A 56,692-nucleotide genomic window follows, 5' to 3' on the forward strand; every position below is an offset into this window, starting at 1 on the left:
GCCCCGGGGACCGTCGGGGCAGCGAGGCGGTGCTCACCGCCGCCGGGCTGCTCGCCCTGCGTGAGGCCGCGCCGGGGCACCTCGCCTCGGTCCGGCGGCACCTGATGGACGACCTCGACGACGCCGAGGTCGCCACCCTGACCCGGGTCTTCGACCGGCTCGGCCGGCGGCTGCGCGCCGACCGGGACGCGTCGTCCACCCACCGCGACACCTGAGGAGCCCGTGATGCCCGCGATCACCGTCGACGACGTCCTCGTCCTGCCCCGCCTGCCCCGGCTCGACGAGACCACCAGCTACCGGCCGGTCCGCCGGCTGACCACCGCCCCCAGCGGCTACGAGGGTGAGGGTTTCCCGGTCCGCCGCGCCTTCGCCGGGGTGCCGATGCAGGATCTCGACCCGTTCATCCACCTCGACCAGATGGGCGAGGTGGACTACGCGCCGGGCGAGCCGAAGGGCACCCCGTGGCACCCGCACCGGGGCTTCGAGACCGTCACCTACATGATCGACGGGATCATGGACCACCAGGACTCGCAGGGCGGCGGCGGCACCATCACCGACGGCGACACCCAGTGGATGACCGCCGGCAGCGGCCTGCTGCACATCGAGGCCCCGCCGGAGCACCTGGTGGCCAGCGGCGGTCTCTTCCACGGCCTCCAGCTCTGGGTCAACCTGCCCCGGGTGGCCAAGATGATGCCGCCGCGCTACCAGGACATCCGTGGCCGGGAGTCGGCGCTGCTGACCACGCCGGACGGCGGCGCGCTGATCCGGATCATCGCCGGTGAGATCGCCGGGCACCGGGGGCCGGGGGCGACCCACACCCCGATCACCATCGCGCACGTCACGCTGGAGCCCGGCGCGGAGCTGGACCTGCCCTGGCGGGCCGACTTCAACGCGCTGGTCTACGCGCTCTCCGGTCGCGGCACGATCGGCACCGACCGGCGGCCGTTCCAGGGCGGCCAGCTGGCCGTGCACGGTGCGGGCGACGCGCTGCGGGTGACCGCCGCCGGCAAACAGGACGGCAACACCCCGGCCCTGGACCTCTACATCATGGGCGGAAAGCCCATCCGGGAGCCGGTGGCGCACTACGGGCCGTTCGTGATGAACACCCGCGCCGAGCTGATGCAGGCCTTCGAGGACTTCCAGGCGGGCAAGCTGGGCGTGGTTCCCGCCCAGCGGCTGCCGCACACCGGCGGCCAGGGCGACCGCCCCTGAGACCGACCTGCGACGGGCGTCCCGGTGTCACCCCGGGACGCCCGGGGCGGGACCGCGTCGGTCAGGACACCGCGAAGATCCCGGCCACCCCCAGGATCACCATCAGCAGCACCGCCAGGATCGCGCCGCCTTCGCTCTCGACCGCATCCGTACGGTCCTCGGTCGCGGGGTTCGTCGTCTCGGCGGGCATGGGCCTGGCCTCCTCGGCGTGCACGGCTTCGTGGGGTGCGGTAGGCCACCGTCCGGGCGGGTTCCGGCAGACCCGGAGTGCGTACCGACGGTGGGGGTCCTACCGTGAGGACGTCGTCGACCTCGGGAGGTTGGAACGTGGCGATCGAGGACTGGTTCCTGACCGCTGAGGAACGCGCCAACCCGGTCTCCGGGATACCCGTCTGGACGTCCGGAAACCTCGCCGAGCCGTTGATTCACGGCTCGGCGTACTTCGACCGCCTGGTCACCGAGGTCGAGGCGCTCGGTGCGGGTGACCAGCTCTTCTTCACCGACTGGCGGGGCGACCCGGACGAGCGGATGCGCCCGGACGGCCCGACGGTGGCCCAGCTCTTCGCCCGGGCCGCCCAGCGGGGCGTGCTGGTCAAGGGGCTGCTCTGGCGCTCCCACCTCGACTCGTTGTCCTACAGCGAGGCGGAGAACCGCGACCTGAGCGAGACGGTCAACGCCGCCGGTGGTGAGGTGCTGCTCGACCAGCGCGTCCGGCGGGGCGGGTCGCACCACCAGAAGCTGGTGGTGCTGCGCCACCGCGACGCCCCGCAGCGGGACGTCGCCTTCGCCGGCGGGATCGACCTGTGCCACAGCCGCCGCGACGACGCCGACCACCACGGCGACCCGCAGGCCCTCGCCATGTCACCGAAGTACGGCCCACATCCGCCGTGGCACGACGTGCAACTGGCCGTCCGGGGCCCGGTGGTCGCCGCGCTGGACACCACGTTCCGCGAGCGGTGGACCGACCCGATGCCGTTGGACTCGGAGAACCCGCTGGCCTACCTGCGGGACCGGCTGCGCGGCTCCGACCTGAGCCCCGATCCGCTGCCCGACCCGCCGGCCGACCCGCCGCCCTGCGGCCCGCACCACATCCAGGTGCTGCGCACCTATCCGGCGGTGCGTCCCCGCTACGCGTTCGCCCCGGACGGCGAGCGGACGGTGGCCCGGGGCTACACCAAGGCGGTACGCCGGGCCCGCCGGTTGATCTACCTGGAGGACCAGTACCTCTGGTCGACCGAGGTGGCCGAGCTGTTCGCCGAGGCGCTGCGGGACAATCCCGACCTGCACCTGGTCGCGGTGGTCCCCCGCTACCCGGACGTCGACGGTGCGCTGGCGCTGCCGCCCAACATGGTGGGCCGGGAGCAGGCGCTGTCGCTGTGCGCGCGGGCCGCGCCGGACCGAGTGCACGTCTTCGACGTGGAGAACCGGGCGGGCGACCCGGTCTACGTGCACGCCAAGATCTGCGTGGTCGACGACGTGTGGGCCAGCGTGGGCAGTGACAACTTCAACAGGCGGTCCTGGACGCACGACAGCGAGCTGTCCTGCGCGGTGCTCGACGAGACCCGCGACGAGCGGGCCCCGGTCGACCCGGCGGGTCGGGGTGACGGGGCCCGGGTGTTCGCCCGGGACCTGCGGCTGCGGTTGTGGCGTGAGCACCTGGACCGCGACCCGGACGGTGCCGACGACGCCGACCTGCTGGACCCGGCCGACGCGGTCGCGGCGATCACCGCCTCGGCGGACGCCCTGCAGCGGTGGCACGACTCCGGCCGCTCGGGCCCCCGGCCGCCGGGCCGGCTGCGTCCGCACCGGCCGGAGCGGCTGCCCTGGTACACCCGGCTGTGGGCGCTACCGGCGTACCGGCTGGTCTACGACCCCGACGGCAGGCCGCTGCACGCCCGCCGCAAGGGCACCTGGTAGCTCCCGCCGGTCGGGGCCGACGTGGGCGGGGTTGGGGTAGCGGGTCAGCCCGCCCGGGTGGGCGAACGACGTGCGCGGGGCGTAGCAGCCGTTGGCGATGAGCAGGGGGTTCTCCGGGCGCAGTGCGTAGCTCGGGTGCCGTGGGTCGAGGAACTCCACCGACTCGATCTCGAACGGGCTGACCGGTTCGGAGACGTAGGGGTAGACCCCGCTGAACAGTTCGCCGTCGCGCCGGGTGAAGTAGCGGTGGTGGCCGGCGCGCAGCTCGTGGCCGGGGTCGCCGATCCGGGCCCGGGTCCGGATCAGCGGGACACCGCCGACCTCGGTGTCGGCGACCAGCACGTCACCGCGTACCCGCAGGGTGGTGCGGCCCAGGACGGCCGGCGCGCCCCGGGCGACGGCGTAGTCCCGGACCCGGGGGCTGGAGGTGACGTAGTGGGTCCACCAGCCGCCGGGGGTCACCCTGTCGGGCGCGTCGACCCCGGCGAGGGCCACCCCGAGGTAGGTCAGCGAGTGGGCGCCGAGGCCGGAGGTCTGGGCGGCGTCCTCGACGACGTACTGGTTCATGAAGACCTGCCGGTCGGGCCGGGGGCACAGGCCGGGTGGGACCAGGGCGGCGACCGCGTCCGGGTCGGCCGGCGACCAGCTGAAGCGCAACGTACGGCTGTCGACGACGAGCTGCGGGTCCGCGGGGTCGAGCACGTGGTCCTCCGTACGGCGATGGTCTCAAGCGACGCTACGGGCGGCCCCGTCGGCGGGACAAGGACGGATAGCCGACACCGCTGCCGCGCTGTCGGGTTCCGGGTGGCCGACCGGTTCGACAGGTGCCCGTGATCACAGTCGACGCGAACCATGTCCGATAGTGCAGTTTTGTCATCGAAAATCACTTAAGTACATCAGCCTTTCGGCTAGATTTCCGTTCACCGATCAGGCTATGGTGGCTTCCGAACGGCCCATCTGAAGCTAAACCGAAGCGTCACGTCTTTTTGATCGCGGACGAGGTGCAGGGAGGACCACCAATGACCGCGCCAACCATGAGCAAGCCGGCGGCGACACCGTCCACCACCGAGAAGCTGGACCCGCGTGCGCTCACCGACAGCGCCGCCGACCTGCTGAACGCGATGGCCGCGCTGCCCGCCGGCCACCCGTCCCGGGCGGCGCTGCGCGACCGGGCGATCGAGGCCTGGCTTCCGCTGGCCAACCACCTGGCCCACCGCTACAGCGGCCGGGGCGAGCCCACCGACGACCTGGCCCAGACCGCCGCGGTCGGCCTGATCAAGGCGATCGACAAGTTCGACCCGTCGCGCGGTGTCGACTTCGCCGGCTACGCCATCCCGACCATCATCGGCGAGCTCAAGCGCCACTTCCGCGACCGCACCTGGGACATCCGGGTCCCCCGGCGGCTCCAGGAGCTGCGGCTGGCCATCTCCGACGCCAACAGCTCGCTGTTGCAGACCCTCGGCCGCTCGCCGACGGTCGCCGACATCGCCGCCCACCTGAAACTCACCGAGGAAGAGGTCCTGGAGGGCCTGGAGGGTGCCCGCGCCTACAACGCGGTGTCGCTGTCCACCCCGACCGGCGACGGCGACCGCGCCACCGAGCTGGGCGACATGCTCGGCGGCGAGGACAACGAGTTCGAGCTGGCCGAGCTGCGGGTCGCCCTCGGCCCGGCGTTGGCCACCCTCGACGAGCGCGAGCAGAAGATCCTCACCCTGCGCTTCTACGGCAACCTGACCCAGTCGCAGATCGCCGACCAGATCGGCGTCTCGCAGATGCACGTGTCGCGGCTGCTCGCCCGGGCCCTGACCAAGCTGCGCGGTCAGCTCGACGGCACCTACTGAGGGGGTGGCGGCGGTCGCCGGCCCGACGGGTCGGCGACGGCCACAGCCACGGGGCCCGGCCGGCGGTTCGCCGGCCGGGCCTTCCCGACTCCGGACGACCACCGGCCCCGACGCACTCGCGTCGGGGCCGGTGCCACGTCGGTCGGCGTTCACGCCGGTACGCGACGCTGACGTTGCCCGGGATGCCGGTCAGCCGACCGCCGGGTCCCGCCACATCGGATAGAACGGTGTGCCGTCCGGCAGCCGGAAGACCTCCCGCAGCCGGTAGCCGTGCCGGGCGTAGAGGTCCCGCCCGGCCTCGCTGCTGGCCTCCAGGTAGCCGGGCACCCCGTGGGCGTCCAGCCAGGCATGGTGGTGCCGCAGCAGCGCGGTGCCCAGTCCCTGCCCCTGCCGGCCCGGCCGGACGGCGAGCAGCGCCAGGTGGTGGTGGTCGGGGTGCGGGTGGTTCGCGGCGAACAGCTCGTCGAGGTGCCGGAACCGGGGGGTCCACTCCCCGCAGGCGGCGGCCAGCCGGTCGTCGTAGTCCTCCGGGGCCGGTGACTCGCCACCGACCTGCGGCAGCCAGACCGCCACCCCGTCCCGGTCCGCGGTGCCGAAGACCAGGCCGTGGCGCATCGCATGGTCGACCAGGATCTCGAAGTTGTCGGCGAAGACGGCCTCCCGCTTCGCCTCGTCCGGCACCAGCCACCGGGTCGCCGGGAGCACCAGGAACGCCTCGGCGATCCGTTCGGCGACCCACCGGGTGTCGGCGGCGGCGAGCCGTCCGACGGCCGGCGCGGTCACCGCCGGGCCTCCACCGGCACCGGGCCGTCCACCGGCGGGGCGAACAGTGAGGTCGCCGCGCTCTCCGCGCCGCGCCCGATCCGGGCGTAGACGTCGGGACGGTTGGCGCGCAGCACCAGACCCCACAGCAGGCCGATCAGCGCGGCCACCGGGTAGACCCCGGGGATGATCCAGCGCAACGGCGAATCCGGCGCGACACCGAGCAGGGTGGCGAAGTTCGCCACCGCCACCGCCACGACGGCGGCCAGCGCGACGGTGGCCAGGGCCGGGGCGATCGCCCGCTTCCACAGCGACTCCGCGGTGTCGGAGCGGGCGAAGTAGACGATGACGGCGACGCTGGTGGTGGCGATCAGCAACAGCACGCCGAAACCGCCACCGGTGCCGGCGTAGTAGAACAGCTGCACCACCGGGTCCCAGCCGTTGACCGCGTACAGCACGATCACCAGCAGGCCGAGCAGGCTCTGCGCCAGCGAGGCCATCCGGGGCGCGCCGGTGCGCGGCGAGGTCTGCCCGAAGGCGGCCGGCAGCACCCGTTCCCGGCCCAGCGCGAAGGCGTACCGGGCGGTGGTGTTGTGGAACGAGATCATCGCGGCCAGCACCGAGGTCATGAACAGCGCCTGGCCGATGGTGACGGCGGTGTCGCCGAGGTGCGCGGCGGCCAGGTTGAAGATCAACTCGATGCTCTGCTCACCGGCGGCGGCGGAGATGTTCTCCGGGCCGACGGCCACGGTCATCGACCAGGAGGAGAGCGCGTAGAGCCCGGCGATGATCGCCACCGAGAGGTAGGTGGCCAGCGGGACCGTCCGCCGGGGGTCCTTGCTCTCCTCGCTGAACACCACCGAGGACTCGAACCCGACGAAGCCGGTCATGGCGAGGACCAGCAGCGCGCCCGCCCCCGGCACCAGGAGGTTGGCCGGGGCGAGGGCGGCGAAGCTGGTCGAGCCGCCCGCCGGGTGGCTGAGCTGGCCCAGGTCGAACACGACGATCACCACGATCTCGGCGATCAGCAGCACCGCCAGGACCAGGCCGTTGACGTCCACCCGCAGCAGGCCGAGGAACGCGACGAGGGCCCAGGCGACCAGGGCCACCACGGACCAGTGCGGTTCGACGCCGAACAGGGTGCCGAGCACCGGGGCGGCGGCGGCGCCGATCGCGCCGTAGAGACCGACCTGGAGCGCGTTGTAGGCGATCAGCGCGACCCAGGCCGCGCCGACGCCGGCCGGGCGGCCGATGCCCCGGGCGACGTAGGCGTAGAACGCGCCGGCGTTCTCGACCCGGCGGGCCATCGCCACGTAGCCGACGGAGAAGAGCGCCAGGACGGCGCCCACGGTGAGGAAGGCCAGCGGCATGCCGGTGATGCCGGTGACCGCGTAGCCGGTGGTGACCACGCCGGCGACCACGGTCAGCGGCGCGGCGGCGGAGAGGACGAAGAAGATGACCGACGGCACGCCGAGGCGGCCACGGGCCAGGGCGTCACTGACGTTGCTGGGGCGGTCGACTGTCGGATGCGGGGGCATGGGGCTGCTCCGGAAGAGGGGAGGTGAGGGGGGAAGGGGGTGGCGCGGCGAGATCAGGGGATGCCGCGCAGCACCGCCGCGCCGACCGCGGCCTCGGTGTGCACGACGAGTTCCTTCAACGGGGGCGGCAGCGACCCGACGAGGGTGGACAGTCGGTGGTGGGCACGCGGCCCGGCGCTCCACAGCACCTCGCGGGTCAGCCCGGCGGCGGCCACCAGGCCGAGCAGCGTCGTGTCCGACACCAGCGGCTGTTCGGGCCGCTCCACCAGGGCCCGTAGCCGGGTCGCCGGCCAGGCGGCGGCGTTGAGGTCGATCGGCAGGTAGCTGACGGTGGTCCGCAGCAGGCGGCGGGTCTCCTGCCGGCGCAGCACCCCGGCCCGGGCCAGCCGCTCCCCCACCGAGGTGGTGGACGACTGGGCCAGGAAGGCGAGCCAGGTGCGCACCGCCTGGTGCTGCGACTCGCCGATCAGTTGGTCGAGCACGGTGTGGGCCAGCGCGTCGGTCGGGGGACGCCTGTCGATCACGGTGACCAGTCCACCGGAGACGGTGATCTGTCCGAACAGGATCAGCTCGGCCAGCAACCCGGCGGCCAGGCCGAGCCCGGTGGCGCTCGGGTGCAGTTTGGCCTTGCCGCGGCTGTCGTTGTGCGCAATCAGAAAGAACTCGTCGGCGACCAGCAAACGAGCCTCCCACGCATTGTCCACAGGTGATCCACGCCGGGTGACAGGATGCCCGCAGAGCTCCAGCTTTGCAACTCCCAGATTCGGTGGTTGCACTCCGTACTCATGCGACCTGCGGATCTTGTCGTGACAGACTCGGAGGGTGACCGTCAGCCCCACTGTTCGCCGCCGCCGCATCGCCCGTGAACTCCGCCAACTGCGGGAACGCGCGGGCATGACACTGGACGTCGCCGCCCGCCAACTCGACATGTCCAAGAGCAACCTGTCCCGGATCGAGAACGCCCAGATCGGCATCAAGCCCCGGGACGTCCGCGCCGCGTTGGCCCTCTACGAGGTGACCGGTGTCGATGCCGAGGCACTGATCGAGATCGCCCGGGGCGCCCAGCAGCGCGGCTGGTGGCAGAACTACAGCGACGTGCTGCCCGAGTGGTTCGAGTTCTACGTCGGGCTGGAGGCCGAGGCGGAGAGCCTGCGCACCTACGAGGCGGAGTCCGTCCCCGGGCTGCTGCAGACCGAGGCGTACGCCCGGGAGATGTTCCGTCGTACGGCCGGCGAGGAGGGGCTGGAGCGCAAGGTGGCCGCCCGGCTGCGCCGCCAGGAGGTGCTGCACCGGGACTCGCCCACAGTCGAGTTGTCGATGGTCCTCAACGAGGCGGTGCTGCTGCGCCCGGTGGGTGGGCCGGCCGTCATGGCGGAGCAGTTGACTCACATGGCCACGGTCGCCCGATCACCGAACGTGACATGTCACGTACTTCCGTTCGCGTCCGGTGGGCACCCCGCGATGAGCACTCCGTACGTGATCATCACGTTTGCCGACGCGGCCGACAATTCCGTGGTTTACCTGGACAATCTCACGCTGGGTCTGGCGCTGGAGGAAGCGGGACACGTACGCGGGTATACCCTTGTGCACGAGGAGCTGTGTCGGATGGCACTGGATCCGGCGGCGTCTCTGGCCCGCCTGGAGGAGGCTGCTCGTCACTTTGCGTGATCGCATTGCGGCACGCCCGGGGGGAACGGAAGGTACGGGAATGCAGGCGCTGCCTCTGTCCATGATGGACTGGCGGACCAGCAGTCGCAGCAGCGGCAACGGCAACTGCGTGGAGATCGCCTCCACCGACGACCGGATCGCGGTGCGCGACAGCAAGGACCGGTGCGGCCCCGCGCTGGTCTTCTCCGCCCACGCCTGGACAGCCTTCGTCACCGGCATGGAGGCGGTACGCCGGGGCTGACCCCGGGCGTGCCACAGTGGCAGCCGTGCTCCGTGACGTACCCCTCGACCTGCCGGTCCGGCCGGCGCTGCCACCGCTGCTGCGGGCGCTGACCGGCACCGGCAGCGCGGTCCTGGTGGCCCCGCCCGGCACCGGCAAGACCACCCTGGCCCCGCTCGCGGTGGCCGACGGGGTGGCCGGGCGGGTGCTGGTCGCCCAGCCCCGCCGGGTGGCCGCCCGGGCGGCGGCCCGGCGGATGGCCGACCTGCTCGGTGAGCGGGTCGGCGACCGGGTCGGGTACGCCGTGCGCGGCGACCGGCGGGTCGGGCCGGCCACCCGGATCGAGGTGGTCACCACCGGCCTGCTGGTGCGCCGCCTGCTGCGCGACCCCGAGCTGCCCGGGGTCGACGCGGTGCTGCTCGACGAGGTGCACGAGCGGCAACTCGACGCCGATCTCGCGCTGGCCTTCACCGTGGAGGCCCGCGCGGCGCTGCGGCCCGAGCTGTGGCTGGTGGCGATGTCGGCGACCCCGCAGGCGGACCGGTTCGCCGCGCTGCTCGGCGGTGACACGCCGGCCCCGGTGGTGCGCGCCGAGGCGGCCCTGCACCCGGTCACCCGGGTCTTCACGCCACCGCCGCGCCCGGTCGCGCCACCGGGCGCGGGACGGGTCGATCCGCTGCTGCTCGACCATGTCGCCGCGACCGTCCGGCGGGCCCTGCACGAGCAGGACGGCGACCTGCTGGTCTTCCTGCCCGGGGCGGGCGAGATCGGGGCGGTGACCCGCCGGCTGACCGACCTGACCGACCGGGTGGCCGTCCTGCCGCTGCACGGGCGGCTGCCCGCCGCCGCGCAGGACGCCGCGCTGCGCCCCGCCGACCGGCGTCGGGTGGTGCTCGCCACCTCGGTCGCGGAGAGCAGCCTGACCGTGCCCGGGGTCCGGGTGGTGGTCGACGCCGGCCTGGCCCGGGTGGCCCGCACCGACCTCGCCCGGGGGCTGGGCGCGCTGGTCACCGTGCCGGTGTCCCGGGCCGCCGCGACGCAGCGGGCCGGCCGGGCCGGCCGGCAGGGCCCCGGGGTGGTCTACCGCTGCTGGTCGGAGGGGACCCACGGCCGGCTCGCCGCGCAACCCGGGCCGGAGATCGCCACCGCCGACCTGACCGGCTTCGCGCTGGACCTGGCCGCCTGGGGCAGCCCGGACGGCGGCGGCCTGGCGCTGCCCGATCCCCCGCCGCCCGCCGCGCTGACCGTGGCCCGGGAGACGTTGACCGCCCTCGGCGCGGTCGACGCCGACGGTCGGGTGACCGCCCGGGGACGGGCCATCGCCGCCACCGGCACCCACCCCCGGCTGGGCCGGGCCCTGCTCGACGGTGCCGTCCGGATCGGTCGGGACCGGGCCGCCGAGCTGGTCGCCCTGCTCGCCGAGGACGGCCTGGCCGGGCGGCACGACGACCTCACCGCCGCGTGGCGGCGGCTACGCGACGACACCGACCCCGGTGCCACCGCCCGCTGGCGCGCCGAGGTACGCCGGCTGCGCGCCGCCCTGCCCGACACCGAGCGGGGCGGTGGCGGCGGGTGGCTACCCGATGACCTGGCGGCCGGGCTGCTGGTGGGGCTGGCCCACCCGGAGCGGCTGGCCCGGCTGCGTCGGGCCGGTGGGACGTCGTACCTGATGGCGGGTGGGACGGGGGCTGAGCTGGCGGCCGGATCGGCGCTGACCGGGACGGGCTGGCTGGCCGTCGCGGTGGCCGACCGCTCGCCGGGCGCACCGACCGCCCGGGTCCGGCTGGCCGCCCCGCTCGACGAGGCGACCGCCCGGGAGGTCGGCGGGGCGTTGGTGAGCGAGGACCGCGAGGTCGGTTGGGTCGACGGCGACGTGCTGGCCCGTCAGGTGACCCGGCTCGGAGCGATCGAGCTGGTCAGTCGCCCGCTGGCCCGGCCGACGCCGGAGCTGCTGGCCGCCGCCCTGGCCGACGGCCTCCGCCAGGCGGGACTGGACCTGCTGACCTGGACCCCGGCGGCCCGGTCGTTGCGTCAGCGGCTGGCGTTCTGCCGGCAGGCGTTGGGCGGGCCGTGGCCGGAGGTCTCCGACGACGCGTTGCTCGCCGCCGCCGACCGGTGGCTCGGGCCGGAGCTGGCCATCGCCCGCCGCCGGGCCGACCTGGCCCGGATCGACGTGGCCGGGGCGCTGCGCCGGTTGCTGCCCTGGCCGCAGGCGGGCCGGCTGGACGAGCTGGCCCCGGAACGCATCGAGGTGCCCAGCGGCTCCCGGGTCCGGGTCGACTACGCCGATCCGGCCGCGCCGGTGCTGGCGGTGAAGCTCCAGGAGACGTTCGGCTGGCAGCAGGCGCCCCGGCTGGCCGACGGCCGGGTGCCGGTGCTGCTGCACCTGCTCTCCCCCGCGGGCCGGCCCGTCGCGGTCACCGCCGATCTGGCGTCGTTCTGGCGTACCGGCTATCCGCAGGTGCGCGGGGAACTGCGCGGGCGTTACCCGCGCCATCCCTGGCCGGAGGACCCGGTCACGGCCGCGCCGACCCGGCACACGGCGCACCGCCGCCGCTGAGCCGGCGCGGTGCGCCGCTCGGTGGTCACTCGTCGACGACGTCGGCGATGAGCACGGTGATGTTGTCGGGGCCGCCGGCCCGCAGGGCGAGATCGATCAGTCGGCGGGCGCAGTCCTGGCGGTCCGGGGTCTCCCGCAGCACCTCGGTCAGGGTGTCCGGGCGGACGACGTTGGAGAGGCCGTCGCTGCACAGCAGCCAGCGGTCGCCGGCCCGGGGCACCATCGTGGCGTACGACGGGGAGACCTGCTCGCCCTGCAGGGCCTGGGTGACCACGGCGCGCCGGGGGTGGCTGGACGCCTCCTCGGGGCTGATCACGCCCTGGTCGACGAGCATCTGGACGAAGGTGTCGTCCCGGGTGACCTGTTTGAGGGTGCCCTCGCGGAACAGGTAGGCCCGGGAGTCGCCGACGTGGGCCAGCGCCAGGCAGCTGCCGGTGCGGGAGAACAGCAGGGCGGTCAGTGTGGTGCCCATGCCCTGCCGCTCGGGGTCCTCTTGGACGGCCTGGTTGATCCGCGCGGTGGCCAGCTCGATGCCGGTCTGCAACGCCGCCACCAGGGCGTCCTCGGGGGTCTCCACGTCCAGTGGGGCGACCGCGTCGATGGCGATCCGGCTGGCCAGGTCGCCGGCCGCCATCCCGCCCATGCCGTCGGCGACGGCGACGAGCCAGGCTCCGGAGTGCATGGCGTCCTGGTTTCCGCTGCGGATCAGCCCACGGTCGCTCGTCCCGACGGAACGAAGCTTCAGGGTCATGGGTGGCAGCCTGCCAGGCGGAGGGTGTTGTTGTCTCTAGGAGATCAGGACGACTGCGCGTGGCGCGGCGAATCTCACTGCCGTCGGCGTCGGTCCGGGCCGCCTCGACCAGCCTGAAGGTCATCCAGTCGAATCGATTGACAGGGACGAGACGCGCTGGAAACATCTGGCTGATAGCTGGGAGCGCTCCCAGCGACAGGCATCGACGGCACACCTCCATCACCACCCTTCCGCCCGGAAAGGAATCCCGTGATCCTGACCCGACGACGTCGGCGGCATCTCGCGGTACTGGCAGCGACGACCCTGGTCCTCACCGGCGTCGGCACCGGCGTGGCCCACGCCGAGGTCCCGCCGGACGCCCCCGAGCAGATCAGCAACGGCGACTTCAGCGAGGGCGTCGCGCCCTGGTTCTCCTACGGCACCGGCCCGCTCGACGTCGTCGACGGCCAGCTCTGCGTCACCGTCCCCGCCGGGCTGGTCAACCCGTGGGACGCCGGCATCGGCCACGACGGGGTCCGGCTCAACGCCGGCGCGGAGTACAAGCTCAGCTTCGACATCTCGGCCACCCCCGGCCTCTCCGTCAACGCCGTGCTCCAGCTCGGCAGCGCCCCCTACACGTCGTACGCGAGCGTTCCGGCCGTCGCCAATCCGACGACCAAGCGGGTCGAGCAGACCTTCACCGTCCCGGACGACAACCCCAACGCCCAGCTCATCTTCCAGGTCGGCGGAGCCGCCGCCGAGCAGCGGCTCTGCCTGGACAACGTCTCGCTGCGCGGTGGCGAGGCCGCCCCGCCGTACGTGCCGGACACCGGCCCCCGGGTGCGGGTCAACCAGGTCGGCTACCTGCCCGGCGGCCCGAAGAACGCCACCGTGGTGACCGAGTCGACCGAGGCACTGCCCTGGCAGCTCAAGTCGGCCGCCGGCACGGTCGTCGCCAGCGGCCAGAGCACCCCGCGCGGGGTCGACGCCGCCTCCGGGCAGAACGTGCAGACCGTCGACTTCTCGTCCTTCCGTACGCCCGGCACCGGCTACACGCTGGTCGCCGACGGGGAGACCAGCCACCCGTTCGACATCTCCGGCGACCTCTACGACCGGCTGCGGGCCGACGCGATGCAGTTCTTCTACGCCCAGCGCAGCGGCATCGCCATCGACGGTGACCTGATCGGCGAGGAGTACGCCCGCCCGGCCGGCCACCTCGGGGTGGCCCCCAACCAGGGCGACACCCAGGTCCCCTGCCAGCCCGGCGTCTGCGACTACACGCTGGACGTGCGCGGCGGCTGGTACGACGCGGGCGACCACGGCAAGTACGTCGTCAACGGCGGTATCGCCGCCTACCAGCTGCTGAGCGCCTTCGAGCGGACCAAGACCGCGGAGACCGCCGCCGGTGGCGCCGCGCTGGGCGACTCGACGCTGCGGGTGCCCGAGCGCGGCAACGCGGTGCCGGACGTCCTCGACGAGGCCCGTTGGGAGATCGAGTTCCTGCTCCGGATGCAGGTGCCGGTCGGCAAGCCGCTGGCCGGGATGGTCCACCACAAGATCCACGACAAGGCGTGGACCGGTCTGCCGCTCGCCCCGCAGGACGACGCGCAGCCGCGTGAGCTGCACCCGCCGTCGACCGCAGCCACGCTGAACCTGGCCGCCGTCGCCGCGCAGTGCCAGCGCCTGTTCGCCCCGTACGACGCGACGTTCGCCGCCCGCTGCGGCACCGCCGCGACGAGCGCGTACGCCGCCGCCAAGGCGCACCCGGCCGTCTACGCCGACCCGGCCGACGGCATCGGCGGCGGGGCCTACGAGGACAACAACGTCACCGACGAGTTCTACTGGGCCGCCGTGGAGCTGTACCTGACCACCGGCAAGAAGGCGTACCTGGACGACCTGACCGCCTCGCCGCACCACACCGGCGACGTGTTCGCCACGGGCGGCGCGTTCAGCTGGCAGAGCGTGGCCGCGGTCGGCCGGCTCGACCTGGCCACCGTGCCCAACGGCCTGCCCGCCGCCGACAAGGCCCGGGTCCGCGCCTCGGTCACCGCCGCCGCCGACAACTACCTGACCACCCTGCACGCCCAGGCGTACGGCCTGCCGGTGCCGGGCGAGGCGGCCAGCTACGTCTGGGGCAGCAACAGCAACATCATCAACAACATGGTCGTGCTGGCCACCGCGTTCGACCTGACCCGGGAAGCGAAGTACCGGGACGGCGCGGTGCAGGCGAGCGACTACCTGCTCGGCCGCAACGCGCTGAACATGTCGTTCGTCACCGGCTGGGGCGAGCAGAACGCACGCAACCAGCACAGCCGGATCTTCGGCAACCAGCTCAACCCGGCCATGCCGAACCCGCCGGTCGGCTCGCTCGCCGGCGGCCCGAACGCCGCCCTGCAGGACCCGTTCGTCGCCCAGCTGCTCAAGGGCTGCGCGCCGATGTTCTGCTACGTCGACGACATCAACTCGTACTCGACCAACGAGGTGGCGATCAACTGGAACTCGGCGCTGGCCTGGCTCGCGTCGTTCCTCGCCGACCAGGGGGAGGCCAAGGCCGTGGCCCCGCGTACCTGCGCGGTCAGCTACCAGGTGCACGGCACCTGGCCGGACGGCTCCAACACCCAGGTCGTCCTGCGCAACACCGGTGACACCGCGATCGACGGCTGGACCCTGCGCTACGCCTACACCGGCGACCAGAAGGTCACCCAGGCGTGGTCGGCGAAGGTGACCCAGTCCGGGGCCACCGTGACGGCGAAGAACGAGTCGTACAACGCGAAGATCGCGCCGGGCGCCAGCATCACCTTCGGTCTGCTCGCCAGGACCGGCACGCTGGCCAACCCGGAACCGGATCTGATCACCGTCAACGGCGTCGCCTGCACGGTGTCCTGACCGGCACTCCTACCCTCGGACCCCGGGCTGCCACCCGGGGTCCGAGCGCGCCGGGCGGTCGTCCCCCGACCGCCCGGCGCCCCCGCCCGACCGCCCGGCACGCCCGGCCCAGCAGTGGAGACGAGTCCGATGCCCGAGCAGACCACGATCTCCGACGCCGAGCGTCGGCGCATCGTCCACGAGTTCGTCGACGAGACCGTCGGCGACGCCCACCCCGAGGTGGTGGCGATGGTCCGTGACCTCACCCACCGGGTCCGCGACACCGTCGAACTCGCCCGCGCCGCCGGCATCGCCCCCGAGTCGCCCCGCGCCGGCCACGTGGTGGCCGCGCTGGTCTGCGCGTACGGCGAGGTCTTCGACCGGGTCGACGACGCCGGCTACCGCAGCGCGCTGCTGGCCCGGCTGGAGGTCGCCAACGACCCACGCACCGAGCGGTACTTCCAGCTCCTCGCGGCGGTCAACGGCTGGACCGCGCCGCCCACCCTGACCCCGGTGCTGGACTGGTTCATCGCCGCGCTGCGCCACCATCCCGCGCCCTGACCGGCACCTCGCCGACCCGGTGACCGACGGCGGGTGGGCCGGTCAGCCGGCCTGTCGCGTCGACCGGGCCAGGCGCAGGAAGCCACGCCAGGCGTCAGGGGTGAAGGCCAGGATGCCGCCGGTGCGGTCCTTCGTGTCGCGGACGAGGACGACGCCGGGCAGGTTGCCCGCCACCTCGACGCAGTTGCCACCGTTGTTGCCGCTCCTGGTGCTCGTGTGCCACCGCGCGCCGCTCAGCTCCATGATGCCGCCGCTTTCCTGACGAGTTCCAGGGATCGCGCCCGGGGTAGGGCCTCCCCCACTATGCGCGCCCACCGGCGTTCCAGGACAGCGATATCGGCGCGCTGGTCGATGATCTGCGCGCGTACCTGCCCGTCGACGTGTGCCACCCGGGTGCCGTCGTCCAGCTCGGCGACGACGAAGGGGCCGCCGAGGCCGGCGTACATGCCCGTCTCGGCCGGGACCACGTGCACCTGTACGGTCGGCAGCTCGGCGCAGGCGGCGAGGTGGGCGCACTGCTCACGCATCAGCTCGGGCCGGCCCGGCACCGGGCGGTGCAGCACCGACTCGTCGATGACGGCGACCAGCAGCGGCGGGCGGTCGCGGTGCAGGATCGCCTGGCGGGTGAGGCGTGCCGTGATGAGCTGGTCGACCTCCTGCCCGGTCAGGGTCTCCCCGGCCAGGGTGGCCCGCGCGTACGCCTCGGTCTGGAGCAGGCCGGGCACCCAGGCCAGCTCGAAGCCGCGCAGCACGACGGCCTCGCGTTCGATGTCGGCCCACGGCCGGAACCACACCGGCTCGTGCCGCTTGTGCAGGTCGGGCCAGAGGTCCAGGACGTCCCGCTTGAGCAGCGCGGCGACCTCGGCACGATGCCGGGTCTGGGGAATCCGCCCCTGACTGGCCCAGCGCGCGGCGGTCTTCGGGTCGACCCCGATGCGGGCGGCGAGACTCTCGGCCGTCTCACCCGCCTCGGCCATCGCCTCTTTGACTGCCAGATTCATCCTGACCCTCCCCGGACATCCTGGATATCCGGAGTCATCTTGCTACGCCGTGTGATCATGTCGCAACCCTTCGGCACCGGGAGATCGAGCGGCGTCACCGACGGGCCGGACCCCGGTCGGCGACGCCCACCGGGGCCGCTCCCGCCCAGCGGCGGGAACGACCCTCCACCATGGACCGACGGGGGGCTCAGGAGCCGGCGGGGGCACCCACGGCGACCGGCGCGGGGGCACCGTCGCCACGCCAGACGTAGCTGACCCCGGCCGGCGCGGTGAGCGAGCCGGCGAACAACGCGTTGACCCGGGACGCCTCGGCGGCGCTCGGCGTGGCGTTGCGGCACGACACCGGGGCGCTGCTGCCCGACATCAGGTCGGTGCACAGGCCGGTCCGGTTGTCCGGCAGGCCGAGGATGTGACCGATCTCGTGGGTGGCGATCCGGGTCCGGTCGTACCCCTGGTCGACGGCCTGGGTGCCCATCCAGACCCGGCCGTTGCCCAGGCTGGTGGTCTGCGCCCGGGGCCAGCCGGTGTCGACGTAGATGGTGATGTTGCCGGGGGTGCGGGCGACCAGCCGGACGTTGGCCACCGAGCTGTTCCAGATCGTCGCGGCCTGGTCGAAGTTGGTGCGGAACTCCCCGGCCCGGCTCGCGTCGTAGTAGACCGTCCGCGCGGCGGCGGACGCCGTGCCGCCGCCCGCCGCGACCACGCCGGTCGCCGTGAGCACCAGCGCCAGCAGGGTCCCGGCGGTACGCGAGAACTGTCGTCGGCGCATCGTCCGACCTCCCATCGATAGAAGTTCACCGATGTTATGCGGTCGGTCGGAACCCGGTCGAATAGCGGTTACGTCATACCGCCACCACCGGACGGCTCAGCCGATCTCCTCGTCGACGAAGCACCAGCGCCACGACTCCCCCGGCTGGATGGACCGCATCACCGGGTGCCCGCTGGACTCGAAGTGCTTCGTCGCGTGCTGGTACGGCGACGAGTCGCAGCACCCCACCTGCCCACACTCCACACACGACCGCAGGTGCACCCAGTCGTCGTTGCCGACGGCCACGCACTCCGGGCAGGCGTCGGTGACGCTCGGCTCGGCGGTTCCCGCCCCGGTCAGGTGCGCACAGCTCATCAGTCACTCTCCCGTCGCAACAATGACTCCTCCAGGTCCAGGTCGCGGTACGCCCGCACCAGCACCTCCTCGGGAATCCGTCCCTCGTCCCGCGCGGCCCGGAAGACCTCCCGCTCGGCGTCGATCATCTCCTGCCGCAGCCGACCGTACGCCTGCGACGGCGTCTCCCGGTCGGTGCCGCCGAGCCGCTCCCAGGCCAGGTTGGTGCGGCTCTGCACCAGCCCGCGCAACCGCTCCACCACGGCCGGTGGCGCACCGTCGGCCAACTCGTCCAGCTTCTCCCGGGCCGCCCGGCCGGCCTGCTGCTGCACCGTCGCGGCGGAGAGCGCGTCGGCCACCGGGTCGTCCGGGGGCAGCCTCAACCGGCGGGCCACCCACGGCAGGGTCGCCCCCTGCCCGACCAGCGTCGCCACGATCACCGCGAAGGCCAGCCAGATGAACAGCGCCCGCTGGTAGGGCTGCTCCCCGGCCAGGGTCAGCGGCAGACCCAGCGCGGCGGCCAGCGTCACCACCCCGCGCATCCCGGCCCAGCCGATGACGATCGGGAACTGCACCGGCGGGCCAGGGTCGCGCTGCCGGACCCGGGGCACCAGCCGGGCCAGGTAGGTGGCCGGGAAGACCCAGACGAAGCGGGCCAGGAAGACCGCCGCCAGCACCGCCGCGGTGATCCCCACCAGCCGGCCGGTCGGCTCGTCGAGATCCCGCAGCACCTCGGGCAGTTGCAGGCCGACCAGCAGGAAAACCAGCCCCTCCAACAGGAACTGCACCAGCCGCCAGAACGCGCCGGTCTGCAACCGGGAGGCGGCCGACAGCAGCAGCGGCATCTTGTGGCCGATGCCCAACCCGGTCACCACCACCGCCACCACCCCGGAGGCGTGGATCTCCTCGGCCGCGAAGACCACCGCGAACGGCACGATCAGCGACAGCGCGTTGTCCAGCAGCGGGTCGGTGGTCCGCTTGTGCAGGTAGCCGAAGACCACCACGCCCAACAGCCCGACCAGCACCCCGCCACCGGTGGCGACCACCACCTCCTGCGCCACGTACCCGAAGCTGACCGAGCCGGCGCTGGCGGTGGCCGCGACGATCGCCACCCGCAGCAGCACCAGCGCGGTGGCGTCGTTGACCAGGCTCTCCCCCTCCAGGATGGTCACCACCCGGCGGGGCAGGCCCACCCGCCGGGCCACCGCGGTCGCCGCGATCGCGTCCGGCGGCGCCACCACCGCGCCCAGCGCCACACAGATCGCGTACGGCAGGTCGGGCAGGAGCAGGTGCACCACCGTGCCCACCACGAACGCCGTGAAGATCACCAGACCCACCGCGAGCAGCAGGATCGGCCGCAGGTTGAGCCGGAACGCCGGCACCGACGTGCCCAGCGCCGCCACGTAGAGCAGCGGCGGCAGGATGCCCACCAGCACCAGGTCGGGATCGAGCCGCACGTGCGGGAACCCCGGCACGAAGGACAGCCCGAGGCCGAGCACCACCAGCAGGATCGGCGCGAGCAGACCCAACCGGCGGGCCAGCGCGGCGCCGAAGGTCGCGATCGCCAGGAAGACCACGACCTCGAACAGAGCTTCCATGGAGTAGCAGCCTAGGGGTACGGACGGGTCAGGCTGATCACCCGGTGGCGCGCAGCTTCGGCAGCACCTCCGCGCCGAACGTGTCGATGAAGGCGCGCTGCTCCTGCCCGACGTGGTGCAGGGCGATCTGGTCGAAGCCCAGCGACAGGTACTCCTCCAGCCAGCCGACGTGCCGGCCCAGGTCGGCCGACACGTTCACCACCTCGGCGACCTGCTCCATCGGCACCCGCTCGCTGACCGCGTCGAAGTGCTCGGCGGTGTCCAGGTCCCAGCAGACCGGCGGCGCGAAGACGTTGCTGCGCCACTGGTCGTACGCGATCGCCTCCGCCTCGGCCTGCTCCGGTGCCCAGCTCACGTGCACCTGCAGGTGCAGCGGCCCCCGCCCGCCCGCGTCCCGGTAGGCGTCGATCATCTCGCGCAGGTGCGCGGTCGGCGCGTTCACCGTGATCAGGCCGTCGGCCCACTCGGCGCACCACCGGGCGGTGGCCACGCTGACCGCCGCCCCGATCAGCGCCGGCGGTTCCTCCGGCCGGGTCCACAGCCTCGCCCGGTCCACCCGGACCAGGCCGTCGTGGCTGACCTCCTCGCCGGCCAGCAGCGCCCGGATCACCTCCACGCACTCCCGCAACCGGGCGGTCCGCACGTCCTTGCGCGGCCAGCCGTCGCCGGTGATGTGCTCGTTGCTCGCCTCGCCGGTGCCCAGCGCCGCCCAGAACCGGCCCGGGTACATCGCGCCCAGGGTGCCGATCGCCTGCGCGATGATCGCCGGGTGGTAACGCTGGCCGGGGGCGTTGACCACCCCGAACGGCAGCCCGGTGGCCTGCAGCGCCGCCCCCAGCCAGGACCAGGCGAACCCGGACTGGCCCTGCCGGGTGCTCCACGGCGAGAAGTGGTCCGACGACATCGCGGCGTCGAAGCCGGCGCGTTCGGCGTGCACCACCGCCTCCAGCAGGCGGCTCGGATGGATCTGCTCGTGGGAGGCGTGGAAGCCGAACACCGTCATGGCGTCCTTCCGTACCCATGACGGTGTCCGGTTAAAGCTCGCCCGCGCCGGTCACCCGGCGCGCGGTCACTCGGCGTGCGCGCCGGCCCCGGCGGTGGCCGCGCCCTCCCCCACCCAGACGGTCTTGGTGTTGCAGAACTCCCGCATCCCCAGCGCCGACAGCTCCCGGCCGTAGCCGGAGTTCTTCACCCCGCCGAACGGCAGTTCCGGGTACGAGGTGGTCATGCCGTTGACGAACACGTTGCCGGCGTCCAGGTCGGTGGCGAACCGCTCCTGCTCGGCCGGGTCGGTGGTCCAGGCGTTCGCGCCCAACCCGAACGGCGTGCCGTTGGCCACCGCGACCGCCTCGTCGTACGACGACACCCGGTAGAGCCCGGCGACCGGGCCGAAGACCTCCTCGGCCCACATCCGCATCTGCGGGTTCAGGTCGGTCACCACGGTCGGCGGGTAGAACCAGCCGTCGCCGGTCGGCTTCTCGCCGCCGCAGAGCACCGTCGCGCCGTGCGCCACCGCGTCCTGCACCTGGGCGTCGATCTCGTCCCGGCCACTCTCGCTGGCCAGCGGGCCGACGTCGGTGTCGGCGTCCATCGGGTCGCCGACCCGCAACGCGGCCATGTTCGCGGCGAACTTCCCGGCGAACGCGTCGAAGACGTCGGTGTGCACGATGAACCGCTTGGCGGCGATGCAGGACTGGCCGTTGTTCTGGCAGCGGGCGGTGGTGGCCACCTCGGCGGCCCGGTCCAGGTCGGCCGAGGGCATCACCACGAACGGGTCGCTGCCACCCAGCTCCAGCACCGTCTTCTTCAACTCCCGGCCGGCGATCTGGGCGATCGAGCGGCCCGCGCCCTCGCTGCCGGTCAGCGTCGCCGCCCGGACCCGGGGGTCGCTGAGGATCCGGTCGACGGCGTCCGAGCCGACCAGCAGGGTGGTGAACGCCCCCTCGGGGAACCCGGCCCGGCGGAACACGTCCTCCAGGTAGAGCGCGGTCTGCGGCACGTTGGAGGCGTGCTTGAGCAGGCCGGTGTTCCCGGCCATCAGGGCCGGCGCGGCGAACCGCATCACCTGCCAGAGCGGGAAGTTCCACGGCATCACCGCCAGCACCGCCCCGATCGGCTGGTAGCGGACGAAGGCCCGCTTCGCCTGCACCGCGGCGGCGTCGGCGGGCTCGTCGGCGAGCATCCGCTCCGCGTTCGCCGCGTAGAACCGGCAGGCCGTCGCGCACTTGGTGACCTCGGCCTTCGCCGCGGCGTAGGTCTTGCCCATCTCGGTGGTCATCAGCCGGGCGGTCTCGTCGCGTTCGGCGTCGAGCAGGTCCGCGGCGGCGTTCATCCACTGCGCCCGCTGGGCGAGCGTGGTCCGGTGCAGGTCCCGGAACGCCAGGTCGGCCCGTTCGATGGCCGCGTCGATCTGCTCGGTCGACATCGGCTCGTACGACTTGAGCACCTGACCGGTGGCGGGGTTGGTGGTGGCGATGGGCATCTCGTACTCCTGTCACTCGAAGAGTGAGTGCCGCGCGCCCGGCTGCTCACGGCGGCGGGCGGCACGGCGGCGCTGGATGACGACCAGGTCGACGACCGCCACGACGGCGAACAGCGCGCAGAGCACGCCCAGCCAGCCCAACCCGGCCCAGAACGCCACGACCGCGAGGACGGTCATGGTGACCAGGCCGAACAGGGCCAGCGCCAGGCGCAGGTTCAACGCGCTGTAGGCGTGGCCGACCGTGCCACGGGCGCGCCGGGGCTGCGATCTCGTCATCGTCTCGGCCTACCCCGGCACGGACGCCGCTAACCGGTCCCGACGCCCGGATCACCCCACGTCGACGCCGCCCACCGCGCCGGTGTCGGGCGGTTGACCTGCCCGGATAGCCCCACTCCGAGATGTTCTTACCAGATTCGTGTTTCGAGCTGTTGAATCTGCCCGGAAGTCGACACGAGCGGACCTTCCCACCCGGTACGGCCCGTAGAGTGACCGGGCTGTCGCTCTGCGCCGTCTGACCGGGGGAAGACGCATGCCTCGACGCTGGGTCGCCGCCGTGGCCTGCCTGTTGGCGCTGACCGCGCTCGCCTGTGAGGAGGGCGGCGGGGCCTCCCCGCGCCCGACGAAGAGCGGATCGACACCGACCGGGCTGCCCACCACGATGGCCGCCCTCGGCGACTCGATCACCACCGGCTTCGGCTCCTGCCTGGTGCTCACCTCGTGCCAGCGCAACTCCTGGTCCACCGGCGACGGCATCCGGGTGGAGAGTCACTACCGGCGGCTGCTCGACGCCGACGCGCCGATCCGCAACCGGGCCCGCAACCACGCCGTGCCGGGGGCCCGCGCCGAGGCCCTCGCCGGGCAGGCCGACGCCGCCGTCAAGGACAAGGCCGACTACGTCACCGTGCTGATCGGCGCGAACGACGCCTGCCGCGACGACATCGACCAGATGACCGCGACCGCCACCTTCCGCAGCCAGGTCGACAGGGCGCTACGGGTGCTACGCGAGGGCCGCCCGAAGGCCCGGGTCCTGGTGGCCAGCATCCCCGACCTGAACCGGCTCTGGGAGGTCGGGCGCACCGAGTCCCGCGCGGTGCGGATCTGGAAGACCGGGATCTGCCCCGCCCTGCTGGCCAATCCCACCTCGGACGCCAAGGCCGACCGGGACCGCCGGGCCCGCTTCGCCGACCGGATCGACGCGTACAACAGCCAGCTCAAGGCGGCCTGCCGGGCGTACGGGTCGCGGTGCCGCTACGACGGCGGCGCGGTGCACCGGGTGCGGTTCAGCCTGGACGAGGTCAACGGGTTGGACTGGTTCCACCCCAACGTCGCCGGGCAGAACCGGCTCGCCGACGCGACGTTCTCGGCGGCCGGCTGGCGGCTCTGAGCCACCCCGGCACCGGCCCGCTCGGGGCCGGGGTCGCGCGGGCCGCGCCCGGCGGTGGGCCGGGCACGGCGTGGCAGCTCCTCCGGTCAGGGGCGACGCGGGTGGGGTAGTCCGCCCCGGTGTTCCCGGTAGAGCGCCTGGGCGCGTTCGGCGAGATCCTTGGTGGCCGAGGAGTTGGCCCAGGTGCCGAGGATGATCGCGGCACCCGGGACGACCTTGGCGAAGACCCGCTTGGCCGCCCGCACCCCGGCCATCCGGGCCAGCCGGACGCCGAGTTGCAGCATCACCCGCCCGAGCGGGTTCTGGGCGGCGTGACCGAACAGCGCGCCCGCCCGCTCCCGACCGGCCGCGACGCCGAGCGCCAACCGGGCCGTCTCGGCCGCCTTGTGCACCTTCTGCAGGACGAGCAGGTCGGTGGCCCGGTCCGGGTGCACCGGGTCCGCGCCGTACGCGGCGGCGACATGCAGCACCAGTCGGGCCTGGGTCCAGGCCAGCACGCCGACGTCGATGACCGCGCCGGGCAGCCCCGCCGCACCCGAGACCGCGCCGGAGAGGCGGGCCCGGTTGACGAAACGCCTGATGGCCTGCTCGGCCAACTGGTCGGCGGTGGCGTCGGGGCGTTCCGCCCGGGTGCGGGCGACCCACTGCGCCGCCTCCGGGCCGAGCCGGCGGACCGCCTCCAGGGCCAGGTGCTCCGGGGCGTACTGCGGGTCGTCCCGCATCCGGTCCCAGAGCCGGGCCGGCGGCGCCTCCGGGGCGTCGCCCGGATCACCTGCCGGCACCGCCGGAACCGGAGCCGCCGCCCCCGCCGCCGGGACCGTGGCGGTCGGCGACCCGACGGCCGGTGTCGCGGGAACGGCCGGGCCGGTGGTGTCCGCCGGTACCGGCGGCGTGGGGACGGTCGGTTCGTCGTCGACGGGGACGGCTTCGGTCACAGGTGCTCCCGGGCTGGAATCGGTTCGCGGACGGTCAGCGGCGACGGCCCGACAGCTTGCCGGCCGCCTGCTTGAGCCGTGCCTGGTTCTCCGGCTTGGCCAGCTCGCGCCGACCCCGGTCGACCAGCTGCTGCCCCTTGGGGGAGCGCAGGAAGGCGCTGATCCGCTGCATCAGTGCTGACATGTCGTCCTCCGATCGGGTGTCCTGCGTCATGTGTACCCGATCCGAGCAACCGCCAACCGTCCACTGTGTCCGGTCGAGGGTAGCCATCCGGCGACGCCGACGCGAACCGGCCCGGCCCGGCCCGCGGTGCGGGCCGGGCCGGCGGCTCAGACCAGGAGGGCGGTGACCACCTCGGTGGCCCGCCACTCGTGCTGGGCGTAGAGGTCCGGGTAGGCGGAGATCTGCACGGCCTGCGCGGCGACGGTGAGCGGGAGGTCCGCCCAGCCGGGGATCTCCAGCAGCGCGGTGAGGAACGCCCGGGTGGCGAACGCCGGGTCCATCAGCTGGCCGACCTCGCCCCAGCCGCTGCTCGGGCGCTGCTGGAACAGCCCGACCGAGTCGTGGTCCCAACCGATCGCCTGGTGCGGGTAGTTCTGCGACTCGGGCAGCACCCCGCTGGCGTAGTTGTAGAGGTTGCTCTCCTGCATGGCGGTGGCCACCGCGATGACCAGGGCCCGGCGCGGCACGCCCATCGCCCGGCCGGCCTTGACGATCTCCTTGGCGTTGTCCATCTGGGCCTGGTCGAGGCCGGCCACCGGAACGATCCGCTTGGGTCGGGGCTTCGGCTTCGGCCGGGGCTTGGGCTTGGTGGTCCTGGTCGCGCTCGGGGTCGGGCTGGGGGTGGCGGCGGTCGGGCTGGCGGCGGGCGGGCTGCTGGGCACGACCGTGACCGGGGTACGGACCTCGGCGCGGGAGGCGGCCTGCTGCTGGGCGCGCTCGGCGAGGGCGGCCTCGGTGCCGGTCCGGTCGTCGGCCCGCTCGTCCGGCAGTGCCTGGACGCCGGCGACGGCGGTGAGGCCGAGGCAGCAGAGCACCCCGGCGGCGAGCAGCGCCGGCCGGCGGCGGCGAAGGTTAACGAGCCCGCCGAGGCGGGTACGGAGGGAGTCGGGTTCACGGAGAACGCCGACCTGAACGGACGAGGGGGTGTCGTCCGAACGGCCAGTCATGCCCCGAGGGGCCCCCTGGTCGTCGATGGTGTCGTCGTCACGCATCCGCCGAGGCTAGGCATGCCCTTTCCCGCCCACCCACCAGCAGGAAGTGGCCCTCGCCACACTTTCCGGCGGGCCGCCGGGACGCCCACCCCGGACGCAGACCCAGGGCGACATACCACCCGTAACGGGCATTGCGGTCAACAACCGCGCCCGCCGTCGTCGGAGTGGATCGACCACCCAGACCACCGTGGCCGGCCGCATGATCCACCATGTCACCCTTTCGGGTGACACGCCGGAACCGTCCGACCGAGCCACTCCGGCCCGTCCGGCGAATTGGTGGCTTCCTCCTGGTTTGATAGCCGGATCGGTCACGACGCGCCCAGTGATGGAATGGATGACGCCGACGCGTACGTTCCCCGAACCGGGTGCCGTCCGTGCGCGGTCGCCCGTAGGCGCATTTCCTCAGGAGGTCCGACCGGTGCTCGACCCACACGAGCTGTACCAGCTCACCGACGATCTGCCCGACCTCGGTCAGCCGGTGCTGATCCAGGCGCTCACCGGCTTCGTCGACGCCGGCAACGCCACCCGGCTGGCCCGCGAGCAGCTCCTCACCTCACTGGACGCCCGGACGATCGCCACCTTCGACGTCGACCAGCTCTTCGACTACCGGTCCCGCCGCCCGGTGATGACCTTCGTCGAGGACCACTGGGAGGACTACGACGCCCCGGAGCTGGCCCTGCACCTGCTGCGCGACGACGACGAAACCCCGTTCCTCCTGCTCACCGGCCCCGAGCCGGACCTTCAGTGGGAGCGGTTCGTGGCGGCGGTCGGCGCGGTGGTCGCCCGGCTCGACGTCCGGCTCACCGTCGGGCTCAACTCGATCCCGATGGCCGTCCCGCACACCCGGCCCACCGGGGTCACCGCGCACGCCACCCGCCGTGAGCTGATCGCCGGCTACGAACCGTGGTTGCAGCGGGTGCAGGTCCCGGGCAGCGTCGGGCACCTGCTGGAGTACCGGCTCGGCGAGACCGGCCGGGACGCCCTCGGGTTCTCCGCGCACGTGCCGCACTACGTCGCCCAGACGGAGTACCCGGCCGCCGCCGAGGTGCTGCTCGCCTCGGTGTCCCGCAGCACCGGTCTGCTGCTGCCCAACGAGAGCCTGCGCTCCGCCGCCGAGGCGGTCCGGGTGGAGATCGACCGGCAGGTCGCCCAGACCGACGAGGCCGCCGCGCTGGTCACCGCCCTGGAGGAGCAGTACGACGCGTTCGCCCGGGGCCGGGGTGAGAAGAACCTGCTCGCCGCCGAGACCGGGCCGCTGCCCACCGCCGACGAGCTGGGTGCCGAGCTGGAGCGTTTCCTCGCCGAGCAGACCCGACCCGGGGAGACCCCGGGCGCCTGACCCACGGCCGGGCGGTGTCGCCGCCGCCCGGCCCGCCCACCCGCCCCCGCGCGCCGGAACCGGCCCGACGGCGGGCCGGCCCGGCGGGCCGGGCCGCGATGCGGCAGGCTGGGCCCATGCGCCTGGCGACCTGGAACGTGAACTCGGTGAAGGCCCGCCTGCCCCGCCTGCTGGACTGGCTGGCCGGCACCGCCCCCGACGTGGTCTGCCTCCAGGAGACCAAGTGCCCCGACGGGGCCTTCCCCGTCGCCGAGGTCGGCGAGCTGGGCTACGAGGTGGCCAGCCACAGCGACGGCCGGTGGAACGGGGTCGCCGTCCTGTCCCGGGTCGGCCTGACCGACGTCGCCGTCGGGCTCCCCGACGAGCCGGGCTTCCCCCGGCCCGAGGCCCGCGCCATCGCCGCCACCTGCGCCGGGGTCCGGATCTGGTCGGTGTACGTGCCGAACGGCCGCGCCACCGACGACCCGCACTACGCGTACAAGCTGGCCTGGCTGGCGGCGCTGCGGGACGCGGTGACGCCGGCGGTGGCCGCCGGTGGCCCCGTCGCCGTCTGCGGGGACTTCAACGTCGCCCCGACCGACGCCGACGTCTGGGACCCGGCGCTCTTCGCCACCTCGACCCACGTCACCCCCGCCGAACGGGCCGCCCTGGCCGCCCTGCGCGACCTCGGCCTCAGCGACGTGGTGCCCACCCCGATGAAGGGCCCGCACCCGTACACCTACTGGGACTACCGGGCCGGCATGTTCCACCAGAACAAGGGCATGCGGATCGACCTGGTGTACGCCTCCGCGCCGCTGGCCCGCGCGGTCCGCTCCGCGTACGTCGACCGGGAGGCCCGCAAGGGCAAGGGCCCCTCCGACCACGCCCCGGTCGTGATCGACGCCGACCTGCCCGGCACGGAGCCGACCCACCCGACCGGGGCCCGGTAACGCGCCACACCCAGCCGGTCAGCCCCGCTGCTCTACTGCCGCATCGGCGGGCTGCCGCTGCGCCGCATCGGCCCAGAGCGCCTCGAAGTGCTCGACGTACCTGCTGAACGGCCCGTCGCTTTCCCGCTGTCGCAGGTGGAACGTGACGGAGTCCTGGCCCAGCGCGCCGCCGATGTGGGTGGCCACGATCGCGTCGTCGTCGAACACCCAGACCGACATCGCGACGTGCCGGTCGGACAGCCGCACGGCCAGCGGGGTGGGCGACTTGCCGATCTCGGCACGCGTCATGGCGATCCGGGTCCCGAGGTCGAGGGGGGTCGCCTCGACCCGGTCCCGACCGGCGGTGACCGGGCTCGCCGGGTCACCGAGCAGGAAACGTACGTCCGCTCCGGCCTGCGCCTTCGCCCCCAGGGTCCCGGCGGCGTTCGGCACGTCCAGCCAGACGAAGTAGCTCGTGTAGCCGCCGAACCAGAGGCGGGACCGCGCTCCCTCGATCAACTCCCGGAACAGCGACCGGGGCAGGTCGGAACGGCGGGCATAGACGCCCACCAACTCCCGGTCCGCACCCAACTTGACCGCGCGACGCACAGCATCAGGCCACAGCACGTCCACATCCTTACCCAGGAGACCTGCCACCCGCACCCGCGAACGTGGATGCGGCAGGCGACCCCGGCTGACCCACCGCTGCACGGTCTTGGCATCGACGTCGCACTTCTCCGCGAGCTGGCCGACCGTGAGCCCGGCGGCGGTCAGCGCGTCCCGTAGAGATTCGTTCTTCGGGTTCTCCTGGCCGAGTTGTCGGTGGAGGCTACCGAACACCTGACGCAGCTCGACTGTGGTCGTCAGGTCGACCTGACCGACCGTTTCCTGGCCTGGCTCCACCCACCCACCGACTGATCGTTTCGCCGGGACGGGCCGGCGGCAGGTGGATCGTGGAGAGTTGTGGCGGGCGGGGCGACGACAACTCTCCACGATCCGTTCACCGGACGCGGCGCACCAGCCGGGGGCCGGCCCGGTGGCGCGGGGCTAGGGTGGGGAGATGGCAGTCGTGAAGATCAACGCGATCGACGTCCCGCCCGGTGCCGGCGAGGAGTTGGAGAAGCGGTTCGCCGCCCGGGCCGGCGCGGTGGAGAACTCCCCCGGTTTCCTCGGCTTCGAACTGCTGCGCCCGGTGGCCGGCGAGAGCCGCTACTTCGTGTACACCCGCTGGGAGACCGAGGAGGCGTACCAGGCGTGGGCGGCCGGGCCGTCGCGGGCCGCGCACGCCGGTGGTGGGGGCGGCGAGCAGCAGCGGCCGGTCGCCTCCGGCGCGACGCTGCTGGAGTTCGAGGTGGTCCAGCAGGTGACCGGCAAGGGCTGACCGGCGGCCCCGGCGGTCAGAGCCAGGGCAGGACAGGCGCGGTGGTGGGGGCGGCGAGCCGGGCGAGCCAGCCGGCGATCCCGGCGGCGCCCTGCATGAACCCGGGCTCCGGCGGCAGTTCCGCCGGGGTCCGGGTGTGCTCGGTGTTGGACCAGGCGACCCCCGTCGGGGTGGTCACGGTCCGGGCGAGCACGTCCCCGGCGAGCCGGTGCGCCCAGTCGAGCAGGGCGGGGTCGGCGGTGGACCGGTAGCGGTCGAGCAGCAACTGCCCGACGCCGGCCGTGCCGCAGCACCGGGCGAGGTTGTCCCAGTAGCCCGGGTACCTCCGCTGCGGCAGGCCGCTGTCGCGCAGCGCCCGCAGGCATCCGTCCACGGCCCGCTGCCAGCGGGGCTGCGGGTCGACGGTGTCCAGCAGGGTGAACAGCCGCACCGTACCGGTGGGCCCGTGGCACCAGCCGAAGTTGACAGCCGGGCGGTCCGGGCGGGGCGGGACCAGCAGCGGCAACGCCCAGCCGTCCGGGTGGTGGCCCATGGCCAGCAGGCCGTCGGCGGCCCGGACGGCGGTGTCGAGCAGGTCGTCGCGGCGCAGGGTGACACCGGCGACGGCGAGGGCGTAGGCGACCCCGGCGGTGCCGTGGGAGAAGCCCGGCATCAGGCGCTCGTCGCCGGCCCTCATCCGCCAGTGCGGCCCGTCCGGGTGTTCCTCGGCGAGCCCGACCAGCCCGTCGGCGAGGAGGTGAGCCGCCTGCGTCACCACCGGAGCGGTGTCGTCGTGGGCGTCGAGGAGGGCCAGCAGGATGCCCGCGTCGCCGGAGATGACGTCGGAGCACCGGCCCGGGTCCACCGGGCGGTCGCGCAGCCGTTCGGCGACGCGTGCCGTCACCGACGCGGCGACGTCGAGGGCGACCGGGTCGGCGGCGACCCGACCCCAGGCGCGCAGGGCGACGGCAGCTCCGGCCCAACCGCCGAACATTCCGTCGTCGGGCAGCGTCGGGGCGTCCGGCTCGTGCCGGGCGAGGTGCACCAACCGGTCCCGGGCACCGGCCGCGACCCGGTCGTGAGCCGACCCGGTCCCGCTGTCCGACCCGGTGACGGGCGGCGCGGTCCCGGTGGGCAGCCCGCCCGCCGGGGAGGCGGCGGCGGTGGCCTCGGCGCAGCCGAGCAGCACCCCGGCGGTGCCGGCGTACAGGTCGTCGAAGGGTTCGCCCGCCTCCCGCCAGAGCGGGCCGCCGTCGGCGGGCACCGCCACCGACTCGATCCAGGTGAAAGCCTGCCGCACCACGTCCGCCGTCACCGCGCGATCCTGCCATCCGCCGGCGGGCGGCGTCGCCGCAATAACGCTCCGGCTGCTCAGGGTGACCGCGTCGCCGCCAGCGAGGCGAACGCGATGACGTTGTCGGCGTATCCGGTGCGTCCGCCGATCCACTGGCCGCCGCAGGTGATCAACCGCAGGGCGGGTGCGCCGTCGCGGCCGTAGACCCGGTCGGCGGGCAGGGCCGACTTGTCGAAGAACTCCACCGAATCGACCCGGAACACCACCACCCGTCGGTCCTCCCGGGTCACCTCGATCGTGTCGCCGGGGGCGAGTTTGCGCAGGTCGTAGAAGACCGAGGGGCCGTCTTTCGAGTCCACGTGGCCGACGATGATCGCCCGGCCGGGCTCGCCGGGGGTCGGGCCCCGGTCGTACCAGCCGGTCTCGTTGTGCCGGTCGAGCGGCGGCACGTCGATCGACCCGTCGCGGGCCTGACCGACCGGGGCCACCGGGGCGGCCACCTTGATGGTGGGCACGGTGAGCCGGACCGGTCGGCTGGCCGGCAGGCTGCCCGGCGCGGGACTCCGCCGGGCGTCGGCGGCCGGACGTTGCGAGGGCGTGCCCGTCCGGTCCAGCGGCCCGACCGAGCGCCCCAGCCCGGCACCGGTGGCGAAGACCCCGAGCAGCACCAGCACCACCGCCAGCGGCACCGACCACGGGCCGCGCGTCGGGGACCGGCCGCCGTCCGGGGCGGCCGGGGCCGGGGCGCTGCTGGACGGGGACCGGCCGGAGCCGGTCGGGCCGCCGCTGGACGGGACCGGGGCACGGAACGGCGGCGACATCGGATCGTCGGGCGGCCGGGGCGCAGTGCTGCGGGTCGGAGTGCCGTGCTGCGCGGTCGCGGTCGCGGCGGCGGACGGCGGCGGACCGGGCGGTGGGGGGATCAGGCCACCCCAGCGTGGGCGGGCACCGCCGGGCAGCGGGCCGCCGGAGGGGGAAGGGTGCGACCGCGTACCACCGGGGGGCGGGCTGCCGGGGGGCGGGAGCGGGCCGTTGCGCGGACCCGGGGAGGCGGGCGGCACGTCACTGCCCGGTGACGCCACGCGGCCGGCGGGCCGCCACGATACCGACGACGGCCCCGGCGATGGTCAACGCCAGCCCGCCGGGCACGAGCAGCCCGCCGGGCAGCCCGCCGGCACCGGCCGCGCCGCCGAAGCCGGTGTGCGGCCCGGGGCTGGGCTTGACCTTCTTGACCACCTGGAGCGCCGTCGAGGCGGTCGCCCCGTCGGGGCATTCCAGCTTGACCCGGTAGTTGCCCGGGCGGACGCGCTCCTTGACCATCGGCGCGGCGGTGAGCAGCCCGCGCTGCGGCTGCACCTGGACCCGGCCGAAGGCGTCGGACACGACGGTCGCCGGGATCGAGTTGTCGTGGCAGCTCGCCCGGATGCCGACCAGGTAACCCGGCTCGACGGTCCCCGGGGTCACCTCGACGAAGAGCACGCCTGGCGGCGGCTGCGGCTCACCACCGCCGTCGGGCGGGGGCTGACCCGGCCCCGGGGCCACGGCGACAGCCTGCGGAGCGGCGGAAAGCCGGGCTACGGAAAACGGCGAGGTGGAAAGCGGGGCCATGGAAAGCGGGGCGGCGGAGACCGGAACGGCGGAAGGCGGGGCGGCGGGTGCCGGGGCGGTGTGCCACAGCGCGGGGACGAGGGCACCGGCGGCGACCGCGAGCGCGGTGCGGTACAGCGGAACCGACACGTCTCCCCCTTCCGGCGCCCCGGGGCAGCGCCGGACCGACCCGGACGCCGACCTGCCGTACGGGATGAATCGTCTCACCCTCCGACCGACGGCACATCCGATACGGCGGAACCGTCGCGTAGGCTCGGGTCGCTGTGACCTCCATCGACCAGAACCCCGCCGTCCCGGTGGCCCGGCCGGGCACCGGGACGATCCGCACCTTCCACCCCCGACGGGGCCGGATGACCAGCCGGCAGACCGACGCGCTGGCCCGGCTGCGGCCGGCGTACGGGATCGAGATCGCCGACCTCGACGGGCCGGTCGATCCGGCCGGGTTCTTCGGTCGGGGCGCGCCGGTGGTGCTGGAGATCGGCTCCGGGATGGGTGACGCCACCGCGGCGATGGCCGCCGCCGACCCGGACCGGGACTACCTGGCGGTCGAGGTGCACACCCCGGGCATCGCCAACCTGCTCGACCTGGTGCAGCGGCACGGCCTGGGCAACGTCCGGGTCGCCCAGGGTGACGCGTTGGAGCTGCTCCGGGCCATGCCCGAGCGCTGCCTGGACGCGGTGCACGTGTTCTTCCCGGACCCGTGGCCCAAGTCGCGGCACCACAAGCGGCGGATCATCCAGCCGGAGCACGTGGCGTTGCTGCGGTCCCGGCTGGCCGGCGGCGGGACGCTGCACTGCGCCACCGACTGGGCCGAGTACGCCGGGTCGATGCGCTCGACGCTGACCGCCGACCCGGAGCTGGTCGACGTGCACGGCGGGTACGCTCCCCGGCCCGCCCACCGCCCGGTGACCAAGTTCGAGCGGCGGGCCCTGACCGCCGGGCGGCCCGTCTTCGATCTGGTGCACCGCCGCCGCTGAGCCCGCTGCGCGGCCCGTCCGGCGGTGTCCGACCGGTAGTGATGCCGCTACCTCGACCCCCAGGGTTCAGCGCGCGGGTGGCCCGGTTGGCGGGCGGGGTGGTGGTGCGGGCACGATGGGGGCGCTATGACGCTGACTGCCGCGCTGCCTCGAAGCGCCGACCCCGACACCCTCTTCGACGCGTTCGCCGGCTGGGCGTCCGAGCGTGGGCTGGACCTCTACCCGCACCAGGAGGAGGCGGTCATCGAGATCGTCTCCGGCGCGAACGTGATCATGAATACGCCGACCGGTTCGGGCAAGAGCCTGGTCGCGATCGCGGCGCACTTCACCGCCCTGGCCGACGACCGGACGAGCTTCTACACCGCGCCGATCAAGGCCCTGGTGTCGGAGAAGTTCTTCGCGCTGTGCGAGGTGTTCGGCGCGGAGAACGTCGGCATGCTGACCGGCGACGCCAGCGTCAACGCCGACGCCCCGATCATCTGCTGCACCGCCGAGATCCTGGCCAACCTGGCGCTGCGCGAGGGCGCGCGGGCCGACGTCGGCCAGGTGATCATGGACGAGTTCCACTTCTATGCCGAGCCGGACCGGGGCTGGGCCTGGCAGGTGCCGATCATCGAGCTGCCGCAGGCGCAGTTCGTGCTGATGTCGGCCACTCTGGGCGACACCACCCGGTTCGTCGACGACCTGACCCGGCGTACCGGCCGGTCGACCGCCGTCGTCCGGTCGGCCGAGCGGCCGGTCCCGCTGATCTTCTCGTACGCGATGACGCCGCTGCACGAGACCCTCGAAGAGCTGCTGGAGACCAAGCAGGCCCCGGTGTACGTGGTGCACTTCACCCAGGCCGCCGCGCTGGAACGCGCCCAGGCGCTGATGAGCGTCAACGTCTGCACCCGGGCCGAGAAGGACATGATCGCCGCCGCGATCGGCAACTTCCGGTTCACCTCCGGCTTCGGCAAGACCCTGTCGAGGCTGGTGCGCCACGGCATCGGCGTGCACCACGCCGGGATGCTGCCCAAGTACCGCCGGCTCGTGGAGACGCTGGCCCAGGCCGGGCTGCTGAAAGTCATCTGCGGCACCGACACGTTGGGCGTGGGCATCAACGTGCCGATCCGCACGGTGCTGTTCACCGGCCTGAGCAAGTACGACGGGGTGCGCACCCGGCTGCTCAAGGCCCGCGAGTTCCACCAGATCGCCGGCCGGGCCGGGCGGGCCGGCTTCGACACCCTCGGCCGGGTGGTGGTGCAGGCCCCCGAGCACGTGATCGACAACGAGAAGGCCCTGGCCAAGGCCGGTGACGACCCGAAGAAGCGGCGCAAGGTGGTGAAGAAGAAGCCACCGGAGGGCTCGGTCGGCTGGGGCGAGCCGACGTTCCAGCGCCTGGTCGAGGCCGAGCCGGAGCCGTTGACCTCCAGCTTCCAGGTCAGCCACTCGATGCTGCTCAACGTGATCGGCCGCCCGGGTGACGCGTTCGCCTCGATGCGGCACCTGCTCACCGACAACCACGAGGACGCCGCCGCCCAGCGCCGGCACATCCGCCGGGCGATCGCCATCTACCGAGCGCTGCGGGCCGGCGGGGTGGTCGAACAGCTCGACGAGCCCGACGAGACGGGCCGCCGGGTCCGGCTCACCGTCGACCTCCAGCTCGACTTCGCGCTCAACCAGCCGCTGTCGCCGCTGGCCCTGGCCGCCATCGAACTGCTCGACGCCGACTCCCCGTCGTACGCGCTGGACGTGTTGAGCGTGATCGAGTCGATCCTCGACGACCCGCGCCAGGTGCTCTCCGCGCAGCAGTTCAAGGCGCGCGGCGAGGCGGTGGCCGCGATGAAGGCCGAGGGCATCGAGTACGAGGCCCGTATGGAGCTGCTCGACGAGGTGACCTGGCCGAAGCCGCTGGCGGAGCTGCTGCACGCCGCGTACGAGATGTACCGGCAGGGGCACCCGTGGGTCGCCGACCACCAGCTCTCCCCCAAGTCCGTGGTGCGGGACATGTACGAACGCGCGATGACCTTCGGCGAGTACGTGCAGTTCTACGGGCTGACCCGGTCCGAGGGGCTGGTGCTGCGCTACCTCGCCGACGCGTACAAGACGCTGCGGCAGACCGTGCCCGAGGACGCCAAGACCGAGGAGCTGGTCGACCTCATCGAGTGGCTGGGCGAGCTGGTCCGGCAGGTCGACTCCAGCTTGATCGACGAGTGGGAGCGGCTGCGCAACCCGTCCGACGTCGCCGACGCCGCCCAGGCGCACGCGTCGCTGGAGGAGCGGGTGCCGGCGGTCACCCGCAACGCCCGTGCCTTCCGGGTGCTGGTGCGCAACGCGTTGTTCCGCCGGGTCGAGCTGGCCGCCCTGCGCCGCTGGTGGGACCTGGGCGAGCTGGACGGGGCGTCCGGGTGGGACGCCGACGCCTGGGCGGAGGCGCTGGAGCCGTACTTCGCGGCGTACGACGGGATCGGGGTGGGGCCGGACGCGCGTGGCCCGGCGCTGCTCATGATCGAGCAGGGCCGGGAGAAGTGGACCGTCCGGCAGATCCTGGACGACCCGGAGGGCGACCACGACTGGGGGATCAGCGCCGAGGTCGACCTGGTCGCCTCGGACGAGGTGGGGGCCGCCGTGGTCCGGGTGACGGACGTGGGGCAGCTCTGAGTTCTTCTCCGCAGGGGCCGTCCGGTGCGTCCGTGTCCGGGCATCGGTGGCCGCCCGGGGCGTTGCGGTGAGGCGGGAGTCGGGAGTTCACCGAGCGCGCTTCGCGCGGGCGACTGTCCGGCGGGCGTCGAGCCAGGCGACTACGGCTGTCCGTATCCGAGGCGAGGAGACGGCTTCGCCTCGCCGTCTCGCGCTGAGTTGGTCGATCAGCCAGGTCGGGGCGTGCGCCTGTTCGATGGCCTGCGTCTTGGTGAGGAGTTCGCCCTTGTCGAGTGCGTGGCGACCCCTGGCCATGGAGGTGAGGCCGAGTTCAGCGATGATGGGGTCCACCCAGATCCACGGACGTCGAGCGGCCCAGGCCCAGTAGCCGGTGAGCTCGGCGCGGGCCGCCGCCCGGATGTCCTCGGCTGAGACTGCGGGGAAGACCTCGCGCGGCGGGCGTCCGAAGACCTCGTATCCGTGTCGCGCCAGTTCTGCTCTGGTGACCCGGGAAAGAACGCGGTGAACGAGTTGGCCGTGCGTCCAGGTCGGATGCTGCTCCTCGATATCGGAGATGGTCGCGGTGTCGACGTATACGCAGCCCAGGCTGAAGCCCGCGCCGCTCCCGCTGTCGAGTCGACGGTGGATCACTGATAGTGCTGCCTGCCGACCGGTGTCGACAGGGCCGTCGACAAGCGCGACCAGATCAAGGTCGCTGATGCGTGGGACGTAGTCACCGGTGGCCAACGACCCTGCCACCAGGAGATCGCTGACCCAACCGAGTTCCTTCAGTTCGTAGCCAAGGTCTCGAACGGCAGCAGGTGACGTCGCCATGGTGGCGAGTGTAGGAAACGCCAGGTGCGTCGACGGCCGGCATGGTCACTCCGATGGCGCGGGCGTGGTCCGGTCCGGCCGACGTTGGCCAGTGCGCCGGAACATGGAGGATCGACGGCTTCCACCCCCTGGGAGATGTCACCCCCGTCGATTAGAATGTATGTACTAATCGAGTTCCTGACCTGGGAGGACGCTCGTGACCGCGCCCGTCAACGCCCCCCTCACGCCGTACGCCACCCTCCTCGGTTTCACCCGGTACGTCGACCGCACCGGGCCCACCAAGGCAAGCTTCGTCGGCGGGCTGCGCAAGCAGCGGGCCAGCCGGCACGGCTTCAACCCGCACGGCCAGTTCGTCAAGGCACTCAAGGCCGACATCGCCTTCCACACCGGCGGCACCCACCTGGCCGGGGTGGCCGATCTGGTCAAGCCGCGCTGGCGTCCGCTCTACCAGGCGCTGACGCCCGGCGCGACGGCGTGGCTGGCGTCGCTCGGCGAGCCGGCCGGCGTCGACCTGGCGCAGACCCGCGACGCCCTCGCGATGCTCGGCGACCTGCCCGTCAAGATCAATCCCCACTTCGGCGTCCGGTACGCCGACGGCCACGCCGAAGCGGTGCGGCTGCACTTCGACGAAACCCCGCCGAGCGAGGAGGCGGCCCTGGCCACCCTGCACCTGATGGCCCGACACATGGACGCGGTGCTGCCGCACGCCGAGCCGGTCCTGGTGGACGTGCGGCGCGGGGTGGCACACCGGACGCCCGAGCATGTCAAGCCGGCACAGGTCGAGCAGTGGCTCGCCGGCGAGGCGGCCGCCTTCCGCGCCATCTGGTCCACCGCCGCCTGACCACACTCCCGGAACATTCGTTTATGCATTGACCTGCATAGTTTTCTGAGACAGATCGGACGGCACCGCCGCCGTCCGATCTGTCTGTCGTTGCAGACTTTCCCAAATACCGCCCCGATCACCTTGAGCGCCGGCCCCGAACGTAGAGTGTTGCGGAAATAACGTTGGTCTACCTCGATGCGTAATGGCGCAGAAAAGCACCTGGTCGATCGGAGGTGGAATTTCCGATGAGTCACGTCCGGTTCCGCTACTTCGCCGGGGCAGAATCGATCCCCCCTGATTTCGTCCACCGAATACGCACCGACCTGGCCCGGTCGATGCCCCGCCACCAGGTCGCCGACTACCTGGCCACCAAACAGCACATCCTGCGGGAGAGCCACCACCTCGTCGCCGCCGAGACGGCCCACGGGTGCGTCGGGCTCATCGCCGCCACCGAACGCGACCCCGACGACCAGCCCTTCACCTACATCGAAACCCTGCTGGTCGCCGAGGACCACCACGGGGGAACCGTCGCCTTCGGTCTGGTCTCCCGACTGTTCCGCGAAATCACCCGCCGGCTCGGCGACTTTCCGGAACTGGTGGCGATGAAGACCTACACGCCGAAGGCGTACGCGGTGATGCACCGGTTCACCGTGCACGACGACATCCGCTGCTATCCGTCCCTCGACGGCTCCGACCCCGACGAGGTACGCCGGCTGGCCGCCCGACTGGCCGCCCGACTGTCACCGGAATGCCGGTTCGATCCCCGTACCGGGGTGGTCGTGCACGGCGGCGGCAGCGTCGGCAGTGACTTCTGGCGGTACCAGCCACGCTCCGGAAACCGGCGCGTCGACGCATTCTTCGCCGCCGAGGTCGGAGAGTTCGACCGGGTGCTGTGCCTGGTGCACGCCCCGACACCGGCCGCCCGCGCGGCACTGGCCGCGGCACTGGGCATCACCCCCGATCCGGCACCCCGACAGGAGATCGCGTGAACGACGTAACCATGTCCGGCAGTGCGGCACGGGACTGGCTGGCCGGAAAGGGCTACCCGTTCACCGACACCGTCGAATTCCACCGCTCGGCCGGCGAGTTCGACGGGGGCGGGCAGTTCGGCGTCGAGATCCCGGCGGTGAACTCGATGCGCGACCTCGAAATCATGGTCAAACTGCTCAACGAGCACGGGGTCCGGGTCACCCGGTTCAACGAGACGCTGGGGTCGTTTCTGCTCTCGGACGCCGAACTGACCGACATGTTCGCCCTGTGCCGGGAGAACGACCACGGCATCGTGGTCAGCCTGGGCCCGCGCCCCGAGTACGACACGAAGAGCGCCTTCTACCGCACCGGCTTCGGCCTGGAGATGGGGCGGCAGATCAACAACAGCGACGGCATCCGTGCCTGCGTCGCCGAGGCGCTACGGCTCGCGGCGCTCGGCTGCCGGGGCATCACCGTCTACGACATCGGCGTGTTGCGGGTGCTCGCGGAGTTGCGGTCGGACGGGCTGCTCCCGGCCGACCTGGTCTTCAAGACCTCCAGCCACTGCATGCCGACGAACCCGTTCCTGGCGCGGATCTTCGCCGAGAACGGTGCCGACAGCATCACCCTGGCGCACGACCTGGGCCTGCCGATGATCCAGGAGATCCGGCGGCTCAACCCCGAACTGCCGATGGACGTGCCCACCGACGTCTACCGCACCAAGGGCGGCTTCATCCGGTTCTACGAACTGGCCGAGATCGTCCAGATCGCCGCACCGGTGATGCTCAAGATGGGCGCGAGCGTGCAGGAACATCCGTACGACCCGCCGAGTGAGGCACGGACCGTCGAACGGGTCCGCCGCGTCGCCCGCGGCCTGGAAATGCTCGACCGCCACCTTCCCGACAAGACCGCCATCTCCCGCCGCAGCCGGCAGTACGCGATTCCGGCCGCGGCATCCGACTGACGACAGGGGCCGGCAAGCGCATGACGAAGAACGAGCACGCCGAGTTCAAGCAGGAGGTCGACGAACTGCTGCGACAGATGGTGCAGCAGTTCTACCGCGAGGTCGAGGGCGCGGACCACCTCTTCCGGGCCAGGGACATCAACATGGCCTACTACCAGCGGCACGTCATCGAGATCATCCTCCGGCTGCGGATGAAGCGGTGGATCGACGCGCTGACGATCCACTACTTCACCAAGCACAACCCGGTGCTGGCCAAGAAGTGGTGTGCGTACACCGAGGACGAGATGCTGCACGACTCGATGTTCGCCAAGGACCTGGAACGGGTCGGGGTGAGCCGGGAGGAGATCTACTCGACCGAGCCGATGTTCTCCACCAAACTGCTCCAGGGCTACTTCTACTACGGCCTCGAACACGAGGGCCGGCCGCTGGCCTCGCTGTCCAGTTCGTACTTCATCGAGAACGTTTCGCTGATGACCCAACCGGACTGGATCGAGAACGTCGAGCAGGTGCTCGGCGCGGGCATGGCCAAGGGTCAGCAGGCGCACGTCAACCACGACCTGGAGGACGACCACACCGATTTCGTGTGGGACGTGCTCATGACGTTCGTGCACACCGACGACGACCGGCGGCGGGTGGTGGAACACATCACCAACGTGTACCGGCTGTTCTGCGCCTTCTACACCGAGCTGTACCACCGCACCGTACTCAAACAGGACGGTGCATTCGCGGTGGTGAAAGCGCTGACCCACCCCTGACGGCGGGGGAATCGCGGGCGGACGCGGGTCACCTCGGGGCGTCGATCGCGGTGTTAGGGTCGGGCCCACCGTCCGTCGGACGGGCGGTCATGTCACCTCCGGTGGCACGACCGCCCGTCGACCTCCGTCGCCGAGGAGAATGATCGCGATGGCCGTCACCGGCATCCGTCGTGCCGTCGTTTCCGTGCAGAGCCGGGAATGCAGCCCCGAACTGTTGGAACGGTTGAGCGGATCGACGTTGTTTCCCGAACGGCCGGTCGGGGCGGCGATCGTCGCGGTGGTCTGCCGTGGCGGCGGTTCGCTGCTCTACGTCACCGCCCCCCGCATGATCGACGCCGACCGCCAGGTGGACTACTTCCTCGGGCTGCTGCCGCAGGAGCCGGTCGACGGGCGGGATCCCCGCCGGGACCGGGTGGTGGTCGGCAGCCTCGACGACTCCTCGCCCCGCTGGCTGAGCGACAAGCTGCTCGACCCGACCAACCCGGCGGCCACCCGGCTGCGCGAGCGGGTGGCCGACTTCGTCGCCGCCGCCCGGCAGGCGGGTGACGAGGTCGCGCTGAGCTACTTCGAGCCGTCCCGCCCCCTACAGGACTACGCCGCCGCCCTCGGCGTCCCCGGGGACCAGGCCGACGCCGGGTACATCCCGCTCGGCACCAAGAGCGCCGGCCGGGAGATGTTCCGGGCGCTCGGCATCGAGGTGCCGGCGGGCACCCCCGAGTGCCACGACGTCGACACGCTCGCCGAGGCGGTCGCCGACCTCGTGCTGGCCGGGCGACGCCGGCTGGTGCTGAAGCTGAGCAGCACCGCGTACGGCGCGGGGATGGGCAACGCCACCGTCGACCTGACCGACGTCACCGGCACCGACCGGGCCGAGGTGGTCGCCGCCGTGGCCAAGCGGCTGCCCGGCAGCCGCCTCGTCGACGGCAGGCTGGGCTGGGCGGAGTTCGCCGACCTGATCCCCCACGCCGGCATCGTCGCCGAGGAGTTCGTCGAGGCCGACGAGCTGCGCAGCCCCAGCTTCCAAGGCCGGGTGACCCCGACCGGCGACGTCGAGTGCGTCTCCACCCACGACCAGGTGCTCGGTGGGGTGGGGCTGACCTACGTCGGCAGTTCGTTCCCGGCCGACGCCGCCTACCGCGACACGGTGGTGGAGTACGGCCTGCGCGTCGGCCGGTACCTCGTGGCGCAGGGCGTCACCACTGGCGACTACGGCGTCGACTTCCTCGCCGCCCGTCGGGGCGCGACGGTGCGGGTGCTCGGCTGCGAGCTGAACCTGCGCGCGACCGGCACCAAGCACGGTTTCGTGATGGCCAGCCACCTGCTCGACACCGTGCCGGACGCCGACGGCAGGCTGTTCACCGACACCCCCGACGGCCGCGCGGAGCGGGTCTATCAGGCGTCCGACTCGATCACCGACCCGTCGTTGGTGGGGCTGGCCCCGGCCCGGCTGATCGACGCCGTCGAGCGGTCACCGCTGCGCTACGACCACACCCGGCGCACCGGCACGGTGCTGCACATGCTCAGCGCTCTGCCCGACCACGGCAAGTTCGGCGCGGTCTGCATCGGCCGGGACGCGGCCGAGGCGGCGGAGCTGATGGACCGCACCCGCGCCCTCGCCCTGGACGTGGCGGCAAAGGACGGCTGACCGCACCCGGCCGGGCCGGTCGTCACGACGGGGGCTCAGTCCTCCGAGGCGGGGCGGCTCGCCGGGACCGTCGGCATCGGCCACTGCCCGGTCCGGACGATGGCGGAGGCGTCGAGCCGCTGCTCGGCCCAGATGTAGGTGTCCGGCAGCAGGTCGGCCACCGGCACCTTGCGCAGGGCGTCCAGCGGTCCGACGATGACCTGGATGCCCGGGTGGTAGTCGAGCAGCACCTGCCGGCACCGCCCGCACGGCGGGATCACGCCGCGTCCCCGGTCACCCACCGCGACGATGGTCTCCAGTTCCCCCACGCCCTGGGTGGCGGCGGCGCCGATGGCCACCAGCTCCGCGCAGGGGCCGCCGGTGAAGTGGAACAGGTTCACCCCGGTGAAGACCCGGCCGTCGGTGGTCCGGGCCGCCGCCGCGACCGTGTGGTTCTCGCTGCGGCAGCGCAGCTTGGCGACCGCCGTGGCGGCCTGGACCAGCGCGCGGTCGGTGTCCAGCATCGTCGTCGTCATCCGGCAGCCCCCGTGGTCGCGTCGTCGGCGCTCAGCGTAGCCCGGCGGCGGCCCGTTTCCCGGGCAGCGCACCGGGGGACGTGACCGGTCGCGCACCGCACCGCGCGCCCGCCCCCACCCGGCCCGTGACCTGCGCCGGGACAGCCGGGGGTAGCCGACCCACCAGCGGCCGTGGGACTCCGGGGCGTAACCCGGGGGCGGTCCGGTGGTCGGCTGCCTATCCTTGGCGACGACATGCAGAATCCAACCGCCGCCGGCCCCGCCGCGCCCGCCGCCACCGTGTCCGCCCGTGAGCTGCACCGCCGGCTCACTGCGCTGATGTTCCGCGACCAGCGTCGCCTCCAGCGGCGGCTGGACGGGGTGCGTAAGCTGCGCGACCCGCAGCGGCGCGACGAGGCGCTGGCCGAGATCGCCGGGGAGGTGTCCCGGGCGGAGGGCCGGCTGGCCACCCGGCGGGCCGCCGTGCCGACGATCACGTACCCCGCGCAGTTGCCGGTCAGCGAGCGGCGCGACGACATCGCCGCCGCCATCCGCGACCACCAGGTGGTGATCGTGGCCGGTGAGACCGGCTCCGGTAAGACCACCCAGCTACCCAAGATCTGCCTGGAGCTGGGGCGGGGGATCACCGGGCTGATCGGGCACACCCAGCCCCGCCGGCTGGCCGCCCGGACGGTCGCCGACCGGATCGCCGAGGAACTCGGCACCGAGCTGGGCGACGTGGTCGGCTACAAGGTCCGCTTCACCGACCAGGTGAGCGACCGCAGCCTGGTCAAGCTGATGACCGACGGCATCCTGCTGGCCGAGTTGCAGACCGACCGGATGCTGCGCCAGTACGACACCCTGATCATCGACGAGGCGCACGAACGCAGCCTCAACATCGACTTCATCCTGGGCTACCTGCGCCAGCTGCTCCCCCGCCGTCCCGACCTTAAGGTGGTCATCACCTCGGCGACCATCGAGACCGCCCGGTTCGCCGAGCACTTCGCCGACGCCGACGGCAAGCCCGCGCCGGTCGTCGAGGTGTCCGGGCGGACGTACCCGGTGGAGGTGCGCTACCGGCCGCTGGTCGAGGTGGCCGAGGGCGACGAGGACGGGGGCGACGACGAGGAGAACGTCCGCGACCAGATCCAGGCGATCGGCGACGCGGTGCAGGAGCTGGCCGCCGAGGGGCCTGGCGACATCCTGGTCTTCCTCAGCGGTGAGCGGGAGATCCGGGACACCGCCGAGGCGCTGGGCAAGCTGACCCAGTCGAAACGCGCGCTGCTCGGCACCGAGATCCTGCCGCTGTACGCCAGGCTGTCGGCCGCCGAGCAGCACCGGGTCTTCGCCCCGCACGCCGGACGCCGGGTGGTGCTCGCCACGAACGTCGCGGAGACCTCGCTGACCGTGCCCGGCATCAAGTACGTGGTGGACCCGGGTTCGGCCCGGATCTCCCGCTACTCCAGCCGGCTCAAGGTGCAGCGGCTGCCCATCGAGCCGGTCTCCCAGGCGTCGGCCAACCAGCGCAAGGGCCGCTGCGGCCGGACCTCGGACGGCATCTGCATCCGGCTCTACGACGAACAGGACTTCGCCTCCCGGCCGGAGTTCACCGACCCGGAGATCCTGCGCACCAACCTCGCCTCGGTCATCCTCCAGATGACCGCCATCGGCCTCGGTGACCTGGCCGCGTTCCCGTTCATCGACCCGCCGGACCGGCGCAACGTCACCGACGGGGTGAACCTGCTGCACGAGCTGGGTGCGCTGGACCCGACCGAGGCCGACCCGGCCAAACGGCTCACCCCGTTGGGCCGGCGGCTGGCCCAGCTCCCGGTCGACCCCCGGCTGGCCCGGATGGTGATCGAGGGCGAACGCAACGGCTGCGCCACCGAGGTGCTGGTGATCGCCGCCGCGCTGTCGATCCAGGATCCCCGGGAGCGGCCGGCGGACAAGCAGGCCCAGGCCGACCAGGCGCACGCCCGGTTCACCGACCGGGAGTCCGACTTCGTGTCGCTGCTCAACCTGTGGCGCTACCTGCGCGAGCAGCAGCGGGAGCTGTCCTCCAGCGCGTTCCGCCGGATGTGCCGGGCGGAGTACCTCAACTACCTGCGGGTCCGCGAGTGGCAGGACATCGTCGCCCAGTTGCGGCAGGTGCTGCGTACCCCGGAGCAGGGTGACGGGCGGCGGGGCCGGCGGGGCGCGGCGCAGCCCCCGGCCGACGGGGGCCGGCGCGGGGTCGCCGCCGACCTGCCGGAGGAGATCGACACCCCGAAGGTGCACCAGTCGCTGCTGCCCGGCCTGCTGTCGCACATCGGGCTCAAGGACGCCCAGAAGCACGAGTACCTGGGCGCCCGGGGGGCGAAGTTCGCGGTCTTCCCCGGTTCGGCGCTGTTCAGGAAGCCGCCGCGCTGGGTGATGGCCGCCGAGCTGGTGGAGACCTCCCGGCTGTGGGGGCGGGTCGCCGGGCGGGTGGAGCCGGAGTGGGTCGAGCCGCTGGCCCAGCACCTGGTCAAACGCAGCTACAGCGAGCCGCACTGGGAGAAGAAGCAGGCCGCCGTGATGGCCTACGAGAAGGTCACCCTGTACGGCGTCCCGCTGGTCACCTCCCGCAAGGTCAACTTCGGTCGGATCGACCCGGCGCTGAGCCGGGAGCTGTTCATCAGGCACGCCCTGGTGGAGGGCGACTGGCAGACCCACCACCAGTTCTGGCGGGACAACGAGAAGCTCCGCGCCGAGGTCGAGGAGCTGGAGAACCGGGCCCGCCGCCGGGACATCCTGGTCGACGACGAGAGCATCTTCGCCTTCTACGACCAGCGGATCCCGGCCGACGTGGTCTCCGGACGACACTTCGACGCCTGGTGGAAGAAGGCCCGCCACGAGCAGCCCGACCTGCTCACCCTCACCCGGGAGGTGCTGGTCAACGCCGGGCGCGGCGGGGTCGACGAGGCCGACTTCCCGGACGAGTGGCGGGCCGACGGGGTGACCCTGCCGCTGACGTACACCTTCGACCCGACCGCGCCCACCGACGGCGTCACCGTCGACATCCCGCTGCCGCTGCTCAACCAGGTGCCGGCGGAGAGTTTCGACTGGCAGGTGCCGGGGTTGCGCGAGGAACTGGTGATCGCGCTCATCCGGTCGCTGCCCAAGGCGGTCCGGCGCAACTTCGTCCCGGTGCCGGACCACGCGCGTGCGGCGTTGGCCGCGATCACCCCGGGCGAGGAGCCGCTGCTGGACGCGCTGAGTCGGCAGCTACGCCGGATGACCGGGGTGACCGTGCCCCGGGAGGCGTGGGAGCCGGCGAAGCTGCCGCCGCACCTGCGGGTGACGTTCCGGGTGATCGGCGACGCCGACCAGCCGGTCGCCGAGGGCAAGGACCTGCCGGCCCTGCAACGCCAGCTCCGCCAGGAGGTACGCCAGGTGGTGGCCGCCGCCGCGCCGGAGGTGGCCCGGACCGGGCTGACCGGGTGGACGATCGGCACCCTGCCGCGCACCATCGAGCAGGTCCGGGCCGGTTACGCGGTGACCGCCTACCCGGCGCTTGTCGACGAGGGCGCCACGGTCGGGGTGAAGGTCTTCGACTCCGAGGCCGAGCAGTCCGCCGCGCACTGGGCGGGCACCAGGCGGCTGTTGCGGCTGACCGTGCCGTCACCGGCGCAGTTCCTCCAGGGGCGGCTGAGCAACGAGGCGAAGCTGGCGTTGAGCCGCAACCCGCACGGCGGGGTGCAGCAGCTCATCGCCGACGCCGCCGGGGCCGCCATCGACAAGCTGATCGCCGATGCGGGTGGGCCGGCCTGGGACGCCGACGGCTTCGCCGCGCTGCGCGACCGGGTCCGCGCCGACCTGGTCGACACGGTGGTGGAGGTGATGGGCCGGGTCCGTCAGGTGCTCGCCGCCGCGTACGCGGTGGAGCAGCGGCTCGGCGCGACCCGCAACCTGGCGGTGGTGGCCGCCCTGGCCGACCTGCGCCAGCAGCTCACCGGCCTGGTGCACGACGGTTTCGTCACCGAGACCGGGTACGCCCGGCTGCCCGACCTGCTGCGCTACCTGACCGCGATGGAGCGCCGCCTCGACCGGTTGACCGCCAACCCGCAGCGGGACAAACAGCAGCAGGACCGGATCGCCACCGTGCAGCAGGAATACCGGGACATGGTGGCCGCGCTGCCCCCGGCCCGCCGCGCCTCGGAGCCGGTACGGCAGATCCGCTGGATGATCGAGGAGTTGCGGGTGAACATCTTCGCGCAGGCTCTCGGCACCCCCTATCCGGTCTCCGAGCAGCGCATCTACCGGGCGATGGACGACGCCGAGGGGCGCTGATCAGGGCAGCGGTTCCACGCCCGGCGGCAGGTCGCTGGTGCTGGTGGCCGCGTGCACGTAGTCGAGGAGAATGCGGCGCAGTTCCCGCCCGGCGTGGGTGGGCACCACGTCGCGGCGACGGGCGACCGCGATGGTCCGGCTCACCCCGGGCGGGGCGAGCCGGGTGACCCGGACGCCGGGGCGGCGGCTGACCACGATGCCCGGCACCAGGGCGATGCCCAGGCCGGCCTCGACGAAGCTGAGCACGGCGTCCATCTCACCGCCGTCGACCGAGAAGGTGGGCTCGAAGCCGGCCTCCCGGCACGCCTGGATGGTGGCGTCGCGCAGGTCGTAGCCCTCGCGGAACATCACCAGCGGCTGGCCGCGCAGGTCGGTGATCCGCAACTCGCCGCTGACCAGCGCGGCGGGTAGCGGTTCCACCGAGGCGACCACCAGGCTCTCCCGCAGGATCGGGTCCACCCGCAGGCCGGGATCGGCCCCCTGGGCCGGCATGATGATCAGGGCCAGGTCGAGGTCGCCGCGCAGCAGGTCGCGGACCAGGTCCTGCGAGCCGCCCTCCTCGACCCGCAGGTCGACGGCGGGGTGGGCGTCGCGGAACCGGCGTAGCACCGGCGGGGCGAGCGAGGTGGCCAGGCTGGGGGTCGCGCCGAGCCGGACCCGGCCCCGGCGCAGCCCGACCAGTTCCTGCACCTCCCGGGTGGCGGTGTCGACGTCGGCGAGGATGCGTTTGGCCAGCGGCAGCAGCACCTCGCCGGCGGCGGTGAGGGCGATGTTGCCGCGTACCCGCTCGAACAGGGGGGCGCCGAGGGTGGTCTCCAGAGCGTGAACTTGCTTACTCAACGACGGCTGGGTTATGCCGACGATGTCGGCGGCTTGGGTGAAATGTCGTACTTCAGCCACCGCAACGAAGTACCTCAGCTGATGGAGCTGCATCTTCATAGCTTACGGCTATCGAGACTGCGAGTTCGATGCATTGGACGACTGATTGCGGGGCTCCTAGCGTCGGTCAGGTGGTAATCACGAAAACTCGGTCGCCCATCCGCTCCAACGTCGGCCTGAAGGCCGTCATGGCGGTGACGGGCATCATGCTCGTGCTGTTCCTCGTCGCCCACATGCTCGGCAACCTCAAGGTGTTCACCGGCGAGACCTCGTTCGACCACTACGCCCACTGGCTGCGCGACATCGGCAAGCCACTGCTGCCCGGCGTGTGGTTCCTGTGGATCCTGCGCACCGCGCTGGTGGTGGCCGTGCTCGGGCACATCTGGGCGGCGACCCTGCTGGCCGTGCGGGCCCGCGCCGCCCGCCCGGTGCGCTACGCCCACCGCAAGAAGGTCCGGGGCAGCTACGCCGCGCGCACCATGCGCTGGGGCGGCGTGATCATCCTGCTCTTCGTGATCTACCACATCCTGGACCTGACCACCGGCACCCTCAACCCGGTCGGCGACGCCAGCAACCCGTACGGCAACGTGGTCGCCGACTTCGCCCCGGAACGCTGGTACGTGACGCTGTTCTACACCCTGGCGATCGTCACCGTCGGCTTCCACCTGCGGCACGGGGTGTTCTCCGCGCTGCGCAGCCTCGGTCAGCAGACCCCTCGGGGTGAACGGCGGGCCCGTACCGCCGCGCTGGTCTTCGCCGTGGTGCTCTGCGCCGGCTACCTGGTGGTCCCGTTCGCCGTACTCACCGGATTGGTGTCCTGACATGGAACTCTTCACCGAGGGCGAGCCGATCGCCGACACGAAGGCTCCCGACGGCCCGGTCGAGAAGCGCTGGGAGACCCGCCGTTTCGAGGCCAAACTGGTCAACCCGGCGAACCGGCGCAAGCTGACGGTGATCGTGGTGGGTACCGGCCTGGCCGGCGGCTCCGCCGCCGCCACCCTCGCCGAGCAGGGCTACCGGGTGCGCAGCTACTGCTACCAGGACAGCCCACGCCGGGCGCACTCGATCGCCGCGCAGGGCGGCATCAACGCCGCCAAGAACTACCGCAACGACGGCGACTCGGTGCACCGGCTGTTCTACGACACCGTCAAGGGCGGCGACTTCCGCTCCCGCGAGTCGAACGTGCACCGGCTCGCCGAGGTGTCGGTCAACATCATCGACCAGTGCGTCGCCCAGGGCGTCCCGTTCGCCCGCGAGTACGGCGGGCTGCTGGACACCCGTTCCTTCGGCGGCGCGCAGGTGCAGCGCACCTTCTACGCCCGGGGCCAGACCGGCCAGCAGCTGCTGCTCGGCGCGTACCAGGCGCTGGAGCGGCAGATCGGCCTGGGCAACGTGGAGATGCACACCCGGCACGAAATGCTGGAACTGGTCGTCGTGGACGGCCGGGCCCGGGGCATCGTGGTCCGCGACATGGTCACCGGTGAGATCAGCACCGAGATGGCCGACGCGGTGGTGCTCGCCTCCGGCGGCTACGGCAACGTCTTCTACCTCTCCACCAACGCCAAGGGCTGCAACGTCACCGCCTCCTGGCGGGCGCACCGCAAGGGCGCGTACTTCGCCAACCCCTGCTACACCCAGATCCACCCGACCTGCATCCCGGTCTCCGGCGACCACCAGTCCAAGCTGACCCTGATGAGCGAGTCGCTGCGCAACGACGGCCGGGTCTGGGTGCCCAAGGCCAAGGGCGACGACCGCGACCCCCGGCAGATCCCGGAGGACGAGCGGGACTACTACCTGGAGCGGATCTACCCGTCGTTCGGCAACCTGGTCCCCCGCGACATCGCCTCCCGGGCCGCCAAGAACGTCTGCGACGAGGGCCGGGGCGTCGGCCCGACCAAGCTCGGGGTCTACCTCGACTTCGCCGACGCGATCGACCGGCTCGGCCGTAAGGCCATCGAGGCCAAGTACGGCAACCTGTTCGAGATGTACGAGCGGATCACCGGCGAGGACCCGTACCAGGTGCCGATGCGGATCTACCCGGCCGTGCACTACACGATGGGCGGGCTGTGGGTCGACTACGACCTCCAGTCGACCATCCCCGGCCTGTTCGTCATCGGTGAGGCGAACTTCTCCGACCACGGCGCGAACCGGCTCGGCGCGTCGGCCCTGATGCAGGGCCTGGCCGACGGGTACTTCGTGCTACCCACCACCATCGCCCACTACCTGGCCTCCGGGCCGCTGGACAAGGTCGACGCCAGCCACCCGGCGGCGGTGCAGGCCCGGCGCGACGTCGAGGACCGGATCGCCCGGCTGCTGGCCGTGAACGGCGACCGGACGGTGGACTCGTTCCACCGGGAGCTGGGCCAGATCATGTGGGAGCACTGCGGGATGGAGCGCTCCGAGGCCGGGCTGCGCAAGGCCATCGACGAGATCCGGGCGCTGCGCGAGCAGTTCTGGCAGCGGGTCCGGGTGCCGGGCGACGGCGAGGGGCTCAACCAGTCGCTGGAGAAGGCCGGCCGGGTGGCCGACTTCTTCGAGCTGGCCGAGCTGATGTGCATCGACGCCCTGCACCGCGAGGAGTCCTGTGGCGGCCACTTCCGGGCCGAGCACCAGACCCCCGACGGTGAGGCGCAGCGCGACGACGACCGGTTCGCCTACGTGGCGGCCTGGGAGTTCACCGCCACCGGTGAGCCGGCCGTGCTGCACAAGGAAGACCTGAAGTTCGAGTACGTCCACCCCACGCAGCGGAGCTACAAGTGAACCTGACCCTGCGCATCTGGCGTCAGTCCGGCCCCCAGGACAAGGGGCGGATGGTGACCTACCCGGTCGACGACGTCTCCCCCGACATGTCGTTCCTGGAGATGCTCGACGTGCTCAACGAACGGCTGATCCTGGCCGGGGAGGAGCCGGTCGCGTTCGACCACGACTGCCGCGAGGGCATCTGCGGCATGTGCGGTCTGATGATCAACGGGGACGCGCACGGCCCGCAGCGCGGCACCACCGCCTGCCAGCTGCACATGCGGCAGTTCACAGACGGCGAGACGATCGACATCGAGCCGTGGCGGGCCCGCGCCTTCCCGGTGATCAAGGACCTGGTGGTCAACCGGAGCGCCTTTGACAAGATCATCGCGGCCGGTGGGTACGTCACCGCCCCGACCGGCAGCGCCCCCGAGGCGCACGCCGCACCGGTGGCCAAGGCCAACGCCGACGCCGCCTTCGAATCCGCCGCCTGCATCGGCTGCGGCGCCTGCGTGGCCGCCTGCCCCAACGGCTCCGGCATGCTCTTCACCGCCGCCAAGGTCACTCAGCTCTCGCTGCTGCCGCAGGGCCAGCCGGAGCGCTACACCCGGGTGATCGGCATGGTCGACGCGCACGACGAGGCCGGCTTCGGCGGCTGCACCAACGCCGGCGAGTGCACCGCGGTCTGCCCCAAGGGCATCCCGCTGAACACCATCGGCCGGCTCAACCGGGACTACCTCACCGCCACCGCCAAGCGCGGCGACACCCCCGGTTCCTGAGCCCCGCGCCCCAACCGCGACCGCCGCGCCCCGCCCGGGGTGCGGCGGTCGCGCCGTTCCCGGGCGGGCCGCCGGGCCGCACAGGTGGGACCGGGGTCGCTGGTTCAAGCGCCTCCCTCGGGGTAGCAGACCCGTCGACGGCACCGAGAGGGGATTTCCGGCATGAAGGCACTGACCTGGCACGGCCGGCACGACGTCCGGGTGGACGACGTGCCGGACCCCCGGATCGAGGAACCGACCGACGCGATCGTCCGGATCACCTCGACCGCGATCTGCGGCTCCGACCTGCACCTGTACGAGGTGCTCGGGCCGTACCTGAAGCCCGGTGACATCCTCGGGCACGAACCGATGGGCATCGTCGAGGAGGTCGGCTCCGGGGTGACCCGGCTCAAGCCCGGCGACCGGGTGGTCGTCCCGTTCAACATTTCCTGCGGGCACTGCTGGATGTGCGAGCGGCAGCTCTACGCCCAGTGCGAGACGACCCAGGTGACCGCCGAGGGCAAGGGCGCGTCGCTGTTCGGCTATACCTCCCTCTACGGATCGGTACCCGGCGGGCAGGCCGAGTACCTGCGGGTCCCGCAGGCCCAGTTCGGCCCGATCACCATCCCGCAGACCGGGCCCGACGAGCGCTACCTGTACCTCAGCGACATCCTGCCCACCGCCTGGCAGGCGGTGAAGTACGCCGACACCCCGCCCGGCGGCACCCTGGCCGTGTTCGGGCTCGGTCCGGTCGGGCAGTTCTGCGCCCGGATCGGCAGGCACCTCGGCGCGGGCCGGGTGATCGGGTTGGACCTGGTGCCGGAGCGGCTGGAGATGGCCCGCCGGCACGGCATCGAGACGCTCGACGTCAGCCAGCTCGACGACGTGCCCGGCGCGCTGATCGACCTGGTCGACGGACGCGGCCCGGACGCGGTGATCGACGCGGTCGGCATGGAGGCGCACGGCTCGACCAGCGGCAAGCTCGCCCAGAGCGCGGCCGGTCTGCTGCCGGACAAGCTCGCCCAGACCATGATCGACAAGGTCGCCGTGGACCGGTTGACCGTGCTCAAGGCCGCCCTCAAGGCCGTCCGGCGCGGCGGGACCGTCTCGATCTCCGGGGTGTACGGCGGCGAGGTCGACCCGATGCCGCTGATGGAGATGTTCGACCGGGGCATCCAGTTGCGGATGGGCCAGTGCCACGTACGCCGGTGGACCGACGAGATCCTGCCGCTGCTGTCCGGCGACGACGACCCGCTGGGCGTGGAGGACCTGCGGACCCACCGGCTGCCGCTGGTGGACGCGCCGAAGGCGTACGAGATGTTCCAGAAGAAGGAGGACGGCTGCGTCAAGGTCGTGCTCGCGCCGTGAGCCGGGTGGTGGTGGTCACCGGCGCCACCAGCGGCATCGGCCGCGCGGCGGCCCTGGAGTTCGCCGGGCGCGGGGACCGCCTGGTCCTCGCCGCCCGCTCCCCCGAAAGCCTGGCCGAGGTACGCCGGGAGTGCCACGACGCCGGCGCGGGGCGGGTCCGTACGGTGCCCACCGACGTCACCGACCCCGACGCGCTCGACACGCTCGCCGACACGGCGGTGACCGAGTTCGGACGCATCGACGTGTGGGTGCACACGGCGGCCGTGATGGCGTACGGCCGGTTCGAGGACCTCCCGGCGGCGGTCTTCGACCGGGTGGTCCGCACCGACCTGCTCGGCGCGGCCGGTGTCCTCCGGGTGGCGCTGCGCCGGTTCCGGGCGGCCGGCGGGGGCACCCTGATCCTCACCGGCTCGGTCCTCGGGCACGTCACCGCCCCCTACATGAGCGGCTACGTGACCAGCAAGTGGGGCCTGCAAGGGCTGGTCCGCACCGTGCAGCAGGAGGCCCGGGAGCTGCCCGGGGTGCACGTCTGCCTGGTCACCCCGGGCAGTGTGGACACCCCGGTCTACCAGCGGGCGGCGAACTACCTGGGGCGGGCCGGCCGGCCCCCGCTGCCGGTCACCACCCCGCAGCGGGTGGCGCGGGCCATCGCCCGCTGCGCCGACCGGCCCCGCCGGGAGGTCTCGGTGGGCCGGGTCAACCTGCTCATGCGGGGCGGCTTCACCATCGTGCCGGGCGTCTACGACGCGCTCGTCGGGCCGCTGATGCGTCGCGGCGGGCTGACCGGTCAGCCGGTCGCCCCGCACGACGGCGTCGTGTTCACCCCGGACCCGGCCGGGGCGGCGGTGCGCGGCGGCTGGCTGCCGGAGCTGTCCGCCCTGCTGCGCCGGGCCGGCACGCCGGCCGGCGCGACCGCCGTGGCGACCGGGCTGGCGGTCGCCGCCGGGACGGCTCTCACGGTGGGTGGGGCGGTACGTCGGCGGCGGTGAGCCCGGAACTCGTCGCCCCGCTGGTCGCGGTCTCCGCGTCGGCCGACCGGCGCAGTGGAGGGGGTACCGAGGGTCGGCGTGGGCGGCAGCGGCGGACGGTGACTACCGTGTACCGCGGGACACCGGCGAGGGGGACGACACATGCGGGAACCAGCGGAACGTGCGGTCGAGCGGACGCTCGGCGGGCGGCTGTGGCAACTGGCCGGGCTGGCGGCGGTCGCCGGCCTGGCGTGGACGGCGCGGGACGTGCCGGCGGCGCTGGGCGGCCGGCTGACCGGCGCGCGGGCGCAACGGGCGGCCCGGTCCCCGCAGTTCCGCGACGGCACCTTCCACAACCGGGTGCCCACCCGCACCATGCCCGGCGGCGATTCCGGCCGCAACCTGCTGCGGGAGCTGCTCTTCGGCCAGCAGCGCCGCCGCCCGACCGCCCCGGTCCCGCTGCTGCGTCCGGCCCCCGCCCCGACCACCGACGTCGACCGGGAGCTGAACGTCGTCTGGTACGGCCACGCCTCGACGCTGATCGAGATCGAGGGGCAGCGGGTGCTGGTCGACCCGGTGTGGAGCGACAGGTGTTCGCCGTCGGCCGCGGTGGGACCCCGGCGGCTGCACGAGCCCCCGGTACGCCTCGACGAACTGCCCACCGTCGACGCGATCCTGATCTCCCACGACCACTACGACCACCTGGACATGGCCACCGTCCGGGAGCTGGTCCGCCGGCAGTCGGCGTCGTTCCTGGTGCCGCTGGGCGTCGGCGCGCACCTCGACCGGTGGGGGGTGCCCGACGACCGGATCGTCGAGCTGGACTGGTCGCAGGGGCACCGGGTCGGCGGCCTGGAGATCACCGCGACCGCCGCCCAGCACTTCTCCGGCCGGGGGCTGCGCCGCGACGGCACGCTGTGGAGTTCGTGGGTGGTCGCCGGGGCGCACCGGAAGGTCTTCTACACCGGCGACTCGGGCTACTTCGACGGATACGCCGAGATCGGCGCCGAGCACGGGCCGTTCGACCTGACGCTGATGCAGATCGGCGCGTACGACCGGGCCTGGCCCGGCATCCACATGTTCCCGGAGGAGGCCGTCGCCGCCCACCTCGACCTGCGCGGTGACCTGCTCGTCCCGGTGCACTGGGCCACCTTCAACCTGGCCCTGCACGACTGGTCCGAGCCGGTGGACCGGCTCTGGGCCGAGGCCAAGGCGCGGGGCGTGCGGCTGGCGGTGCCCCGCCCCGGCGAGCGGGTGGTGGCCGACGACCCGTCGCCGGTCGACGGCTGGTGGCAGACGGTCGCCTGACCCGGGGCCCGGCGCGCGCCGTTCGCCGCAGAGCGCCGGGCCGGCGCTCAGAGCACGAAGGCGTCGGTCCACAGCGCGCCGGAGCGGCCCGACAACACGTCCAGCATCGCCGCCGCCTGCCCGTCGGTGAGCTGGGCGACGAAGTCGACGATGGCCCGGCCCCGGGCCCGGGAGATCCGGTCCGGGGTACGCGGGTGCAGCTCCGCCTCGGCCAGCTCCACCAGGTCGGGCAGGCGGCGGGGCAGCCGGGACTCCTCCTCGGGGTCGAGCAGCCACTCCCACAGCGACTCGACCAGGGTGCCCAGCAGCCGGGCCTGGCCCCGCTGGTGCAGGGCCAGGTCGGGGCGGGCCAGCACGAAGCGGTGGTGGACGAACTTGAGCACCTGCACCTCGTGCCACTGGGCGCGGGCCAGCAGCACGTGACCGGAGCGCACGTCCGGGGCGGCGGTCACCGTGATCGCGTCGACCAGCCGGGTGGTCCACCGGGCCGAGAAGCGGGCCACGTACTGCTCCGCCTCGATCGACCCGTCGAAGGGCAGCGCCAGCAGCCCGTCCACCAGTTCCTCGCGGACGTGCTCGACGGCGGCGGCGAACGCCTCGTCGTCGGCGATCCAGGCGTCCTTGCGGTGCAGTTGCCGGCGCAGCGCCTCGATCGCCGAACCGGGGCGGCGGGCCGCGCCGGTCAAGGCGGCGTCGGTGACCGCCCGCAGGTGCCCGCCCTCGCGCTGCCAGGCCATCAGCTCGGCGGCGACGGTGCCCTGCTGGAGCACCCCCACCCGGTAGAAGTCCTCCACGTCGTGGATGGCGTACGCGATGTCGTCGGCGGTGTCCATCACCGACGCCTCGACGGTCTGCTGCCACTGCGCGATCCGCCCGGCGAACGGCGCGCGGGCCTGCCGCAGGTCGGCGAGTTCCGTGCCGTACGCGCCGAACTTCAGCGAGCCGCTGTCCGGGTCGTCGGGTGGGGCGGCGGCACCCCGGGGCGCGGGACGCAGGTGCCGGGGATGCGGGTCGGGGTGGTCCAGCCGGGTCCACGGGTACTTCAGCATCGCCGCCCGGACGGCGGCGGTCAGATCGAGGCCCGTGGTGGCGGCCCCCCGGATCTCGGTGCTGGTGACGATCCGGTACGACTGGGCGTTGCCCTCGAAGCCGTCGGCCAGCCCGAGCCGCTGCCGGGCCAGCCGGTCGAGCACCCGTTCCCCCAGGTGCCCGAACGGTGGGTGGCCGAGGTCGTGGGCGAGGGCGGCGGCCTCCACCACGTCCGGGTCGCAGCCGCCCAACTTGTCCAGCAGGTCCCGGTGCGTCGGGTCGGCGGTCAGCCGTTCGGCGATCGCGCGGGCCACCTGGGCGACCTTGAGACTGTGGGTGAGCCGGTTGTGCACCAGCAGGCCGGAGCCGACCGGGCTGATCACCTGGGTCACGCCGCCGAGCCGGGCGAAGAACGGTGAGGCGACGATCCGGTCCCGGTCGGCCCGGAACGGGCTCGCGGCCAGGTCGCCGAGGGCTCGGGCGCTGCCGCCGAAGAGGCGACGGGCACGCGGGTCCGCAGGTTGCTCCATGATCGCCACGCTAGCGCAGCCGGCCGCCCGGCCGCGCCGGCTCGCGCCGGGCCACCGGCGGGCCGGGCCCGGCGGGGTACGCCGGCCGGCGGCCGGGCCCGGGGCGGCCGGCGGGATACGCCGGTCGGGCGATCGGCTGCCTGGCGGGCGGACGACCGCCGGCACCGTCCCGGCGGGGGTGGCGCGGGGCGTCGGGGGTGGGCGGCAGAATGCAGCAGGGAACCCGAAACGAAGGCGGATCAACATCGTGACCCAGTCAGTCCATCAGCGGATCGCCGACGAGCTCGGCGTCGCCGAGCGCCAGGTGCGCGCGGCCGTGGAGCTGCTCGACGGCGGCGCGACCGTGCCGTTCATCGCCCGTTACCGCAAGGAGGCCACCGGCCTGCTCGACGACGCCCAGCTGCGCACCCTGGAGGAGCGGCTGCGCTACCTGCGGGAGCTGGACGAGCGGCGGGCCGCGGTGCTGGAGTCGATCCGCAGCCAGGGCAAGCTGGACGAGGCGCTGGAAGCGCAGATCATGGCGGCCGACTCCAAGTCCCGACTGGAGGACATCTACCTGCCCTACAAGCCCAAGCGGCGGACCCGGGCGCAGATCGCCCGGGAGGCCGGGCTGGAGCCGCTG

Annotated in this window: 52 protein-coding genes and 1 pseudogene (2 of these 53 cut by a window edge); 28 read left to right on the plus strand and 25 right to left on the minus strand. The window is 72.9% G+C overall.

Going from position 1 to position 56,692, the window contains the following annotated elements; translation table 11 throughout:
• On the plus strand, positions 1–215 hold the 3' portion of the coding sequence (locus ACN267_RS14230) for a MarR family winged helix-turn-helix transcriptional regulator (protein WP_204961276.1). It extends 268 nt beyond the left edge of the window; 215 of the gene's 483 nt are visible here — the last part of the coding sequence; the start codon falls outside the window, past its left edge; the stop codon is at positions 213–215.
• Positions 216–225: 10 nt separating this feature from the next.
• The gene (locus tag ACN267_RS14235) at positions 226–1,212 is read left to right on the plus strand and encodes a pirin family protein (protein ID WP_421488884.1); all 987 of its coding nucleotides are present in this window, start codon (positions 226–228) and stop codon (positions 1,210–1,212) included.
• Between the two features lie 61 nt (positions 1,213–1,273).
• Here the strand turns inward: ACN267_RS14235 and ACN267_RS14240 are convergent, their stop codons facing one another.
• Positions 1,274–1,402, minus strand: a complete 129-nt coding sequence (locus ACN267_RS14240) for a hypothetical protein (protein ID WP_255554078.1) — start codon at positions 1,400–1,402, stop codon at positions 1,274–1,276.
• Positions 1,403–1,539: 137 nt separating this feature from the next.
• Here ACN267_RS14240 and ACN267_RS14245 point away from each other — a divergent pair, with 137 nt between their 5' ends.
• The gene (locus ACN267_RS14245; protein WP_281899059.1) at positions 1,540–3,129 is read left to right on the plus strand and encodes a phospholipase D family protein; all 1,590 of its coding nucleotides are present in this window, start codon (positions 1,540–1,542) and stop codon (positions 3,127–3,129) included.
• Here the strand turns inward: ACN267_RS14245 and ACN267_RS14250 are convergent.
• Positions 3,058–3,831, minus strand: a complete 774-nt coding sequence (locus ACN267_RS14250) for a hypothetical protein (protein ID WP_421488885.1) — start codon at positions 3,829–3,831, stop codon at positions 3,058–3,060. The two genes, ACN267_RS14245 and ACN267_RS14250, sit on opposite strands and share 72 nt — an antisense overlap.
• A gap of 317 nt (positions 3,832–4,148) precedes the next feature.
• Between ACN267_RS14250 and ACN267_RS14255 the strand changes: the two genes are divergently transcribed.
• The gene (locus tag ACN267_RS14255) at positions 4,149–4,970 is read left to right on the plus strand and encodes a SigB/SigF/SigG family RNA polymerase sigma factor (protein ID WP_088644086.1); all 822 of its coding nucleotides are present in this window, start codon (positions 4,149–4,151) and stop codon (positions 4,968–4,970) included.
• 189 nt (positions 4,971–5,159) lie between these two features.
• Here the strand turns inward: ACN267_RS14255 and ACN267_RS14260 are convergent, their stop codons facing one another.
• From ACN267_RS14260 to ACN267_RS14270, 3 genes are read right to left on the minus strand one after another with little or no spacing between them, the layout of a single operon-like run.
• Complete coding sequence (locus tag ACN267_RS14260; RefSeq protein ID WP_421488886.1) at positions 5,160–5,753, minus strand: GNAT family N-acetyltransferase; 594 nt, start codon at positions 5,751–5,753, stop codon at positions 5,160–5,162.
• A complete protein-coding gene (locus ACN267_RS14265) occupies positions 5,750–7,270 on the minus strand; it encodes an APC family permease (RefSeq protein ID WP_204961272.1) in 1,521 nt (506 codons plus the stop codon). Before ACN267_RS14265 ends, ACN267_RS14260 begins: the two co-directional genes overlap by 4 nt.
• Before the next feature lie 53 nt (positions 7,271–7,323).
• Entirely contained in the window at positions 7,324–7,950 is a 627-nt protein-coding gene (locus ACN267_RS14270) for a GOLPH3/VPS74 family protein (protein ID WP_204961271.1), read from the minus strand.
• Positions 7,951–8,092: 142 nt separating this feature from the next.
• Between ACN267_RS14270 and ACN267_RS14275 the strand changes: the two genes are divergently transcribed.
• The 3 genes from ACN267_RS14275 to hrpB are packed head-to-tail and all read left to right on the plus strand — an operon-like array spanning position 8,093 to position 11,718.
• The gene (locus ACN267_RS14275; protein WP_421488887.1) at positions 8,093–8,938 is read left to right on the plus strand and encodes a helix-turn-helix domain-containing protein; all 846 of its coding nucleotides are present in this window, start codon (positions 8,093–8,095) and stop codon (positions 8,936–8,938) included.
• A gap of 40 nt (positions 8,939–8,978) precedes the next feature.
• The gene (locus ACN267_RS14280; RefSeq protein WP_281899070.1) at positions 8,979–9,179 is read left to right on the plus strand and encodes a DUF397 domain-containing protein; all 201 of its coding nucleotides are present in this window, start codon (positions 8,979–8,981) and stop codon (positions 9,177–9,179) included.
• Positions 9,180–9,204: 25 nt separating this feature from the next.
• Positions 9,205–11,718: an ATP-dependent helicase HrpB gene (gene hrpB, locus ACN267_RS14285; protein ID WP_421488888.1), complete on the plus strand. Its 2,514-nt coding sequence runs from the start codon at positions 9,205–9,207 to the stop codon at positions 11,716–11,718.
• 25 nt (positions 11,719–11,743) lie between these two features.
• Here hrpB and ACN267_RS14290 read toward each other — a convergent pair whose 3' ends face one another.
• Positions 11,744–12,469: a PP2C family protein-serine/threonine phosphatase gene (locus ACN267_RS14290; protein ID WP_204961267.1), complete on the minus strand. Its 726-nt coding sequence runs from the start codon at positions 12,467–12,469 to the stop codon at positions 11,744–11,746.
• 255 nt (positions 12,470–12,724) lie between these two features.
• Between ACN267_RS14290 and ACN267_RS14295 the strand changes: the two genes are divergently transcribed.
• On the plus strand, positions 12,725–15,334 hold the full coding sequence (locus ACN267_RS14295) for a glycoside hydrolase family 9 protein (RefSeq protein ID WP_421490423.1): 2,610 nt from the start codon (positions 12,725–12,727) through the stop codon (positions 15,332–15,334).
• 129 nt (positions 15,335–15,463) lie between these two features.
• On the plus strand, positions 15,464–15,874 hold the full coding sequence (locus tag ACN267_RS14300) for a hypothetical protein (RefSeq protein ID WP_204961266.1): 411 nt from the start codon (positions 15,464–15,466) through the stop codon (positions 15,872–15,874).
• Positions 15,875–15,916: 42 nt separating this feature from the next.
• On the opposite strand, the gene ACN267_RS14305 is transcribed toward ACN267_RS14300, so the two are convergent.
• The 8 genes and pseudogenes from ACN267_RS14305 to ACN267_RS14340 form a co-directional block, all read right to left on the minus strand.
• Positions 15,917–16,117, minus strand: coding sequence for a DUF397 domain-containing protein (locus ACN267_RS14305; protein ID WP_204961265.1), 201 nt, complete (start codon positions 16,115–16,117; stop codon positions 15,917–15,919).
• A complete protein-coding gene (locus tag ACN267_RS14310; RefSeq protein ID WP_204961264.1) occupies positions 16,108–16,875 on the minus strand; it encodes a Scr1 family TA system antitoxin-like transcriptional regulator in 768 nt (255 codons plus the stop codon). Before ACN267_RS14310 ends, ACN267_RS14305 begins: the two co-directional genes overlap by 10 nt.
• 205 nt (positions 16,876–17,080) lie before the next feature.
• Positions 17,081–17,644, minus strand: a pseudogene (locus ACN267_RS14315) (snapalysin family zinc-dependent metalloprotease); the annotation flags it as partial.
• Between the two features lie 96 nt (positions 17,645–17,740).
• Positions 17,741–17,998 carry a UBP-type zinc finger domain-containing protein gene (locus ACN267_RS14320; RefSeq protein WP_088646235.1) on the minus strand — a complete coding sequence of 86 codons (258 nt, stop codon included), beginning with the start codon at positions 17,996–17,998 and terminating at the stop codon, positions 17,741–17,743.
• On the minus strand, positions 17,998–19,575 hold the full coding sequence (locus ACN267_RS14325; RefSeq protein WP_421488889.1) for a Na+/H+ antiporter: 1,578 nt from the start codon (positions 19,573–19,575) through the stop codon (positions 17,998–18,000). Before ACN267_RS14325 ends, ACN267_RS14320 begins: the two co-directional genes overlap by 1 nt.
• A 37-nt stretch (positions 19,576–19,612) precedes the next feature.
• Positions 19,613–20,578, minus strand: a complete 966-nt coding sequence (locus ACN267_RS14330) for a TIGR03885 family FMN-dependent LLM class oxidoreductase (protein WP_281899081.1) — start codon at positions 20,576–20,578, stop codon at positions 19,613–19,615.
• A 66-nt stretch (positions 20,579–20,644) separates the two neighbouring features.
• Positions 20,645–22,057, minus strand: coding sequence for an NADP-dependent succinic semialdehyde dehydrogenase (locus ACN267_RS14335; protein WP_281899083.1), 1,413 nt, complete (start codon positions 22,055–22,057; stop codon positions 20,645–20,647).
• 12 nt (positions 22,058–22,069) lie between these two features.
• Entirely contained in the window at positions 22,070–22,333 is a 264-nt protein-coding gene (locus ACN267_RS14340) for a DUF6343 family protein (RefSeq protein ID WP_421488890.1), read from the minus strand.
• Positions 22,334–22,586: 253 nt separating this feature from the next.
• Between ACN267_RS14340 and ACN267_RS14345 the strand changes: the two genes are divergently transcribed.
• On the plus strand, positions 22,587–23,441 hold the full coding sequence (locus ACN267_RS14345) for a GDSL-type esterase/lipase family protein (protein WP_281899087.1): 855 nt from the start codon (positions 22,587–22,589) through the stop codon (positions 23,439–23,441).
• A gap of 86 nt (positions 23,442–23,527) precedes the next feature.
• Here the strand turns inward: ACN267_RS14345 and ACN267_RS14350 are convergent, their stop codons facing one another.
• The 3 genes from ACN267_RS14350 to ACN267_RS14360 form a co-directional block, all read right to left on the minus strand.
• Entirely contained in the window at positions 23,528–24,223 is a 696-nt protein-coding gene (locus tag ACN267_RS14350; protein ID WP_240762946.1) for an EcsC family protein, read from the minus strand.
• Positions 24,224–24,410: 187 nt separating this feature from the next.
• Positions 24,411–24,560: a hypothetical protein gene (locus ACN267_RS14355; protein WP_168222413.1), complete on the minus strand. Its 150-nt coding sequence runs from the start codon at positions 24,558–24,560 to the stop codon at positions 24,411–24,413.
• 146 nt (positions 24,561–24,706) lie between these two features.
• Positions 24,707–25,591 carry a peptidase M23 gene (locus ACN267_RS14360; protein ID WP_421488891.1) on the minus strand — a complete coding sequence of 295 codons (885 nt, stop codon included), beginning with the start codon at positions 25,589–25,591 and terminating at the stop codon, positions 24,707–24,709.
• A 418-nt stretch (positions 25,592–26,009) separates the two neighbouring features.
• On the opposite strand from ACN267_RS14360, the gene ACN267_RS14365 reads away from it, so the two are divergent.
• Positions 26,010–26,930, plus strand: coding sequence for a proteasome assembly chaperone family protein (locus ACN267_RS14365; RefSeq protein ID WP_204961256.1), 921 nt, complete (start codon positions 26,010–26,012; stop codon positions 26,928–26,930).
• A gap of 116 nt (positions 26,931–27,046) precedes the next feature.
• Complete coding sequence (locus ACN267_RS14370) at positions 27,047–27,859, plus strand: exodeoxyribonuclease III (protein WP_421488892.1); 813 nt, start codon at positions 27,047–27,049, stop codon at positions 27,857–27,859.
• A gap of 18 nt (positions 27,860–27,877) precedes the next feature.
• On the opposite strand, the gene ACN267_RS14375 is transcribed toward ACN267_RS14370, so the two are convergent.
• Positions 27,878–28,741, minus strand: coding sequence for a helix-turn-helix domain-containing protein (locus tag ACN267_RS14375; RefSeq protein WP_421488893.1), 864 nt, complete (start codon positions 28,739–28,741; stop codon positions 27,878–27,880).
• Positions 28,742–28,898: 157 nt separating this feature from the next.
• Here ACN267_RS14375 and ACN267_RS14380 point away from each other — a divergent pair, with 157 nt between their 5' ends.
• The gene (locus ACN267_RS14380; protein WP_088646246.1) at positions 28,899–29,219 is read left to right on the plus strand and encodes an antibiotic biosynthesis monooxygenase family protein; all 321 of its coding nucleotides are present in this window, start codon (positions 28,899–28,901) and stop codon (positions 29,217–29,219) included.
• Positions 29,220–29,235: 16 nt separating this feature from the next.
• On the opposite strand, the gene ACN267_RS14385 is transcribed toward ACN267_RS14380, so the two are convergent.
• The 3 genes from ACN267_RS14385 to ACN267_RS14395 all read right to left on the minus strand — a co-directional run bounded on the left by ACN267_RS14385 (position 29,236) and on the right by ACN267_RS14395 (position 32,229).
• Positions 29,236–30,513, minus strand: a complete 1,278-nt coding sequence (locus ACN267_RS14385) for a lanthionine synthetase LanC family protein (RefSeq protein ID WP_421488894.1) — start codon at positions 30,511–30,513, stop codon at positions 29,236–29,238.
• Positions 30,514–30,569: 56 nt separating this feature from the next.
• On the minus strand, positions 30,570–31,313 hold the full coding sequence (locus ACN267_RS14390) for a class F sortase (protein WP_204961251.1): 744 nt from the start codon (positions 31,311–31,313) through the stop codon (positions 30,570–30,572).
• Between the two features lie 241 nt (positions 31,314–31,554).
• Complete coding sequence (locus ACN267_RS14395; RefSeq protein ID WP_421488895.1) at positions 31,555–32,229, minus strand: hypothetical protein; 675 nt, start codon at positions 32,227–32,229, stop codon at positions 31,555–31,557.
• Between the two features lie 221 nt (positions 32,230–32,450).
• On the opposite strand from ACN267_RS14395, the gene trmB reads away from it, so the two are divergent.
• Complete coding sequence (gene trmB / locus ACN267_RS14400; protein ID WP_239486251.1) at positions 32,451–33,077, plus strand: tRNA (guanosine(46)-N7)-methyltransferase TrmB; 627 nt, start codon at positions 32,451–32,453, stop codon at positions 33,075–33,077.
• A 126-nt stretch (positions 33,078–33,203) separates the two neighbouring features.
• Positions 33,204–35,717, plus strand: a complete 2,514-nt coding sequence (locus ACN267_RS14405) for a DEAD/DEAH box helicase (RefSeq protein ID WP_421488896.1) — start codon at positions 33,204–33,206, stop codon at positions 35,715–35,717.
• Between the two features lie 87 nt (positions 35,718–35,804).
• Here ACN267_RS14405 and ACN267_RS14410 read toward each other — a convergent pair whose 3' ends face one another.
• Positions 35,805–36,530, minus strand: a complete 726-nt coding sequence (locus ACN267_RS14410) for a nucleotidyltransferase domain-containing protein (protein WP_204961248.1) — start codon at positions 36,528–36,530, stop codon at positions 35,805–35,807.
• A gap of 196 nt (positions 36,531–36,726) precedes the next feature.
• Here ACN267_RS14410 and ACN267_RS14415 point away from each other — a divergent pair, with 196 nt between their 5' ends.
• The 5 genes from ACN267_RS14415 (at position 36,727) to ACN267_RS14435 (ending at position 41,686) form a co-directional block, all read left to right on the plus strand.
• Positions 36,727–37,371 (plus strand): hypothetical protein, encoded by a 645-nt coding sequence (locus ACN267_RS14415; RefSeq protein ID WP_204961247.1) that lies wholly within the window; start codon positions 36,727–36,729, stop codon positions 37,369–37,371.
• Positions 37,372–37,598: 227 nt separating this feature from the next.
• Positions 37,599–38,342, plus strand: a complete 744-nt coding sequence (locus ACN267_RS14420; RefSeq protein WP_204961246.1) for a GNAT family N-acetyltransferase — start codon at positions 37,599–37,601, stop codon at positions 38,340–38,342.
• The gene (locus ACN267_RS14425; protein WP_204961245.1) at positions 38,339–39,286 is read left to right on the plus strand and encodes a U32 family peptidase; all 948 of its coding nucleotides are present in this window, start codon (positions 38,339–38,341) and stop codon (positions 39,284–39,286) included. The genes ACN267_RS14420 and ACN267_RS14425 overlap by 4 nt, the downstream gene beginning before the upstream one ends.
• 20 nt (positions 39,287–39,306) lie before the next feature.
• The gene (locus ACN267_RS14430; RefSeq protein ID WP_204961244.1) at positions 39,307–40,041 is read left to right on the plus strand and encodes an iron-containing redox enzyme family protein; all 735 of its coding nucleotides are present in this window, start codon (positions 39,307–39,309) and stop codon (positions 40,039–40,041) included.
• 148 nt (positions 40,042–40,189) lie between these two features.
• A complete protein-coding gene (locus ACN267_RS14435; RefSeq protein WP_421488897.1) occupies positions 40,190–41,686 on the plus strand; it encodes a peptide ligase PGM1-related protein in 1,497 nt (498 codons plus the stop codon).
• Positions 41,687–41,721: 35 nt separating this feature from the next.
• Here the strand turns inward: ACN267_RS14435 and ACN267_RS14440 are convergent, their stop codons facing one another.
• On the minus strand, positions 41,722–42,201 hold the full coding sequence (locus ACN267_RS14440) for a cytidine deaminase family protein (protein ID WP_204927927.1): 480 nt from the start codon (positions 42,199–42,201) through the stop codon (positions 41,722–41,724).
• A 234-nt stretch (positions 42,202–42,435) separates the two neighbouring features.
• Here ACN267_RS14440 and hrpA point away from each other — a divergent pair, with 234 nt between their 5' ends.
• Positions 42,436–46,491, plus strand: a complete 4,056-nt coding sequence (hrpA, locus tag ACN267_RS14445; protein WP_421488898.1) for an ATP-dependent RNA helicase HrpA — start codon at positions 42,436–42,438, stop codon at positions 46,489–46,491.
• Here hrpA and ACN267_RS14450 read toward each other — a convergent pair whose 3' ends face one another.
• Positions 46,492–47,430 carry a LysR family transcriptional regulator gene (locus ACN267_RS14450; protein ID WP_204961241.1) on the minus strand — a complete coding sequence of 313 codons (939 nt, stop codon included), beginning with the start codon at positions 47,428–47,430 and terminating at the stop codon, positions 46,492–46,494. It abuts the gene before it with no gap.
• A gap of 29 nt (positions 47,431–47,459) precedes the next feature.
• Between ACN267_RS14450 and ACN267_RS14455 the strand changes: the two genes are divergently transcribed.
• From ACN267_RS14455 to ACN267_RS14480, 6 genes are all read left to right on the plus strand, one after another.
• A complete protein-coding gene (locus ACN267_RS14455; RefSeq protein ID WP_204961240.1) occupies positions 47,460–48,191 on the plus strand; it encodes a succinate dehydrogenase cytochrome b subunit in 732 nt (243 codons plus the stop codon).
• A gap of 1 nt (position 48,192) precedes the next feature.
• Positions 48,193–50,130 (plus strand): fumarate reductase/succinate dehydrogenase flavoprotein subunit, encoded by a 1,938-nt coding sequence (locus tag ACN267_RS14460; RefSeq protein WP_204961239.1) that lies wholly within the window; start codon positions 48,193–48,195, stop codon positions 50,128–50,130.
• A complete protein-coding gene (locus ACN267_RS14465) occupies positions 50,127–50,888 on the plus strand; it encodes a succinate dehydrogenase/fumarate reductase iron-sulfur subunit (protein WP_204961238.1) in 762 nt (253 codons plus the stop codon). The genes ACN267_RS14460 and ACN267_RS14465 overlap by 4 nt, the downstream gene beginning before the upstream one ends.
• Positions 50,889–51,050: 162 nt before the next feature.
• Positions 51,051–52,235, plus strand: coding sequence for a zinc-dependent alcohol dehydrogenase (locus ACN267_RS14470; protein WP_204961237.1), 1,185 nt, complete (start codon positions 51,051–51,053; stop codon positions 52,233–52,235).
• Positions 52,232–53,224 carry an SDR family NAD(P)-dependent oxidoreductase gene (locus ACN267_RS14475; RefSeq protein ID WP_421488899.1) on the plus strand — a complete coding sequence of 331 codons (993 nt, stop codon included), beginning with the start codon at positions 52,232–52,234 and terminating at the stop codon, positions 53,222–53,224. Before ACN267_RS14470 ends, ACN267_RS14475 begins: the two co-directional genes overlap by 4 nt.
• A gap of 141 nt (positions 53,225–53,365) precedes the next feature.
• The gene (locus tag ACN267_RS14480) at positions 53,366–54,511 is read left to right on the plus strand and encodes an MBL fold metallo-hydrolase (protein ID WP_204961236.1); all 1,146 of its coding nucleotides are present in this window, start codon (positions 53,366–53,368) and stop codon (positions 54,509–54,511) included.
• Positions 54,512–54,558: 47 nt separating this feature from the next.
• Here the strand turns inward: ACN267_RS14480 and ACN267_RS14485 are convergent, their stop codons facing one another.
• Positions 54,559–56,070 (minus strand): deoxyguanosinetriphosphate triphosphohydrolase family protein, encoded by a 1,512-nt coding sequence (locus ACN267_RS14485; RefSeq protein ID WP_281899111.1) that lies wholly within the window; start codon positions 56,068–56,070, stop codon positions 54,559–54,561.
• Positions 56,071–56,317: 247 nt separating this feature from the next.
• Between ACN267_RS14485 and ACN267_RS14490 the strand changes: the two genes are divergently transcribed.
• A protein-coding gene (locus ACN267_RS14490) for a Tex family protein (protein WP_281899112.1) crosses the window boundary here: on the plus strand, positions 56,318–56,692 show its beginning. Its footprint extends 2,088 nt past the window's final position; only the first 375 of its 2,463 coding nucleotides appear in the window; the start codon lies at positions 56,318–56,320; the stop codon falls past the right edge of the window.

Source organism: Micromonospora sp. WMMD734 (genome assembly GCF_049178975.1).
In the GTDB taxonomy this organism is placed as follows: domain Bacteria; phylum Actinomycetota; class Actinomycetes; order Mycobacteriales; family Micromonosporaceae; genus Micromonospora; species Micromonospora wenchangensis.

Bases quoted from the DNA above. Each gene is read 5' to 3' on its own strand.
- ACN267_RS14485 (WP_281899111.1), bottom strand. From the start codon at position 56,070: ATGGAGCAACCTGCGGACCCGCGTGCCCGTCGCCTCTTCGGCGGCAGC.
- ACN267_RS14310 (WP_204961264.1), bottom strand. From the start codon at position 16,875: ATGAATCTGGCAGTCAAAGAGGCGATGGCCGAGGCGGGTGAGACGGCC.
- ACN267_RS14430 (WP_204961244.1), top strand. From the start codon at position 39,307: ATGACGAAGAACGAGCACGCCGAGTTCAAGCAGGAGGTCGACGAACTG.
- ACN267_RS14450 (WP_204961241.1), bottom strand. From the start codon at position 47,430: ATGAAGATGCAGCTCCATCAGCTGAGGTACTTCGTTGCGGTGGCTGAA.
- ACN267_RS14480 (WP_204961236.1), top strand. From the start codon at position 53,366: ATGCGGGAACCAGCGGAACGTGCGGTCGAGCGGACGCTCGGCGGGCGG.
- ACN267_RS14240 (WP_255554078.1), bottom strand. From the start codon at position 1,402: ATGCCCGCCGAGACGACGAACCCCGCGACCGAGGACCGTACGGATGCG.
- ACN267_RS14265 (WP_204961272.1), bottom strand. From the start codon at position 7,270: ATGCCCCCGCATCCGACAGTCGACCGCCCCAGCAACGTCAGTGACGCC.
- ACN267_RS14300 (WP_204961266.1), top strand. From the start codon at position 15,464: ATGCCCGAGCAGACCACGATCTCCGACGCCGAGCGTCGGCGCATCGTC.
- ACN267_RS14255 (WP_088644086.1), top strand. From the start codon at position 4,149: ATGACCGCGCCAACCATGAGCAAGCCGGCGGCGACACCGTCCACCACC.
- trmB (WP_239486251.1), top strand. From the start codon at position 32,451: ATGACCAGCCGGCAGACCGACGCGCTGGCCCGGCTGCGGCCGGCGTAC.
- ACN267_RS14325 (WP_421488889.1), bottom strand. From the start codon at position 19,575: ATGGAAGCTCTGTTCGAGGTCGTGGTCTTCCTGGCGATCGCGACCTTC.
- ACN267_RS14330 (WP_281899081.1), bottom strand. From the start codon at position 20,578: ATGACGGTGTTCGGCTTCCACGCCTCCCACGAGCAGATCCATCCGAGC.
- ACN267_RS14435 (WP_421488897.1), top strand. From the start codon at position 40,190: ATGGCCGTCACCGGCATCCGTCGTGCCGTCGTTTCCGTGCAGAGCCGG.
- ACN267_RS14340 (WP_421488890.1), bottom strand. From the start codon at position 22,333: ATGACGAGATCGCAGCCCCGGCGCGCCCGTGGCACGGTCGGCCACGCC.
- ACN267_RS14320 (WP_088646235.1), bottom strand. From the start codon at position 17,998: ATGAGCTGTGCGCACCTGACCGGGGCGGGAACCGCCGAGCCGAGCGTC.
- ACN267_RS14360 (WP_421488891.1), bottom strand. From the start codon at position 25,591: ATGCGTGACGACGACACCATCGACGACCAGGGGGCCCCTCGGGGCATG.
- ACN267_RS14370 (WP_421488892.1), top strand. From the start codon at position 27,047: ATGCGCCTGGCGACCTGGAACGTGAACTCGGTGAAGGCCCGCCTGCCC.
- ACN267_RS14390 (WP_204961251.1), bottom strand. From the start codon at position 31,313: ATGTCGCCGCCGTTCCGTGCCCCGGTCCCGTCCAGCGGCGGCCCGACC.
- ACN267_RS14405 (WP_421488896.1), top strand. From the start codon at position 33,204: ATGACGCTGACTGCCGCGCTGCCTCGAAGCGCCGACCCCGACACCCTC.
- ACN267_RS14305 (WP_204961265.1), bottom strand. From the start codon at position 16,117: ATGGAGCTGAGCGGCGCGCGGTGGCACACGAGCACCAGGAGCGGCAAC.
- hrpA (WP_421488898.1), top strand. From the start codon at position 42,436: ATGCAGAATCCAACCGCCGCCGGCCCCGCCGCGCCCGCCGCCACCGTG.
- ACN267_RS14455 (WP_204961240.1), top strand. From the start codon at position 47,460: ATGCATTGGACGACTGATTGCGGGGCTCCTAGCGTCGGTCAGGTGGTA.
- ACN267_RS14380 (WP_088646246.1), top strand. From the start codon at position 28,899: ATGGCAGTCGTGAAGATCAACGCGATCGACGTCCCGCCCGGTGCCGGC.
- ACN267_RS14440 (WP_204927927.1), bottom strand. From the start codon at position 42,201: ATGACGACGACGATGCTGGACACCGACCGCGCGCTGGTCCAGGCCGCC.
- ACN267_RS14235 (WP_421488884.1), top strand. From the start codon at position 226: ATGCCCGCGATCACCGTCGACGACGTCCTCGTCCTGCCCCGCCTGCCC.
- ACN267_RS14460 (WP_204961239.1), top strand. From the start codon at position 48,193: ATGGAACTCTTCACCGAGGGCGAGCCGATCGCCGACACGAAGGCTCCC.
- ACN267_RS14345 (WP_281899087.1), top strand. From the start codon at position 22,587: ATGCCTCGACGCTGGGTCGCCGCCGTGGCCTGCCTGTTGGCGCTGACC.
- ACN267_RS14410 (WP_204961248.1), bottom strand. From the start codon at position 36,530: ATGGCGACGTCACCTGCTGCCGTTCGAGACCTTGGCTACGAACTGAAG.
- ACN267_RS14470 (WP_204961237.1), top strand. From the start codon at position 51,051: ATGAAGGCACTGACCTGGCACGGCCGGCACGACGTCCGGGTGGACGAC.
- ACN267_RS14290 (WP_204961267.1), bottom strand. From the start codon at position 12,469: ATGACCCTGAAGCTTCGTTCCGTCGGGACGAGCGACCGTGGGCTGATC.
- ACN267_RS14335 (WP_281899083.1), bottom strand. From the start codon at position 22,057: ATGCCCATCGCCACCACCAACCCCGCCACCGGTCAGGTGCTCAAGTCG.
- ACN267_RS14355 (WP_168222413.1), bottom strand. From the start codon at position 24,560: ATGTCAGCACTGATGCAGCGGATCAGCGCCTTCCTGCGCTCCCCCAAG.
- ACN267_RS14420 (WP_204961246.1), top strand. From the start codon at position 37,599: ATGAGTCACGTCCGGTTCCGCTACTTCGCCGGGGCAGAATCGATCCCC.
- ACN267_RS14280 (WP_281899070.1), top strand. From the start codon at position 8,979: ATGCAGGCGCTGCCTCTGTCCATGATGGACTGGCGGACCAGCAGTCGC.